Source organism: Streptomyces sp. NPDC006512 (genome assembly GCF_040611935.1).
GTDB lineage: Bacteria > Actinomycetota > Actinomycetes > Streptomycetales > Streptomycetaceae > Streptomyces.
Genome location: NZ_JBEXPG010000020.1, coordinates 1 through 55,113 on the forward strand (window position 1 = coordinate 1; position 55,113 = coordinate 55,113).

Below are 55,113 nucleotides of genomic sequence, written 5' to 3' on the forward strand. Positions count from 1 at the left end.
GTACGCGGGCTTCCGCCCGGCGCACCGAGAGCACGCACCAGACGCCGCAGGGCCGCCCTCCGGGCGACGACGGGAGTTTGACGACAGGCCCTAGGCGCCGCGCAGCAGGTCGCGGATCCGGGTCGTCGTGGCCTCGTCGCGGCCCACGGCGAAGGGGAGCGCGTTGTCCCGGTCCACCCGGAAGGGCACCCCATCGACCGTGCTCTGGGTGCCGCCCGCCTCGCCGACCAGCAGGAGGCCGGCCGCGTGGTCCCACGCCGAGGGCCAGTTGAAGGCCAGGGCGTCCATCTCCCCGCGGGCCACCTTCAGGTACTCCAGACCCGCCGAACCGCAGGGCCGCGAGGAGACCCCGGGCACGTCCAGGCGGCCGAGGATCCGCCGCTCCTCCTCCGTGGTGTACAGCGGGTGGGCGGTGGCCACGCGCAGCACGGCGCCCGGATCGGGCGAACCGCTGTGGATCCGCTCGCCGTTGACGTACGCGCCCTGCCCCCGCACGGCGGTGGCCAGTTCGTCCAGGGCCGGGGCGAAGGTCCAGGAGGCGAGGATCTCCCCGCGCAGGGCCAGCGCGACCAGGGTGCAGAAGGCGGGGTCGCCGTTCACGAACTGCCGGGTGCCGTCCACCGGGTCCACGATCCAGACGGGGGCGTCGGCGCGCAGGGCCCGGTAGACGTCCGGGTCGGCGTGCACGGCCTCCTCGCCGACCACGGCCGAGCCGGGCAGCAGCCGCGTCAGCGAGGCGGTGAGGTGCTCCTCGGCCAGCCGGTCGGCGACGGTGACCAGGTCGTGGGGGCCGCTCTTCTCGTCCACCTCGTGCTCGGCGAGCTGCCGGAACCTCGGCATGATCTCGGCCGCCGCCGCCTTGCGGACGGCCTCTTCGACGGCGGACAGGTCACGGTCCAGGAATTCATCGATCATGCCCCCAGCAAAGCACGCCCCGCCGACGAACCCCAGGCCGGTGCGCGACGCGGGACCGCACACCGGGTGGATTCCCCGTGAATCCCGGCGGCCGGTGCCCCGCGGCGGCCGTGACACCCCGGTGGGGTGTCCGCACCCGGAACCGGCGGGCCCTGACGGGCATGGCGGCGCCGAAACCGGGCAGACGCGCCGTTCCGACGTACACGAGGGATCTGGAGCCGGACATGCGCACCGTTGGGGTCGAGGAAGAGCTGCTGCTGGTCAGCTCGGAGACGGGCGAGGCGCTCGCCCTGGCCGCGCCCGTGCTGGCGGCGTCCCCGCGGGGGGACGACCGTACGGGCCGGGAGGTGTTCGAGAAGGAGCTGGCGAAGGAACAGGTGGAGTTCGCCACGAAACCGGTCTCCTCCATGCCCGACCTCGCGGACGAGATCGTGCGCTGGCGGCGCGAGGCGGCCCGGCGCGCCGGGGAGGCCGGCGCTTCGGTCGCCGCCCTGGCCACCTCTCCGCTGCCCGTCCGGCCGTCGCTCCACCTGGGCGAGCGCTACACGTGGATCGCCGAACAGTTCGGGCTGACCGCGCAGGAGCAGCTCACCAGCGGCTGTCACGTGCACGTGGCGGTGGAGTCCGACGAGGAGGGCGTGGCGGTGCTGGACCGGATCCGCCCGTGGCTGCCGGTCCTGACGGCCCTGAGCGCCAATTCGCCGTTCTGGCAGGGCGAGGACAGCGGCTACGCGAGCTACCGCAGCCGGGTGTGGGACCGCTGGCCCTCCGCGGGGCCGGTCGAGCTGTTCGGCTCGGCCGAGGGGTACCACCGGCGCGTCGAGGACATGGTGGCCACCGGGGTCCTGCGCGACCGGGGCATGGTCTTCTTCGACGCCCGCCTGTCCGCGTCCTACCCGACGGTCGAGATCCGGGTGGCCGACGTCTGCCTGGAGGCGTCCACGACCGTGCTGGTCGCCGCCCTCGTCCGGGGGCTGGTGGAGACCGCGGCCCGGGCCTGGCACGCCGGGGAGGAGCCGGCGCGGCACGGGCTGGACCTGCTGCACCTGGCCTCCTGGCGGGCGGCGCGCTCCGGTCTGGACGGGCCGCTGCTGGATCCGCTGACCATGCGGGAGTCCTCCGCGGAGAAGGTGCTCGCCGCCCTCCTCGCGCACGTGTCGGACGCCCTCGCCGACAGCGGCGACCTCGACGACGTCCGCGACGGGCTGGCCCGGCTGGTGGTGAGCGGGACCGGGGCGTGGCGTCAGCGCGAGATCCTCCGCCGGGAGGGCGGTCTGGAGGCGGTGGTCCGCGAATGCGTGCGCGTCACGGCGGGCGCGGAGTGAGCGGGGCGGCCCGTCCCGGCCGGTTTTTCCCGCTTCGGGTGTGTGGCGGGCGGTGTGCCGGGCACGCTCGGGGGCGACGGAGGGAGGACCGCACGGCGTCGCCCTGACGGCGGGCCCGGACAGCGGGCCGCGGGCGGCGCGGCGGAGAGCGAGCGTACGAGTACCCGAGGGCCGGTTCCGCCGGCCGGAGGAGAGCGATCACATGCAGCGCGGCAGCGACAAGATGAGCCCCTACCGTGACGAACACGCCAAGCAGGAGCTCCGGAGTTACCTGACGTCCGGCCGGCCCGTCCGTACGGCCGAGGGCCGCGAGCCCGAGCCGCCGGCGGACGACGACCCGGCCGTCACCGGCCCGGCCCCGGCCCCGCACCCCACCCGGCCCGGCCCGGACGCCTGACGCCGCCGCGTGGCCCGCACCCCACCCGGGTGCGGGCCACGTGCCCGCCCGGGTCCGGCGCGAGGCCGTACCGGGTGACGTCACGGGCCGGCAGGCGCGGGGTCCGACGGGCTGGGTCCGACGGGCTGGGTCCGACGGGCGCGGTCCGACGGGCGCGGTCCGACGGGCTGGGTCCGACGGGCTGGGTTCGACAGGCTCGGTCCGACGGGCTGGGCCGTCACCCCGGGCACCTGCGCCCCACGCTCCCGCCGCGTCCCGCGCCCGCCGACACCGGGGCCGTCAGGGCCGGTTGACGGCGCGGATCCCGGGCATGGGCGACGTAGGACGCGACCTCAGGGAGGGCCCATGGCCGGATTGCTCGCCAGGATCAAGGAGTTCAGCCGCAGCCCCCAAGGGCGGCGGACCATCGAATCGGCCCGCCGGGCGGCCGCCGACCCGCGCAAGCGCGAACAGGCGCGCGGCCTGCTCGCCCGCCTGCGCCGCAAGCACTGACCCCGGCGCCGGACGGCCCCGCACCGGCCGGGCAACAGCCCGGCCGGTCGCGTCACCCTCCGGCGTCGATGGCGGGCCGGCGCACCTCGATCTCGGCCCCGGTCTGCTTGAACGACTCCGCCGACACCGGAACCAGTACGGCGTCCCGGTGGAAGTCCCGCAGGGTGGTCGACCCACAACTGATCATCGTGGAGATCAGCTTGGTCCGGGTCCGCTCCACGTTGTCGTAGAGGCTGCCGGCGTAGGGCACGTAGCCGTCGACGCCCTCCTCGAACACCATCCGGCCGCCCTGCCCGTACCGGGCCGCGTTCTGTGCCCGCCTCGAACCCTCGCCCCAGTACTCCTTGTACCACTGGCCGCCGATCTGGAGCTTCCGTGACGGGCTCTCGTCGAGCCGGGCGAAGTAGCGGCCGAGCATGATGAAGTCGGCGCCCATCGCCAGCGCCATGGCCATGTGCGAGTCGTTCAGCAGACCGCCGTCACAGCACAGCGGTACGTACACCCCGGTCTCCCGCGCGTACGCGTCGCGCGCTTCGACCACGTCGAGCAGCGCGGAGGCCTGCCCTCGGCCGATGCCCTTCTGCGCCCGCGTGGTGCAGATGGCCCCGCCGCCGATGCCGACCTTGACGAACGCCGCGCCCGCGTCGGCCAGGTAGCGGAAGGCCCGCCCGTCGACGACGTTCCCCGCACCGACGGGAACCTCGTCCCCGAACGCCTCCCGGGTGAACGCGAGGGTCCTCGCCTGGTATTCGGAATAGCCGTCGGAGGAGTCCAGGCACAGGACGTCCGCGCCCGCCTCCACGAGTGCGGGAACGCGGTCCTTGAAGTCCCGGGAGTTGATGCCGGCACCCACGCGCAGACGCTTCGCGCCGTCCACGCTCGCGCGGTGGTACGTCTTGTGGGCCTGGTAGTCCCGCTTGAGGACCAGGGAGACGACCCTGCCGTCTTCGAGCACCGGCAGTACGTCCAGGTGGTGCTGCCAGATCAGCTCGTTCGCCTCGGACAGTGAGGCGGTGGCGGGCGCGGTGACCAGGCCGTCACGGCCCCGCATCCGGTTGCCGGCCGTCTCGGAAGCCCCGTGACGCTCCAGGTGGAAGTCGTCGAGGCTGATGATCCCGAGGAACTCGCCGTCCGCGTCCCCGCTGCGCGTGACCACGGCCACGCCCTGCTCGGCCTCGGACAGTTGCCGGGCGACCTCTCCGAGGGACGTCCGCGGCGCCACGGTGACCTCGCTGGTGCGGAAACCGGCCTTGTGCCGCTTCACCGCCAGCACGTCCGCGGCCTGGTCCTCGATCCGCTGGTTCTGATGGATGAACGACAGCCCGCCGACCTGGGCGAGTGCCACCGCCAGCGCCGGTGACGACACCGCCTGCATGATGGCGCTCACCATGGGCGTGGCGATCCGGATCCCCGGCTCCTCGCCGATCCGGTGCCGCACCAGCGGCGCCCCGAGATCCACGTTGTCCGGCGTGCAGTCTTCCGTGGTCAGGCCCGGGATGAGGAGGTACTCACTCAGCGTGCGAGAGATTTCGGGGAGGATTTTCACGTCGTCTCCAGAACGGAGCCCGTGAACCGGTTCGGGTGAACCGGCGGGGCTCGTGCGGTCAGTACGGATCGTCACCAACCGGGGAGAGCGGGCGCACTCGGCGGGACGGTGCTCGCACGCGCGGTCGCATCGACAGCGGGGGCACTACGGACCCGACCTGCGCGGTGCTGCACAGGCGTTGACTTCCTTGACGCCATGCGAGATGCTACCGCACTTGACGTGTCCATGAGGCGAACCCCCGCGGGGGCCGCGCCGGGTGCGCGGCCCCCGCGGGGGTTGGGCGGCCCTGGGGCCGTCAGCCGTTGAGTGCCGGGATGACGAGCTGTCCGTACGCGTCGATGGTGGCCTCGCGGGCGTCGTGCATGTCGTAGACGGCGAACTGGTCGACGCCCAGGCCGCGCAGGGTGCGGAGCTTCTCGATGTGGGCCTCGGCCGGGCCCAGCAGGCAGAAGCGGTCGACGATCTCGTCGGGGACGAAGTCCGCGGACGGGTTGCCGGCGCGGCCGTGGTGGCTGTAGTCGTAGCCCTGACGGGACTTGACGTACTCGGTCAGCTCGTCCGGGACCATCGAGGAGTGCTCCCCGTACCGGGAGACCAGGTCGGCGACGTGGTTGCCGACCATCCCGCCGAACCAGCGGCACTGGTCGCGGGCGTGCGCGAGGTCGTCTCCGACGTACGCGGGCGCCGCCACGCAGATCGTGATGGCGTCCGGGTCCCGTCCGGCCTCCACGGCGGCCTGCCGCACCGCCTTGATCATCCATTCGGTGAGGTAGGGGTCGGCGAGCTGGAGGATGAACCCGTCCGCCTTCTGCCCGGCCAGCGCGAGCGCCTTCGGCCCGTACGCCGCCATCCAGACGGGCAGCTTCCCCTCCCGGATCCAGGGGATGCGGATCGGATTGCCGTCGACCTCGGCCTCCCGGCCCTCGGCGAGGTCGCGGATGACGTCGATGGCCTCGCCGAGCCGCGCCAGGGTGTTGGGGGCGCGCCCGGCGACCCGCATCGCCGAGTCGCCGCGCCCGATGCCGCAGACGGTGCGGTTGCCGTACATGTCGTTGAGGGTGGCGAAGGTGGAGGCCGTCACCTCCCAGGTGCGGGTGCCCGGGTTGGTGACCATCGGCCCGACGTGCAGCTTCTGCGTGTTCGCCAGGATCTGGCTGTAGATGACGAACGGCTCCTGCCACAGCACCGCCGAGTCGAAGGTCCAGCCGTAGCGGAAGCCGTTGCGCTCGGCGCGCTTCATGAGGCTGACGACCTGGGAGGCGGGCGGGTCGGTCTGGAGGACGAGACCGAAGTCCATGCGGGGACTCTCCTTACAGGTACTGGCAGGTGGAGCGGTGGACGAAGGTCCCGTGACCGGCCCGGCCGGCGTACTCGCGCCGGTCGATGACGAATTCCCCGCGCGAGAGGACCGTGTCAACGCGTCCGGTGATCCGCCTGCCCTCGTACGCCGAGTAGTCCACGTTCATGTGGTGCGTCTCGGCGGAGATGATCTGCTCGGCGTGCGGATCGTAGAGGACGATGTCGGCGTCGGAACCCGGCGCGATCGTGCCCTTCTGCGGGTAGAGGCCGAACATCCGGGCCGGGGTCGCGCAGGCGATCTCGATCCAGCGTCGGCGGCTGATGTGCCCGTCCAGGACGGCCTGATGGAGGAGGTCCATCCGGTTCTCCACCCCCGGCAGCCCGTTGGGGATCTTCGAGAAGTCCCCGCGGCCCAGCTCCTTCTGGCCGCGGAAGCAGAACGGGCAGTGGTCGGTGGAGACCACCTGGAGGTCGTTGGTCCGCAGGCCCCGCCACAGCGCCGCCTGGTGCTCGCGCGGGCGCAGCGGCGTGGAGCAGACGTACTTGGCGCCCTGGAAGTCGGGCTCCGCCAGGTTGTCGGTGGACAGGAACAGGTACTGCGGGCAGGTCTCCCCGAAGACGGGCAGGCCCTTGTCGCGGGCGGCGGCCAGTTCGGCCACCGCCTCCTCCGCCGAGACGTGGACGACGTACAGGGGGGAACCGGCGACCCGGGCCAGCTGGATCGCCCGGTGGGTGGCCTCTGCCTCCAGGAGGACCTTGCGGACCTCGCCGTGGTGGCGGGGGTCGGTCTCCCCGCGCGCCAGGGCCTGTTCGACGAGGACGTCGATGGCGATGCCGTTCTCGGCGTGCATCATGATCAGCCCGCCGTTGCCGGAGGCCCGCTGCATGGCGCGCAGGATCTGCCCGTCGTCGCTGTAGAAGACGCCGGGGTAGGCCATGAACAGCTTGAAGGAGGTGACGCCCTCGCCCACGAGGTGGTCCATCTCCTTGAGGGTGCCCTCGTTGACGTCCGAGAGGATCATGTGGAAGGCGTAGTCGATCGCGCAGTTGCCGTCGGCCTTGGCGTACCAGGTGTCGAGGCCCTCGCGCAGGGAGCGGCCCACGCCCTGCACGGCGAAGTCGACGATGGTGGTGGTGCCGCCCCAGGCCGCGGCGCGGGTTCCGGTCTCGAAGGTGTCCGAGGCCGCGGTGCCGCCGAAGGGGAGTTCCATGTGGGTGTGCGCGTCGACGCCGCCCGGGATGACGTACTTCCCGGACGCGTCGATCGTGCGGTCGGCCGTCCACGCCCGGGCCGCGGCCGAGCCGTGTGCGGCGAGCGCCGCCACCCGGCCGTCCTCGACGAGGACGTCCGCGTGGAGCTCGTCGGCGGCGGTGACGACCAGCCCGCCGCGGATCAGGGTGCGGATGCTCATGTGGATCCCCTTACGTGATGCTGCGGAGCGCCTGTTCGAGGATGTCGGCGCCCTCTTCCGCCTCGGCGACGGTGAGGGACAGCGGCGGCGCGATGCGCAGCACGCTGGTGTCGTGGCCGCCGCCCTTGCCGAGGAGCAGTCCGCCCGCGCGGGCGGCCTCCAGGACGGCCGCTGCGGCGGCCGGGTCGGCCCGGTCGGTGCCGGGTTCCGTCAGTTCCAGTCCGGCCATCAGGCCCCGGCCGCGGACCTCCCGTACGGCGGGCACGTGGGCGGCGACGGCGCGCAGCCGCTCCAGGAGCAGGCCGCCGACGCGGCGGGCGTTGCCCTGGAGGTCGTGTTCCAGCAGGTAGGAGAGGTTCGCGAGGCCGGCTGCCATGGTGACCGGGGAGCCGCCGAAGGTGGAGATGGAGTTGGAGTCCAGGCAGTTCATCACCTCGGCGCGGGCGACGACCCCGCCGATGGACATGCCGTTGCCGATGCCCTTGGCGAAGGTGAGGATGTCGGGCGGGCCGTTCTGCCCGTGTGCCTGCCAGCCCCAGAAGTGCTCGCCGGTACGGCCCCAGCCGGTCTGCACCTCGTCGCTGATCCACAGGATGCCGTGGCGGTCGAGGACCTCGCGGAAGTCCCCGTACAGGCCGTCGGGCGGGGAGGTGAAGCCGCCGACGCCCTGGACGGGCTCGGCGATGAGCGCGGCCACTCCCCCGCGGGCCTGTCCGAGCACGTCCTCCAGGTCCGCTACGGCGGCGGCGGTGAACTCGGCGTCGGGCAGGGCCGCGAAGGGGCCGCGGGAGCGGACGGCGCCGTGCACGTAGTACGTCTGGAGCGGCGAGAGGCTGGTCGGGGACCAGCCCCGGTTGCCGGTGACGGAGACGGTGGAGAAGGACCGGCCGTGGTAGCTGTTGCGCATCGCCAGGATCTGGTTGGAGCGGCGGTACGTCGTCGCGAGCAGCAGGGCGGTGTCGTTGGCCTCGGTGCCGGAGGTGGTGAAGAAGACCCGGGCGTCGGGGATGCCGGACAGTGCGGCGACCCGTTCGGCCAGCTCGATCATCGGCCGGTTGAGGTACAGGGTGGAGGAGTGGATGATCCGGCCGGCTTGTTCGGAGACGGCCTTGGTGACCTCGGGCAGGGCGTGGGCGGTCATCGTGGTGAGGATGCCGCCGAAGAAGTCGAGGTAGCGGTTGCCGTCGGCGTCCCAGACGTGGCGGCCCTCGCCGTGGGTGAGCTCGATGGGGCGGTCGTAGTAGAGCGCGAGCCAGTCGGGCAGGACGGTGCGGTGGCGGCTGTGCAGGGGAATGGGGTTGGTCACGGCTGTACGAGCCCTCCGTAGGCGTCGGGGCGGCGGTCGCGGTAGAAGGCCCACTGGTCGCGGACCTCCTTGATCAGGCCGAAGTCGAGGTCGCGGACGAGGAGTTCCTCCTCCTTGTCGCTGGCCACCTCGCCGACGAACTTGCCGCGGGGGTCGACGAAGTAGCTGGTGCCGTAGAAGTCGTTGTCGCCGTACTCCTCCCGGCCGACGCGGTTGATCGCGGCGACGAAGTACTCGTTGGCGACGGCGGAGGCGGGCTGTTCCAGCTGCCACAGGTGCGCGGAGAGCCCGCGGTGGGTGGCGGACGGGTTGAAGACCAGCTGGGCCCCGGCCAGGCCCAGGGCGCGCCAGCCCTCGGGGAAGTGGCGGTCGTAGCAGATGTAGACGCCGACCTTGCCGACGGCGGTGTCGAAGACGGGCCAGCCGAGGTTGCCCGGGCGGAAGTAGTACTTCTCCCAGAACCCCTTGACCTGGGGGATGTGGTGCTTGCGGTACTTGCCGAGGTAGCTGCCGTCGGCGTCGATGACGGCCGCGGTGTTGTAGTAGAAGCCCTCGGATTCCAGCTCGAAGACCGGTACGACGACCACCATGCCGGTCTCGCGGGCCAGTTCCTGCATGCGGCGGACGGTCGGTCCGTCGGGGACGGCCTCGGCCCAGCGGTAGTGCTCGGGTTCCTGGACCTGGCAGAAGTACGGGGCGTTGAACACCTCCTGGAAGCCGATGATCTTCGCACCCTGGGCAGCCGCCGCGCGGGCGTGCTCCTCGTGTTTGGCGATCATCGACTCGGTGTCTCCGGTCCAGGTGGCCTGGACGAGTGCGGCGCGGACGACTTGGGCCATGAGCTGCTCCTCGCGACGGGAACGCCGACTTCTACGCACGTAGACGGGGTGCGTAGGGAGTCGAAGGTAGGCCGCGTCACAGCCCGGGGCAAGACCGCCGTGCGCAGTTGGAGTAGTCGATCAAGTTACGTCTCCACGCGGTCGATTACGGTCGGCAGGCGGGCGCTTCAGGCCTCCGGGATCCCGGCCACGCGCAGGGCGTGCGACAGGTCGCGGTGCCGGGTACCGGGCTGGGAGCGGGCGGCCCGGAGCAGCCGGGGGGCGAACCAGTGCGGGTCCCGGCGGGCGAGCGCGGCGGCCTCCTCCGCGGTGCGCAGGCCCACGAAGGCCCCGAGCAGGGCGTGGGCCTCCCGCTCCCGGCCGGCGGCGCCCAGGGCGAGCGCGGCGTCGGCCACCTCGGCCGCGGGGCGGGCCACGCCCTGGCGCAGCAGGCGTCCGCAGTCGGTGTCGCGGCCCGCGTCCGCGAGCGCGGCGGCGGCCTCGGCGAGCCGGCCGGGCGGGAGCGAGGCCGCCTCCCAGAGCAGGGTGGCCCAGTCGGCGGCGAGCCCGGCGCCGGCGAGTCCGGCGGCGAGGGCGGGCAGGAGCCGGGCGGGCCAGGCGGCGGCCTCGCACAGCAGGGCGTGCGCCTCGCCGCCCCGGCCGCGTGCGCGCAGGTCGAGGAGCCGGGCGACGAAGGCGGCGACCTCCGGCGCGGGGGTGCGGGGTGCCGGTTCCGGTGCCCCGGGGGCGGGTTTCGGCCGGTCCGGCGTCCCGGGGGCGGTGACCGGCCGGGCGCCGAAGCGGGCGCCCCGGGGCGCCGACGCGGCGGGCTCCGTCTCCGTTCCCGGCGGCAGGACGGACACCGGGTCGGGCCCGGCCGTGGCACCGGCGTACCGGGCCCCTCCGGCCCGCCGCCCGCCACCGCGCAACCACCGCCCCTCGGCCCGCGCGACGGGGGGCTGGGCGGGGGCGGACCCGGGGCCGCCGGGCGCCGGGGCTCCGGGGTCCGCCGGGGGGACCGGCGGCGCGACCGGCCCGGCGTGCCCCTGCGGTCCGGGGTCCGCCGACGGGCCGGGCCAGGCCGGGGACGCCGGCGGGGCCGGCGGTGCGGGCGGCGGCAGGGGGGCCGGAGGGGCTTCGCGCTGGCGGGGTACGGACGGGAGGGGCCCCACGGCAGGGCCGGTGGGGGCGGGGTCCGCGGGGGCCGGGCGCGGCGCGGTGCGGAGCGCGTGCAGGCGGGCCGTCAGGTCGGCGTGGCGGGCGGCCGCGCGCGCGGCGTCGTCCCGGGTCCAGGACAGCTCCCGGGACAGGGCGGCCGCCTCCCCCGGGTCGGCCACGGCGCCGAGCCGCGCGGTCAGGGTCCGTACCGCCGCCTCCGACGCGGCCCGCTGGCCGGCCGCCGCCGCGAGCAGGGCGGGCAACTCCCGTGCCCCGTCCGGGGTCCCGTCCAGGGCTGCGGCCGCCGCGGCCCTCAGCCGGGCCGCGTACACCGCCTCGTGCGCCGCCGGTTCGGCGCCCGCCGCGCCCGCAAGGTCGGCGAGCAGGGAGTCCAGTACGTCCCACGGCGGGACCGCGACCCCGTCCAGGCAGGCCCGCATCCCCTCGGGGTCCCGCCGCAGGAACTCCCCGTACCAGCCCGCCCCGGGATCCAGCCTGCTCGTCAACGCCCGCAGGTAGTCCGCGAGTTGCCCGATCACCAGTGAAGTCGGCGTCTCCATGACCGCATTGGATCCCACCCGTGTTACGGGCGGGCTACGGGAGTCTCAAAGCTTGACGGCGATCCCGGTGTGCGGCCGCTTCCCGCGCCGCGCCAGGGTGGCGGGTACGTCCACCATCCAGAACTGCCAGGTGTACTTTCGCGTCATCAGCCGGCGCACCCGCTTCAGCCCCTCCCCGTCGAGCAGCCGCGCCCGGCCCTCCAGGACGGGGGCGCCCTCCACGACGCGCCCGCGCACGTCGCAGGCCACGACGGTGACCCGCCCGTCGTTGCGGATGCGCCGGACCTTCCAGGAGTCGCTGCGGGTCCACACGTACAGCTCGCCGCCGTCGGCGACGGCCCAGACGGGGGTCGCGACGGGGGTGCCGTCCTTGCGGAAGGTGGTGAGGCTCACGTACCGGGCCCGGCCCAGCTCTTCAAGGGTCATGGAGGGAGCCTAGAGGGTGGCCGGAAGGGGGCCGGCGGACCGGCAATTCCCACCCCAACAGCCTTGCGGATCAAGACGTTCACAATGCCGGAATTGTTAATTCCATGTCACTCGGCCCACACACCGCGGCCCCGCGCAACGGAACGCCCCCGCACCGGCGGTGGGGTCTTCGTTATTCAGCCGTGATCCGGAGTCGTGCAACCATTTCCTGGTACATCTTGTTCGTCCCGGCCCCCGATTCCTCCCCGAAACGCGGGTTATCCTGATTGTGATCGAATATGCGTCCGCTGTGTAGGCCGGGTGTCTCTGGGGCCTTCGCGGCCTCGGTCGCCCGGGGGCCTGGGGGGGTCTGGAAATGAGTGCGACGGAAGCTGCCCGCACGGGCGGTGGAAACGGCATCGGGAGCGGTACCGGCAACGGCGGCGGGACCCTTGTCAGGACGGCCGGCAGCCGGTCCCGGCGCGGCACCCGGAGGCGGGGCAGACCGGTGCCGTCCGGCACCGCCGCGCACCACGGACTGCTGCCCCAGCCGCCGGACGACGTCGAGAAGTATTCCTATGCCCGCCGGCACCTGTGGGTGCTGACTTTCGGGTCCCTCCTCAGCTTCGCCTGCCTCGCGGCCAGCCAGTTCCTGTTCACGAAATCCAGCCCGTGGTTCTGGCTGGCATTGCCCCCGCTGGCATTCGTGACGGCGGACTATCTCATCTCGCTGTACCTCGACGGCTTCAGCAAGGACTTCGACATCAAGGCCCACCGCCGCATGGTGCGCCGCTGGCGGCCCGCCGTCCGGCCGAGCGTCGACGTGTACCTGCCGGTGTGCGGCGAGCCCATCGAGGTGCTCCACAACACCTGGGTCCACGTCCGCCGCCTCGCCGCCTCCTACGAGGGCGAGGTCGTCGCGTACGTCCTCGACGACGCGGCGGACCCGGAGGTCGGGGCGATGGCCCGCGACTTCGGCTTCACCTACGTCGTCCGCCCCAACCGCGGCTGGTTCAAGAAGGCCGGCAACCTGCACCACGCCTTCGCGATGACCCGCGGCGAACACATCCTGATCCTCGACGCCGACTTCGCGCCGCGCGCCGACCTCCTCGACGAGCTGCTCCCGCACATGGACGACGACGAGCGGATCGGCATCGTCCAGTCCCCCCAGTTCTTCCGCATCACCGACCGGCAGAACTGGATCGAGCGCGGCGCCGGCGCCGTCCAGGAGCAGTTCTACCGGTCCGTCCAGACCTCCCGGGAGGACAAGGACGGGTCCATCTGCGTGGGCTCGTGCGCCGTCTACCGGCGGGCCGCCCTGGAGGAGATCGGCGGGATCTCGCTGATCGAGCACTCCGAGGACATGTACACCGGCTTCGACCTGCGGGCCCTGGGCTGGAAGCTGCGCTACGTGCCGCTCGCCCTGTCCGCCGGTGTCTGCCCCGACTCCGCGGGCGCCTTCCACAACCAGCAGTACCGCTGGTGCATGGGCTCGCTGTCCCTGCTCACCAGCAAGAAGTTCTGGGACATGCCCATGCGCTTCAAGACGCGCCTGTGCTACGTCTCCGGCTTCCTCTACTACCTCCAGACCGCTCTGGCCACCTTCATCGCCCCGCTCATCCCGCTCGCCCTGCTGGTCCTCAAGCCCGACCTGCTGCGCGCCGAGGCCAGCGTCCTCGTCCTGCCCAGCATCGCGTACGTCACCCTCGTGCTGCCGCTCTGGCACCGGGCCCCGTACCGGCTGGAGGCCTGGTCCACCCGGCTCATGTACGGCTGGTCGCACACCTTCGCCGTCTGGGACGTGCTGCGCGGCCGCGAGATGGGCTGGAAGCCCACCGGATCCGACGGCGCCAAGAAGAACGGCATGCGCCGCTACTGGATCGGCATGATCGGCTGGACCGGCGGCACCGCCGTGCTCTGGCTGGTGCTGGCGGCCTGGCGGATGCTCACGATGTATCCGCCGGACTTCGCCCTCATGCTCGCCGCAGGCATCTTCTACGCGACCATCGTCGGCCGCGTCCTCGTTCAGCCCCGCGCCCAGGAGTCCCACGCGTGACCATCTCCCTCCGCCGCTGCCTCACGGCCGCGGTCCTCGCCGGCTCCCTGCTCGCGGGCACCGTCGGCTGCAACACCTTCTCCTCCTCCGGGCGGGACGAGTACAAGATGAGCGCGGGTGACTCCGGCTCCGGCGCGGGCTCCCGGACCTCCGCCGCGCCCGCGCTGCCCTACGACGTACGGCCGCTCCTCCAGCCGAAGAACAAGTACCTCGGCCTGGCCGCCGACGGCGCGCCCGAGTCGATGAAGCCCGTCGAGAAGTTCGCCTCCGACGCCGGCAAGAAGCCGAACGTCATCGAGTTCTACTCGGCCTGGGGCGACCAGTACGAGACGAAGCTCGTCCGCAACGCCTGGGAGTACGGCGCCGTGCCGTTCATCGCCTGGGAGCCGATGAAGAAGAGCCTCGCCGACATCTCCTCCGGCCGCGAGGACGGGTACATCCGCGCGTACGCGCGCTCCGTGCGGGAGACGAACCTGCCCGTCGCCCTCAGCTTCGCGCACGAGATGAACGGCCACTGGTACCCCTGGGGCACCAAGAACGCCACCCCGCAGCAGTTCGTCGAGGCGTACAAGCACGTCCACGACGTCTTCCAGCAGGAGGGCGCCACCCAGGTCATCTGGGTCTGGAGCCCCAACGTGATCAACCCGATGCCGACCGTGCGGCTCCAGCCGTACTGGCCCGGGGACAACTACGTCGACTGGGTCGGCGTCGTCGGCTACTACGGCAAGGCCGGCCCGGCCACGTACGAGACCCTGTACGGCCCTACGATGACGGAGATCCGGCGCTTCACGCAGAAGCCGTTCCTCATCGCCGAGACGGCGGCCGAGTCGGGCACCCGCAAGAGCGCGGACATCGCCGACCTCTTCCAGGGCACCCTCAAGCGCGACGACGTCATCGGCTTCATCTGGTTCGACTTCGACAAGGAAGCGGACTGGCGCATCACCAGCACCCCGGAAGCGGCCCGTTCCTTCAGGAAGCAGGCGGAGAACCCGCGCTTCGGATTCGACGTGAAGAAGCCGTGACCGAGCACCCGAGACGCCCCCGCTGGGCCCACGACCCGTACCCCGGGGAAGAACCCCGCCCGTACGCCCCCGCGGATCCGTACGCGGCGGCGGACACCTACGCCGCCGACCCGTACGCCGCCGCGGATCCCTACGCCCCGTCCGGACTGTACGCCGCCGCGGATCCGTACGCCCCGTCCGGACCGTACGCCGCCGCGGAACCCGAACCGGAGGCGCCGGTCGGCCGCGTGCCCGCCCAGGCCGGCGCGCCCGAGGCGGAGCGGGCCGAGCCCGGGTACCGCCTGCCCGAGACCCCGGAGTCCGCCTGGTCACTGGACTCCCGCCGCAGCACCCTGCTCGGCCGGGGCCTGCTGCTCTGCGTCCTGCTCGTCCAGGCCGGCCTGTCCCTGCGGCTGCGCGGCACGGCCTTCCAGGACGAGGCCCTGTACATCGCGGCCGGCCACTACGAGCTGGCGAACCTGCGGGACGGCACCCCGCTGCCGGTGGACTTCGCCGCGTACTTCTCCGGCCACCCGAAGCTGTACCCGGTGCTCGCCGCCGCGGTGGACACCCACTTCGGGCTCACCGGGGTCCGGCTGGTCAGCCTGCTGTTCATGCTGGGCGCGACCACCCTCCTCTACGCCCTGACCCACCGCATGTTCAACGTCCGGGCGGCGATCGGCGCGGCCGCGCTGTTCTCCGTCGTCCAGGCGACGATGATCCTCGGCAACTTCGCCACCTACGACGCCGCCGCGGTCTTCCTGCTGGCCCTGTCCGCGTGGGCGGTGGTCCGCACCGGCCGGATGAACGCCCTGGCGGTGCTCCTCGCGGCGCCGCCGGCCGCCCTGGCCTTCGGCGTGAAGTACGCGTCGGGCCTGTACCTGCCGACGCTCGTGGTGCTGGCGGTCCTGACCGCCTACCGGCACCGCGGCGTCAGGGCACTGGGCCGCGGCGCGGTGCTGGGAGCGGGCGTGGCGGCCCTGCTCGGCGCGGGCTACGTCCTCTCCGGACCGCTCGGCGGCATCAGCGGCACGACCACGGACCGGGCCAAGGGCACGGACTCCGCGTTCACCCTCCTCCAGCACAGCGCCGAATGGGGCGGGCTGCTCTTCCTGGCGGCGCTCGGCGGGTCCGTCGCGTACACGGTGCGCGCCCGCATGGGCGAGATGCCCTGGGTGCCCGGGACGACCCCGGGCCGGCTGCGCCGGGCCTCGCTGGGCCTGCTACTGACGGGCACGGCGCTGCTGGCGCCCGCCTACCAGGTCCACCTCCAGACGGAGGTCTCGCTCTACAAGCACGTCGGCTTCGGCCTGCTGTTCGCGGCGCCGATGGCCGGCCTGGGCATGGCCCGCCTGGTCGGGCCGCACTTCCGGCACCCGCAGCTCGGCATCATGCTCTACGTCGCGACGCTGACCTTCGGGATGGTGCAGGCGCAGCAGTACTACAGCTTCCCGGACTCGCGGGCGATGACGCAGTTCCTGCGCACGGTGGTGGACGACAAGGGCGTCTACCTCGCGGAGGAGCAGGAGGTGCCGGGCTACTACCTGCGCGACGTCACCGACTGGGGCCAGTGGCAGAACACCTACGTCATGGACTACAAGGGCAAGAGCGGACCGGAGGCGTTCCGCGCCGCCGTCCTCGACGGCCACTTCCACGCGATCGTGCTGCACGGCGGGGTGACGCCCCAGACCGCCGCGGTCGTCGAGGAGGCCCTGCGCGGCAATTCCCGCTACCGGCTCGCGGCCGTGCTCCCCTTCACCACGAGCAGCGGCGAGCACGACTACCGAATCTGGGTCAGACGATGAGCCTGCACGCCCCCGCCCAGCCGGGGACGCCGACCGAGCGCACGGACGCGCCCGCGCACGGGGCGGCCCTCGGTCGGACCCCGGGCCGGGACCGGATCCTGTCCGCCGTCCTGTTCCTGCTGCCCGCCGCGGTCGCCTCGGCCTCCATCTGGAACGGGATCGGCGGCCGCCAGCTGTGGCGCGACGAGCACGCCACCTGGTGGGCCGCCACCCTGTCCTTCGGTGAACTCGGTTCGCTGATCCGCAGCATCGACGTGGTCTTCACCCCGTACTACGTGCTGATGCACCTGTGGGTGGGCGTGGCGGGCGACTCCGCGACCGCCCTGCGCGTCCCCGGGGCACTGGCCATGGCCGCCGCCGCGGGTCTGCTCGCGCTGCTCGGCCGCCGGATGTTCACCCCGCAGGTGGGGCTGCTGGCGGGGCTGGCCTTCGCCGTCGTCCCGGCCGTCACCCGGTACGGGCAGGAGGTCCGCCCGTACGCCTTCGCGGTCGCCGCCGTGCTGCTGTCCACGCTGCTGCTCGTACGGGCCCTGGAGCAGCCGACCTTCAGGGTGTGGGTCGGCTACACCCTGTCGATACCGCTGGTCGGCTGGAGCCACCTGGCCTCGCTGGCCGTGCTCGCCCCGCACCTGATCCTGGTCGTGCGGGCGCGTCGGGCCGGCGACCGGATCGTGGGCTGGGCCTACGCCGCGGCCGGGATCCTGGGGCTGTGCTTCGTCCTGCCGATGGTCGCCTCCGGTGCCGGGCAGAGCGGTCAGATCGCCTGGAACAACCCGGGGGTCAAGGACCTGCTGGAGTTCCCCGCTCACCTCTTCGGGTCCTGGGCGGTCGCGGTCCCGGTGATGGTGCTGGGCCTGATCGGCCTGTGCTTCACGGGGCGGCGGGCCCTGCCGCTCGCCCTGTGGATCGTGCTGCCCCCGGTGGCCACCTTCGTGACGGCCGCCCAGCTGCACCTGTTCCTGCCGCGCTACCTGTTCTTCACGGCGCCCGCGTGGGTGCTGCTCGCCTCGGTGGCGGTGTGCCGGATCACGGGCCGGGTCGCCCGGCCCCCGGCGGCGGAGCCGGGGGCGTCCGTACCGGGCACGGCTGCCCGGGTGGGCGGCTGGGTGCTGGTGGCGGCCGCGGCCGGCGGGCTCGCCTTCCAGGCGCTGCCGGGCATCGAGGCGGCCCGCGGCCCGGTCGCCGGCGAACCCGACTTCCGGGGGGCCGCGGGCATCGTCCGCGCGGGCCAGCGGGAGCGGGACGGCATCGTGTTCGCGGGCGAGCTCGCCGAGCGGCGGGCCCTGGCGTACGAGCTCCGCGACGACCGGGCCCGGCCCGCCGACGTGCTGATGGACCGCACGCCCCAGGAACTGGGCTCGTTCGGCGCGCTGGAGTGCCCGGAGCCCGCCAGCTGCCTGTCCGGGGCGGACCGGTTGTGGCTGGTGTCGACCTCGCCGGATCCCGGCGAACCGTTCACCGGCATGCCGGAGCGGACCGCGCGGGCGATCCGCGCGGAGTTCAAGGTCGTCCGCACGGACGGGCTGGACTCCGTACGGGTCCTGCTGCTGGAGCGGATCCCCGAGGCCGCCAAGTCCCGCGGCGACGACGCCGCGACCCGCAAGGTCCACTCCTGAGGCCCTGGGCGTCTCCCTCGGCGGAAACGGCTCAGCGTGTGGAGACGCCCCGGTGTGGGAGGACCGCGTCGCCCGGCTCGTGGGCGCGGGTGTGGTCGTCGGGGGCGGAGCAGGCCGCGAGCAGCAGCCCGCCCGCGAGGAGGGCGCCGAGGAGTCCGAGACCGAGCCGCTGGGACGCGTTGGCGGTGGACGTGGCGGTGGACAGGGCGGTGGCCGTGGTCATGGTGTGAGCTGCGTTCGTCTCGGGGGCCGCGTGCGTTGCCTTCGTTGCGTTCGTTGCTGACACGCCTTCACGCTTGCCCCGCGGTCCGGGGGTCGCACCGCCGATTGGTCCGATCGGCCGCCGGACACTCCCGGGGCGGGCGGCGGTCCCGGGTCGGGGTCTGTCGGACCATCACACCGGGCGCGTACGGTGCCGGAGTCGGTGTCCCGTCGGAATGAGGCTCTGATGGCCGGGATGGCAGCGCACGTGTGCGGTGACTGCGAGCACGAACGGGGCGTTCACGTCCCCTCGCTGGGCCGGTGCCTCGGCCTCCGGGACGGCCCGCCCTGCGGCTGCCGGCTGTTCCGGCGCGCGGACGAGCCCGCGCCTCCCGGGTGGGAGGCGACGGAGTCGGAGCCGGCGGATCCGTCGTGCGCGGAGTGCCGCTCGCCGTTCGGTGTGTGCCGGTGCGAGTCCTGGTGGGAGCGGCAGCGGTCGCCGTTCGCACCCTGCGGGGGCTGAGCCGGTGAGCGGGGGCGACTGGTTCCTGCTGTGCTTCGCCACCGCGCCGCTCGCCCTGTTCGCGATCGGCCTCACCCTCGCCACCGTCTTCGGGCGCCCGGAGGCGGCCCCGTGCGAGGGCTGTACCCACGGTTTCGAGGAGCACGGGCCGGGCCGCTGTACGGGTGACGGCGGTGGGTGCCGGTGCACCGGTTACCGGCCGGAGTGGGAGCACGGACCGGAACGGCCGCCCATCGGGTGCGGGGGCTGAGGTCCGGGCGGGAGCGACGGGGGCGTCAGGCGGGTACGAGGGCGCAGCGCCGCATCACGTCGTCGAGGGACAGTCCGAGGGCTCCGGCGAGGGCGGCGACCGTGAAGAAGGCGGGTGTGGGCGCCCGGCCGGTCTCGATCTTGCGGAGGGTCTCGGCGGAGAGTCCGGCGCCCGCCGCGACCTCGACCATGCTGCGCGCGCCGCGGGCCTCACGGAGCAGGGCGCCCAGGCGCTCGCCGCGTTCGCGCTCTTCGGGTGTCAAAGGGGTGCGGACCATGCGCCCATCATACCCCCGGACCCCCATTACTATCCCGGTAAAGTTATACCGGTATAGTTATTGGCATGGTGAAACTGAAGACGGACCAGTCGATCGACGAGATGCGCGAAGCCGGCCGGGTGGTCGCCCACGCCCTGGCGGCCGTCCGGGAAGTGGCCGCGGTCGGGGTGTCCCTGCTGGAACTGGACCTGGCGGCGCGCGAAGTGCTCCGCGCGGCCGGTGCTTCCTCGCCCTTCCTCGGATACCGGCCGCAGTTCGCGCCCGTGCCGTTCCCGGCGGTGCTGTGCGCCTCGGTCAACGACGCGATCGTGCACGGCATCCCCGACGGCTACCGGCTGCGCGACGGCGACCTCGTCAGCATCGACTGCGGGGCGAAGCTCGGCGGCTGGGCCGGCGACGCGGCCGTCAGCTTCACGGTCGGCCGGGCCCGGCCCGCCGACCTGAGGCTGATCGAGACCGCCGAGGCGGCCCTCGCCGCGGGCATCGCCGCCGCCGTGCCGGGGAACCGGATCGGCGACATCGCCCACGCCATCGGCCGCGTCTGCCGCGGCGCCGGGTACGGCATCCCCGACGGCTTCGGCGGGCACGGCATTGGCCGCAGCATGCACGAGGACCCGGGCGTGCCGAACGAGGGCCCGGCGGGGCGCGGCATGAAGCTGCGCCCCGGCCTGGTCCTCGCCATCGAGCCGATGCTGACCGCCGGTGGCACCGACGACTACACCTGCGACCCCGACGGCTGGACCCTGCGCACCGTCGACGGCAGCCGCGCCGCGCACGCGGAGCACACGGTCGCCATCACCGCCTCCGGCCCGAGGATCCTCACCGCCCCGTAGCCCGCCCGGCGGGCCCTACGGCCTGCCGTGCGGGTGGACGACCATCGCGGAGCCGCCGCCCCGGCGGGTGGTTTCGGCCGCCGCGAGCCAGCGGCCGTCCGGGAGGCGCTGGACGCCCGTGGCGGCGCCGATCTCGGGGTTCTGCCGGAAGCCCTGGCCGAGGGCCTCCAGTTCGGTGCGGAGCGGGCTGTCCCACAGACCCGGTTCCAGCTCGGTGGTGGTCTGGTTGCGCTGGCTGGCGCGCGGGGCCGCGATGGCGTCGACCAGCGGCAGGCCCCGGTCGAGGTGGCCGAGGAGGGTCTGGAGGACGGTGGTGATGATGGTGGCGCCGCCCGGGGAGCCGACCGCCAGCACCGGACGCCCGTGCTCCAGCACGATGGTCGGGGACATGGAGGAGCGCGGCCGCTTGCCGGGGCCGGGCAGGTTCGGGTCCGGGACTCCGGGGGCGGCCGGGGCGAAGGAGAAGTCCGTCAGCTCGTTGTTGAGCAGGAAGCCGCGGCCCGGGACGGTGATCGCGCTGCCCCCGGTGGACTCGATGGTCAGGGTGTAGGACACCACGTTGCCCCAGCGGTCGGCGACCGTCAGGTGCGTGGTGTTCTCCCCCTCGTACGTGGTCGGGGCGGCCTGGCCGGCGGTGGCGCACGGCACCGGCCGACGCGGGTCGCCGGGGGCCAGCGGGCTGGTCAGCGCCCGGTCCGGCCGGACGAGGCAGGCGCGCGAGTCGGCGAAGCGCTGCGAGAGCAGGCCGCGGGTCGGAACGTCCTCGGCGGCCGGGTCGCCCACCCAGCGCCCCCGGTCGGCGAAGGAGATCCGCGAGGCCTCGATGAAGCGGTGCAGGTACTGGGTCTCGGAGAGCTTCGAGACGTCGGTGCGCTCCAGGATGTTCAGGGCCTCGCCGACGGTGGTGCCGCCGGAGGAGGAGGGGGCCATCCCGTACACGTCGAGGCCGCGGTAGCTCACCTGGGTCGGGGCCTGCCGCTTCGTGCCGTACGCGCGCAGGTCGGCGGTGGTCAGGTCACCCGGGCGGACGTTGCGGGTGGCGGCCGGGTCGACCGGGGGCTTGCGGACGGCCCGGACGATGTCCTCGGCGATCGGGCCCCGGTAGAGGGCTCCCGTCCCCTTGCGGGCCAGCTCGGCGTACGTGGCGGCCAGACCGGGGTTCTTGAAGGTGGAGCCGACCACCGGCAGCTCCCCGCCGGGCAGGAACAGCTCGCGGGTGTCCGGGAAGTCCCGGAAGCGCTCCTCGTTCGCCGCGGTCTGGGACCGGAAGGTGGGGTCGACGGTGAACCCGTCGCGGGCCAGTTTCTCGGCGGGCTTCAGGAGTTGGCCGAGCGGCCGGGTGCCCCAGGAGTCCAGGGCGCTCTTCCAGGTGGCGGGGGTGCCGGGCACTCCGACGCCGAGGCCGCTGGTCTGGCCCTCGGCGAAGGGGATGGGGACGCCGTTCTCCTGGAAGAGGGTGGCGGTGGCGGTGGCCGGGGCGGTTTCGCGGCCGTCGACGGTGTGCACGCGCCTCGTGCGGGCGTCGTAGTAGACGAAGTAGCCGCCTCCGCCGATGCCCGCCGAGTAGGGCTCGGTGACGCCGAGCGCCGCGGCGGTGGCGACGGCCGCGTCGACGGCGTTGCCGCCGGAACGCAGTACGGCGATCCCGGCGGCGGAGGCGTCGGCGTCGACGCTGGCGACGGCCCCGCCGTAGCCGGCGGCGACGGGCACCTTGGGCGGGGTGCCCGGGGACGACGGCGGAGCGGCCGCGCCGGTGGAGACGAGCGCTCCGACGAGGGCGAACAGCGGTAAGGCGCGGGCGGCGGGACGGAGCATGGCGGACCTCCAGTCGGCGACGTCCGCAGAGCCTAGCGCTCCCCCCGCCACCCCGTCAGGGGACGGCTCCGCCCGGCCCCTTCCGGGTGGCCCGCCCGGGGGTGTCTATCATCCGGCGCATGAACGACGACGTGCGCAACATCGTGCTCGGGCTGGTGGCCACCGCCCTCAGCGGCGGGTTCGGCTGGTCCGCCCGGACCTACCTGTGGCGCCGCGCCCTGCGCCGCAAGCAGGCCTTCCTCGGGCTGCCGACGGGATCCGACTGCCTGTTCGTGGTCAACCGGCAGATGGGCGGCAAGGATTCCTCGCTGCACCGCAACGACGCCTTCGCGCTGCTGGAGATATCCGCCCTGATCAAGGACTGCGGGGCGACCGTGCAGATCGTCCCGCACGACACGGCCCGTCAGGGCTTCGGCGAGCGGGCCGAGTTCTGTGTCGGCGGGCCCGCCTCCAACACCCGTACGACGGCCCATCTGGCCTCCATGCTCCCGGGGGTGCGGGTCGTCACCTCCGAAGAACCGGGTCCGGACCGCGGGGCCATCCGGGTGGGCGGGGAGACGTACCGGTGGGAAGCGGGCCTGGTGGAGTACGTGCTGCTGGCCCGGCTGGCCGGCGGGCGCGCCACCCGGCCGGTGTTCCTGCTGTCGGGACAGACCGCCGTCAGCAACCAGGCCGCCGCCCGCTACCTGGCCCGGGAGCACGTGCGGCTGGCCCGCACCCACGGCCGAGAACCCTTCTGCCTCGTGCTGAAGGTCGTCAACTCCGATGCCTACGGACCGGACGTGACGGAGCTGGCCGCCGACGTCACGCGGGCGGCCCTGACACCCGTAGCGGAAGCCGCGTGATCCCGTTGATGAAGTTCGAGACCAGCCGGCGCGGCGGGCCCGCCAGTTCGGGCGCGGGCAGGGCGGTGCGCCACTCCTCGTAGAGGGTGCGGAGCTGGAGCCGGGCGAAGTGGGCGCCCAGGCAGACGTGCGGGCCGTCGCCGAAGGAGACGTGCGGGTTGGGCGTACGGGCCGGGTCGAGGCGGTCCGGGTCGGCGAAGGCCCGTTCGTCGTGGTTGGCGGAGGCGTGGAACACCACCACCTTGTCCCCCGCGCGGATGCGGGTGCCGGCGAGGACGGTGTCGCGGGCGGCGGTCCGGCGGAAGCTGAGCACGGGCGGGTGGACGCGCAGGAGCTCGTCGACGACCCGGTCCGGCGGGGCGCTGCCGTCGGCGAGGCGGCGGTAGGCGTCGGGGTGGCGGGCCAGGGCCAGGAGGCCTCCGGGGGCGGCGCTGCGTACGGTGTCGTTGCCCGCGACGGTCAGCAGGAAGAAGAACATCTCCAGTTCGGCCGGCGCCAGCCCGGCCTGCGCGAGGACGGTCATCACGTCTTCGCCGGGGTGGGCGCGTTTGTGCGCGGCCAGTTCCCGGGCGTAGCCGAACATCTCGCCGAGCAGGGCCGGGGAGCGCGGGTTCAGCGGGGTGCCGTCGGGGCCGAGGACGGGTTCGGGGGCGTCGTCGGGGTCCTGGTAGCCGATGATCCGTACGGTCCACTCCAGTAGCAGGGCCCGGTCGGCGGGCGGGACGCCCAGCAGGTCGGTGAGGTTCAGCAGGGCGTACTCGTCGGTGACGGCGGAGACCAGGTCGGTGCTGCCGTCCTCGGCGCGGTCCCGGGCGGCGGCGAGGAGCGTACGGGCGCGGTCGCGGGTCCGGGCGGCGAAGGCGTCGACGCGGGCGGGGGTGAAGGCACGGGCGACCAGGCGGCGGAGCCTGCCGTGTCCGGGCGGGTCCTGGTTGAGCATGGTGCTCCGCAGGAACGGCAGGTCGGCCGGGTCGGGGTCGCGGATCTGGGTGGCGCCGGCCCAGGAGGAGTAGGTGCCGTGGTCGCGCAGGACACGGACGACGTCGGCGTGCCGGGTGACGGCCCAGAAGCCGGGTCCGGCCGGCCAGCCCCGGATCTCGGGCTCGGTCTGCCAGGCGACGGGGTGCCGGTCGCGCAACAGCCGGTAGCGCTCGTGCGGGATGCCCTCGGCGTAGACGCGGGGGTCGAAGACGTCGGGGACGTCGGCGGCGCGTTCCATGGTCCACACGGTGGCGGCCGGGCGGGGCGCCCGCAAGGGTCCGCGTCAGTGAGCGGGGTCGCAGGGTTCGGGTTCCAGGCTGGCGTCCGGGCCGTGGAGGACGGCCTCGTAGCCCGGGTCGAGGGTGGAGGTGGCGCTGCACACGAGCTGGCTGCGGGCGAGGGGGTCCAGGCCGGCGACCGGGAAGGGGAGGCGTACGTCGAGCCGGTCGTCGGAGGTGAAGACGACGGACACGGCGGCGAGGTCCTGGCCCTCGACGGCGGGGAGCCGGGTGCCGAGCCCGGCCTGTAGTTCGGTGCGGCCGGGGCCGCGGAGCAGTCCGACGACGCTGCCCTGGGGGGCGCTCGGCGTGTACTTGGGCTGCGGTGAGGGGACGAGGCTCCCGTCGGGGCCGACGAAGTAGGCGACCGAACCGCGGCTGGGCGCGGCGACGGCCACGCGGGCGGCCGCGCCGCTCTCGACGACCCCGGTGGGGGCGATCCCGCAGGCCGTGAGCAACAGGGCTGCCGTCAGGGCCGCGGCGGCCACGGCGGCGGCCGCCCGGGGGCCGGGAACGGGCGGGCGGGTCACGCGGTGGCCTCCAGGGGCATGTCGAGGGTGAACACGGCTCCGCCGGCGGGGGCGTTGGCTGCGCTCAGGGTGCCGCCGTGGAGGCGGACGTTCTCCAGGGTGATGGCGAGGCCGAGGCCGCTTCCGGCGGAGCGGGTGCGGGCGGAGTCGGCCTTGAAGAACCGGTCGAAGATGTGCGGCAGCACCTCGGCGGCGATGCCGGGCCCGCTGTCGGTGACCTCGATCAGCAGGCGTTCCCCGTCGGGGCGGGGACGGGTGCGGACGGAGATCCTCACGGGTGCGGAGCCGTGCCGCAGCGCGTTGCCGACGAGGTTGGCGAGGATCACGTCGAAGCGGCGGGGGTCGAGGCGGGCGCGGATGCCCTCGGGGAGGTCGGCGGTCACCCGGCCGTCGTCCCAGTGGCGGCGTTCCAGGGTCTTGCCGACGGCTTCGGCGATGTCGACGTCGTCGAGGTTGAGTCCGGCGGCGCGGGCGTCGAAGCGGGAGATCTCCATCAGGTCCTCGACGAGCACGGCCAGTTTCCCGGTCTCGGCGCTGATCAGCCGCAGGGCTTTGGCGGTGTCGGGGTCGAGCTGTCCGGCGTCCTCGTCGAGCACCTCGGTGACGGCGAGCATCCCGGCGAGGGGGGTGCGCAGTTCGTGGGAGACGTCGGAGGCGAAGCGGCGGGCCCGGACCTCGGCCTCGCGGAGCTCGGCGACGGATTCCTCCAGGGCGCGGGCGGTCTCGTTGAAGGTGCGGGCGAGGCCGGCGAGTTCGTCGGAGCCGCGGACCTCGATGCGGGTGTCCAGGCGGCCGCGGCCGAGGTGTGTGGCGGCGCGCCGCATGTCCCGTACGGGCCGCAGGACGCTGCGGGCGGCGAGCAGGGCGGGGACGACGGCGATGGCGAGGCCCGGGAGGGCGCCCTGCCGGGCGGCCTCGACCATGGCGTCCACGGTCTGTTCCTCGGCGTTCAGCGGCATGACGGCGTAGAGGACGACGCCGGTGGGCCGGTCGGAGGCGCCGGCCGGGGAGAAGACGGCGGGCATGCCGATGGTGAGGTAGGTCTCGCCCCGGGCGTCCTGGACGCGCTGGAAGGCTCCGTGGGGGTGGGCGGCGACCTGCCGGCGGAGCCGGTCGGTGAGGACCGCGGAGGTGGCGGGGGTGACGTTGGAGGAGGCGCGCAGGGTGCCGTACTCGCCGAACACCACCCAGGGGTGCGGTTTGCCGCGTTTGCCGATCTCGTTGACCAGGCGCTGGAGCTGGTGCTGTTCCACCGGCAGTGCGAGGGTCTGGCCCTCCAGCTGGTCGCGCAGGGTGCTGACGGCGGTGTCCTGGCTCTGGGTGAGGATCGCCGTGCGCGCCTTCTGGTAGGTGAGGGCGGCCGTGCTCACCGCGCTGATCGCGGCGACGAGGAGGAACGCGGCGATCAGGCGGGTGCGCAGTCCGAGGGGGGCGAGGTGGCGCACGGCCGGCTACAGCGGTCCGAAGCGGTAGCCGAAGCCCCGCACCGTCTGTATGTAGCGGGGGCTCCCGTCGGGGTCCTCGATCTTGTTGCGGAGGCGGCGTACGCAGGCGTCCACGAGCCGGGCGTCGGCGTGGTAGCTGTGCTCCCACACGTACTCCAGCAGCTGCTGGCGGGAGAAGACCTGCTCGGGCGAGGCGCTGAGGTGGAGCAGCAGTTTGATCTCGCTGGGGGCGAGGGCGACGCGTTCGCCGTTCTTGGCGACGGTCAGCCCGGCCCGGTCGACGGCCAGCTCTCCGTGCTGCTCCACGCCGGGGCGGCCGCCCGGGTCGCCGAGGCGGCGGAGCACCGCCTTGATGCGGGCTTCGATGATCTCGGTGCGGGCGGGTTTGACGATGTAGTCGTCGGCGCCCGCTTCCAGGCCGACGACGATGTCGAAGTCGTCGCCGCGCGCGGTGAGCATGATGATCGGCACCTCGCTGGTCTCGCGGATCCGGCGGCAGACCTGGACGCCGTTGATGCCGGGGAGCATGAGGTCGAGCAGGACGAGTTCGGGGTGGAAGCCGGCCATCAGGGCGAGCCCCTCCTCGCCGGTCCCGGCGGCGCTCACCTCGTGGCCGCGGCGGCGCAGCCCGAGTCCCACGCCTTCCCGGATGGAAGGGTCGTCCTCGATCAGCAGTACGCGTGGCATCCGGCCAGTATCCCCAGAAGTATCGGTGGCCTTCCTCCCGCTAACGGCCGGTTCGGCGCCGCAGGGAGGTCAGCAGGTCGGTGATCTCCGTCAGGCGCAGCGGCCCGGCGAGGACAACGACGACCAGCAGGATCGCGGCGGTTCCCGCTCCGGCGGCGGCGACGTCCCCGAACCGGTCGGCGGCGCGGGCGGCGGCGTACCCGGCGGCGCCCGCGGGCAGGCAGGCGGCGAGCAGCCGCAGGTGGGTGCCCGCGGCCGTAGAGGTCCGGCCGGTACGGGTCCCGGGGCGCGGGCCGAGCCGGCGGGCGAGGGCGTACGCGGTCACGGCGGCGCCGACGGTGTAGGCGATCGTGGAGGCGGCCGCCATGCCGGTGACCGCCCAGCGCGGGGAGAGCAGGAAGAACGCGGCGGCCGACAGGGCGGCGTTCAGCCCGGCGATGACCAGGTTGAGGAGGAAGGGGGTGCGGGTGTCGGAGAGGGCGTAGAAGGCGCGGGAGAGCACGTACTGGCCGGAGAAGGCGACGAGGCCGGGCGCGAAGGCGATCAGGATGCCGGCCATGGCCTCGATGTCGGCGGGGGCGGTGCGTCCGTACCCGAAGACGCTGCCCATCAGCCACGGGGCGAGGACCGCGAAGGCGGTGGCGGCGGGCACCACGAGGGCGGCGCTGGAGCGCAGCGCGTACGAGACGTCCCGGCGGACCGACGCGCGGTCGCCCTCGGTCGCCGCGGCCGCCATGCGGGGAGTGAGGGCGGTGACGAGGGAGACGGTGATGATGCCCTGCGGGACGACCCACAGCTGGTAGGCGTTGCTGTAGGCGGTGTAGCCCATGCCGTCGTGGCCCGCGAGGTCTCCGGCGGTGGTGGACAGGCGGGTCACCACCCAGTAGGCGATCTGGTTGGTGAGGACCAGCAGGACGAGCCAGCCGGCGTTGCGCAGGGGGCGGGCGAGGCCGCTGCCGCGCCAGTCGAAGCGGGGGCGCCAGCGGAAGCCGGCGGAGCGCAGCGAGGGGATCAGGGCGAGGGCCTGGACGACGATGCCGGCGGTGGTGCCGATCCCGAGGAGTCGGGCGTCGGCGGCGGTGAGGCCGTCGGCGTCGCCGTGGGAGAGGTGGAGGAAGAGCCCGAAGACGCCGATGACGACGAGGTTGTTGAGGACCGGGGTCCACATCATCGCGCCGAAGCGGCCGCGGGCGTTCAGCACCTGGCCGAGCAGGGTGAACAGGCCGTAGAAGAGGATCTGCGGGAGGCAGAACCTGGCCAGGGCGACGGTGGTGCTCAGCTGGTCCCCGCTGTAGGGGGTGTACGCGCCGATGATGGCCGGGGCGGCGAGGACCGCGAGGGCGGTGAGCAGGAGGAGGGCCGCGGTGCAGGCGGTGAGCAGCCGGTCGGTGTAGGCGGCGCCGCCGTCCGCGTGTTCCCTGGCGGCGCGCACCAGCTCCGGGACAAAGACGGCGTTGAGGGCGCCGCCGACGAGCAGCATGTACAGGATGTTGGGGACGGTGTTGGCGACGGCGTAGGAGTCGCCGAGGATTCCGATGCCGAGGGCGGCGACGACGACCGCGGAGCGGACGAAGCCGGTGGCGCGGGAGACGACCGAGCCGGCGGCCATGAGCGCGCCGCTGCGCAGGACCGACCCGCTCTTCGCGGGGGCCTGTGCGTCGGAGGCCTGTGCGTCGGCGGGGGCCGCGGCCGGACTCGTTCCGGTGGCGGTCATCGGGGTCTCCCGTTCGGTGCGGCCCGACGGGCTGGCGTGTCGGGCGGGCGAAGTCTGGAGGGTACCCCGTGTATCTGGCATGCACCTGCCGCAGGTCAGAGCGTACGCGGCGCCTTGCCGGTGAAGTCGGGCTCCGGGTAGGGCCTTTCGGCCCTGATTCCCGGGCGAAGGGCCCTGACCTGCCGCCGGGAGGGAGCGGGTGACGTACCGGAAAAAATCCTCCGGATATTTTCCGCAAAACGCGCAACCCGACGGCGCCCCGTTCGCTCCTTGCTTACGACGATCATTATTTTCGGAGGGGAATCCGTTGAGCCGCACACGCCGTACCGCACTGCCGCGCCGGGGCCGTCACGCCACGCTGGCGGGCACCGCACTCCTGGCCGCCGCGCTGACCGCCTGCGGGGGCGGTTCGGACGCCGGCGGGAGCGGGACCGGCAACGCGGAGATGAAGCAGAAGCCGGCCATGGCGATCGCGGTGAACCTCACGGGCGATCAGGTCAAGGCGGGCGAGCCCGTCACCGTGACCCTCGCCGAGGGCAAGCTCGCGCAGGTGAAGGTGACGGACGGCAAGGGCGGGGAACTGCCCGGCCGGATATCCGCCGACAGCAAGAGCTGGACCTCGGAGCGCAACGCCTCGCCGGGCACCGACTACAAGGTCGAGGCGCAGAACACCGACAGCCAGAACGCGAACGCCCAGTTCAAGACCTCGGCGGCGGACAAGGTCAACAAGGTCTCGATCAACATCCCCAAGGGCAGCACGGTGGGCGTCGCGATGCCCGTCTCGCTCGTCTTCGACAACCCGGTGAAGAACAAGGCCGAGGTGGAGAAGCAGCTGAAGGTGACCTCCTCGGACAACACCGAGGGCTCCTGGGGCTGGTTCAAGGACTACTCCGGCAAGGACCGGGTGGACTGGCGGCCGAAGGACTACTGGAAGTCCGGCACCGACGTGAAGGTCGAGATGAACCTGAACGGCGTGGACTCCGGGCAGGGCGGCGGGCTCTTCGCCCGCGACTACAACACCGAGTTCAAGATAGGCAAGGACCGCCGGATCGAGGTCAGCCTCGACACCAAGAAGCTGTCGGTCACCGAGGGCGGCCAGGCGGTCAGGACGATCCCCGTCTCGGCGGGCACTCCCGGCGGCGACAAGGCCTCCTGGTCCGGGAAGATGGTGCTGATGGCGAAGGAGGGCACCATCCGGATGGACTCGCGGACGGTGGGCCTGGGCGACTCCTACGACAAGATGGTCGACTTCTCCATGCGGCTGACCTGGTCGGGCATGTACGCGCACGCCGCGCCGTGGAACTCCGGCAACTTCGGCAACGCCAACAGCAGTTCCGGCTGCGTGGGCATGAGCGACGCCAACGCGAAGTCCCTCTACGAGCAGGTGCAGCCCGGCGACCCCTTCGAGGTCGTCGGCAAGGGGTCGAAGGGCAACGCCGAGATCGGCAACGGCTACGGCGAGTGGAACCTGTCATGGGACGCCTGGAAGGCCAAGAGCGCCCTGGGCGGCGGCGCGCAGAACGGCTGACCCCGGCGCGGGCGCCGACCGCCGCGGCACTGACCGGCGTGGCACTGACCGCCGTGACGCAAACCGCCGTGGTACTGACTCTTGTTCAATTGTTACCACCACGTAACTTACTCACGGGTTACCCCGAGTAAGCCCCTCCCGTTACCGTCGGGTCACTTTGACACCGGCGCACGTGAGGAGCGACCGATGCCAGTCCGCACCACCACCGCAGCGACCGTGGCGACCCTGCTCGCGGCAGCCGCCCTGGGCCTGGCCCCCCACCAGGCCCAGGCGGCACCCGCAGCCGCGCACACCTCGACCGCCGCCGCCTCGCCGGAACTGCGCTTCCACGACATTCCGGGCTCCGGCGGCATCACCCTCAAGGGCAACGTCTTCACCCCCGCGGGCGCCGTGGCGGGCCGCACCTACCCGCTGATCGTGCTCCCCACGAGCTGGGGCATGCCGCAGATCGAATACATCGCCCAGGCCCGCAAGCTCGCCGACTCCGGCTACGTGGTGGTCGGTTACACCTCGCGCGGCTTCTGGCTCTCGGGCGGAGAGATCGAGACGGCCGGCCCGGCGGACGTCGCCGACGTCTCCGCCGTCATCGACTGGGCCCTCGCCAAGACCCCCGCCGACCCCGCGCGCATCGGCCTGGGCGGGGTCTCGTACGGGGCCGGCATCAGCCTGCTGGCCTCCGCGCACGACCCGCGCGTCAAGGCCGTGGTCGCGCTCAGCGGCTGGGCCGACCTCATCGAGTCCATCTACTCCGGGCGCACCCAGCACGTCCAGGCCGCCGGTCTGCTCGGCGCCGCCGGCGCCGTCACCGGCCGCCCGGGCGCCGAACTCCGGCAGGTTCTCGGCGACTTCCTCGGCTCGAAGCTGGACAAGGAACAGCAGATGATCGACTGGGGCCGCAAGCGGTCCGCCTCCGAGCAGGTCGACCGGATCAACGCCAACGGCGCGGCGGTCATGCTGGGCAACGCCTGGGGCGACACCATCTTCCCGCCCAACCAGTACGCGGCCTTCTACGAGAAGCTGACCGGACCCAAGCGCCTGGAGTTCCGGCCCGGGGACCACGCCACCGCCGAGGCCACCGGACTCCTCGGCCTGCCCAACGACACCTGGACCAGCGCCCACCGGTGGTTCGACCGGTACCTCAAGGGCGAACGCAACGGCATCGACACCGAGGCCCCCGTCCAGATCAAGTCCCGCAGCACCGGGGGCTACGAGGGCTACGCCGACTGGAAGTCGGTCGGCTCCGGCGGCACCGAGCGGATCGCGCTCTCCGGCAGCGAACACGTCTTCGCCAACGTGGACTCCGGCGCCAACGGCGGCGTCGTGCTGCTGTCCAACCTCCTCGACCAGTTCCTGAAGACGCCGCCGGTGGCTTCCATCCCGCTGCTCCCCCGCTCCTTCGCCGCCGTCTGGCAGTCGCAGCGCTACGACGAGGAGCGCCGCGTCCGCGGCACCGTGAAGCTCCACACCACCGTGACGCCCACCAAGGGCGACGGCACCTTCGTCGCCTACCTCTACGACGTCGGCCCGCTCGGCCTCGGCAAGCTGGTCAGCAACGCCCCGTACACCTTCCACGGGAAGACCCCCGGGCAGTCGTTCGGCGTGGACCTGGAACTCTTCTCCACCGCCTACGACGTACCCGAGGGCCACCGGCTCGCGCTTGTCGTCGACACCGTCGACCCGCTGTACATCGAGCACAACCCCACCGGCGCGCAGCTGACCTTCTCCTCGCCGCGCACCGATCCCAGTTACGTCTCGGTGCCGCTGCGCGAGCAGTGATCCACGGCCGCGGCCGGGGAGGGGCAGGTGCCCCGCGCGCCGCTACCTCCCCGGCAGCACCCCTCCCGGTTCCGCGTCCGGGAGGGTGACCGCCTCGGTCTTGGGGTTGCGGCGCTCGCGCCGGGCCACCCAGGTCGCGAACCAGGACAGCAGCATGCACATGCCGATGTAGATCGGGGAGATGATCATCACGACGGGGATGAACGGCAGGTCGTAGTCCAGGTTGGAGGCGATCAGCTTGCCCGCGTGCAGGAACTCCTCGTAGGTGATCAGGTAGCCCAGCGAGGTGTCCTTCAGTGCCACGACGAGCTGGCTGATGATCGTGGGCAGCATGGCCCGGACGGCCTGCGGGGCGAGGACGTGGGTCATGACCTGCGTCTTGCGCATGCCGAGCGCGTACGCCGCCTCGCGCTGCCCCTTGTCCACCGCGTTGATGCCCGTACGGAAGACCTCGGCCAGGACCGACCCGTTGTACAGGGTCAGCCCGGCGACCAGCGCGGGCAGGGGCTGGACCTTCAGCGCGACGAAGATGAAGAAGATCATCACGAGGACCGGCATCGCGCGGAAGAACTCCACGCACAGCGTCGCGAGCCAGCGCAGGGGCCGGTGCACCGAGAGCCGGCCGCAGGCGAGGACCGCGCCGAGGACGAGGGAGAGCACCGAGGCGTAGACGAAGGCCTTCAGGGTGTTGCCCAGGCCCCTGAGCAGGAGTTCCTGGATCCCCTCGTAGGTGAAGGGGTTCCACTTGGCGGCGGTGAACTGGTCGGTGTCGAAGAGCAGGTAGAGGATCCAGGCCAGCAGTCCGAGGATGAGCGCCGTCGAGGCGATCCCGTAGAGCAGGTGCCGGCGCCGGGCGCGGGGGCCGGGGATGTCGTAGAGGGCGGTGGACTCCACGTCTCCGTGCAGCGCGTGGGCGGTCATCGGGCGACTCCGTAGCGCTTCTCCAGCACGTGGAAGAGCGCGCTGATGGACAGGGTGATGATCAGGTACCCCACGGCGATCCAGATGAAGGTCCAGATGATGCTGTAGCCCAGCTCGTTGAGGGTCTTGTAGGTGCCCAGCAGTTCGTTGACGCTGAAGGCCCCGGCGATCGCCGAGTTCTTGGCGAGGGCGATCAGCGTGGAGCCGATGGGCGGGATGACGGAGCGGAAGGCCTGCGGGAGGACCACGTCGCCCAGGGTCTGCCCGAAGGACATGCCGAGGCTGCGGGCCGCCTCGCCCTGCCCCTTGGGCACGGTGTTGATGCCGGAGCGGAGCACCTCGCAGATGAAGGCGGAGGTGTAGCAGCCGAGCGCGAGGACGGCGAACACCTGGAAGGGCAGGACGATCCCGAAGCGCGGCAGGCCCAGCAGCACGGCGAAGAAGAGGAGGGTGAGCGGGGTGTTGCGCAGCACGGTCACCCAGACGGTGCCGAAGACCCGGAAGGAGCCGACGGGCGCGACCCGGAAGGAGGCCATGAGGAAGCCCAGGACCAGGGCGAGGAGGGAGGCGTAGACCGTGAGCTGGACGGTGCCGAGGAAGCCCTTGCCGTAGAGGGCGAAGTTGTCGGTGAGTACGTTCATGGCGGTGCGCTCTCCCCTCAGCCCGCCGGGTAGCGGTCGATGGCGGGCGGTGTGGGGGCGGGCTGGCCGGACAGGCCGAGCGTGGCCTCGTAGGCCTTCTTCCAGTCGCCGTTCTTCTCGTGCGCCTCCAGGGCGTCGTCGAGGGCGAGGCGCAGCGCGTTGTCGCCGCGCGGGACGCCGATGCCGTAGGGCTCCTCGGAGAAGGGTTTGCCGACCACCTTGAGTTCCTCGGGGACCTTGGCCGCGTAGCCCAGCAGGATGGAGTCGTCGGTGGAGACGGCGTCGACCTGGTAGGTCAGCAGGTTGTCCACGCAGACCGAGTAGGTGTCGTAGGCGACGAGGACGGCCTTCGGGTACTCCTTCTGGAGCCGCTGGTAGGGGGTGGATCCGGCGGCGGAGCAGACCTTCTTGCCCGCCAGGTCCTCGGGGCCCTTGATGTCCTTCTCGTCCTTGCGGACCAGGAGGGACTGGCCGGCCATGAAGTAGGGTCCGGCGAAGCCGACCTGCTTCTTGCGGTTGTCGTTGATCGTGTAGGTGCCCACGTAGTAGTCGATCTGGCCGTTCTGGAGGGCCGTCTCGCGGTTGGCGGAGGCGATCGTCTTGAACTCGATCTGCTTCGGGTCGAAGCCGAGGGAGGCCGCCATCATCTTGGCGATCTCGATGTCGAATCCGGAGTAGCGACCGCTGGCGGGGTCCTTCTCGCCCATGTACGGCTGGTCCTCCTTGACGCCGACCACGAGGCGGCCGCGCTTCTTGGCCCGCTGCCAGGTGCGGGAGCCGGGCAGCTCGAAGCCGGTGGCGACCTTGTAGACGGGCAGGTCCTCGGGCTGCGGGCCCTTGACCGGGGGGCTGCCGGGCTTGCCGCAGCCGGCGGTGGCGAGGAGCAGGACCAGGAGGAGGGCGCCGAGGGCGCGGACGTGCTTCATCGGGCCGCCCCCTCAGTGCTTGAGGATCTTGGAGAGGAAGTCCTTGGCGCGCTCGCTCTCGGGAGCGGTGAAGAACTCCTCGGGGGTGCGGTCCTCGACGACCTTCCCGTCGGCCATGAAGACGACGCGGTTGGCCGCGGAACGGGCGAAGCCCATCTCGTGGGTGACCACGACCATCGTCATGCCCTCGGCGGCGAGCTGCTGCATGACCTCCAGCACCTCGTTGATCATCTCCGGGTCGAGTGCCGAGGTGGGCTCGTCGAAGAGCAGCGCCTTGGGGCTCATGGCCAGGGCGCGGGCGATGGCCACGCGCTGCTGCTGGCCGCCGGACAGCTGGGCGGGGTACTTGTCGGCCTGGTCGGCGAGGCCGACCCGGTCCAGGAGCTCCCGGGAGCGCTTGTCGGCCTCGTCCCGCTTGCGCTTCCTGACCTTGATCTGCGCGAGCGAGACGTTGGCCAGGACGGTCTTGTGCGCGAACAGGTTGAAGGACTGGAAGACCATCCCGACCTCGGCCCGCAGCCCGGCCAGGTCCTTGCCCTCGGCGGGGAGGGGTTTGCCGTCGAGGAGGATCGTGCCCGACTCGATGGTCTCCAGCCGGTTGATCGTCCGGCACAGGGTCGATTTCCCGGAGCCGGAGGGGCCGATGATCACCACCACCTCCCCGCGGCCGACCGTGAGGTTGATGTCCTGGAGGACGTGCAACGTCCCGTAGTGCTTGTTGACGTCCCGCAGCTCGATCAACGGATCGACGGCCATACGCTGCCCTGCCCACTTGTCGGTGTGTCGAGGTCAGCGCAAACTATCCAGCCGCCGAAGGGGACTTCCCCTCGACACGCCTAAAAGGTACATAAAGCAGACCGGGCCGGTCAGCCTTCGGAGGCCTCGGCGTAGGCCTGGCTGAGCTCGGGCGATCCGGTCATCGCCCAGGACACCCCCGACTCGACCACGTTCAGCTCGCGCCCGGACGCGAGGCGGATCACCGGCTGCCCGTTCGGCCAGATCTGCCAGGCGGAGCCCGGGATGGTCCGGACGATCACGGTCCCGAGGTAGAAGCCGGCGTCGTTGCCCAGCCAGGGCACGGCCTCGGGATCGCGGCGCCAGCGCGGCATCAGCTGGTCGAGCGCCTCCAACGAGGCCGGGGTCCCGTCGAGTTCGAGCCCGGCCGCCCTCGCCTGCGCCCGCAGCATCTCGCACTCCGAGAACAGTTCGGCGACGCCCTCGGGATCGTCGGCGAGGGCGACGGCGAGTCCCGCACCCTGTTCCGTCTCGTGCCGGTTCCGCCAGTTGGCCAGGAAAGGGATACGCATACCGCCCAGCGTGGCACCAGGAACGGCCGCTGGCCACAGGGCGCGCCTGCCCGGCCGGTGATCACGGGATCCCGGCCGGGTGCTCAGACGTCCAGGTCGACGACGACCGGGGCGTGGTCGGAGGCGCCCTTGCCCTTGCGCTCCTCACGGTCGACGTACGCGTCCTTGACCGCCTTCACGAAGGGCTGGTTCCCGTAGACCAGGTCGATGCGCATGCCCTTGTTCTTGGGGAAGGCGAGCATCCGGTAGTCCCAGAAGGTGTACGGACGGTCGTACTTGAGCGCGCGCGGGAAGACGTCGGACAGGCCCGCGGTCCGCAGGGCCTCCAGGGCGGCGCGCTCCGCGGGGGTGACGTGCGTGAGGCCGGCGAAGACCGCCGGGTCGTAGACGTCCTCGTCGGTCGGCGCCACGTTGAAGTCGCCGAGCACGGCGAACGGGCGCGGGCCGGCCGCGTCTTCGGCGATGGCGGTGGTGAGGGCGCCGAACCAGTTCAGCTTGTAGCCGTAGTGGTCGTGCTCGACCTCGCGGCCGTTGGGTACGTAGACCGACCAGACGCGGACGCCGCCGCAGGTGGCGGAGATGGCGCGGGGTTCCTGCACGCCCTCGTAGTCCGGTCCGTCCGGCAGGCCCCGCACCACGTCCTCCAGGCCGACCCTGGAGAGCAGGGCGACGCCGTTCCACCGGCCGGTGGCGTGGACAGCCGACTCGTATCCCAGCTCGCGCAGCGCGTCTGCGGGGAACTGCTCCGCCGAGCACTTGGTCTCCTGGATGCACAGGACATCCGTGCCGGAGCTCTCCAGCCAGGCGAGCAGACGCGGCAGCCGGGCGGTGATCGAGTTGACGTTGTACGTGGCGATGCGCATGCGTCCCAACCTACCGCCAAGCACCGACAGTCACAGGTCGGTGTGCTCCCCGGCGGTGAGTCGGCCGTGCGGGGCGCCGGAGAGGGCGTTCAGGGCCGTGTCGTAGACGGGCCGGGCGAGGTCGGAGAGGTAGGCGTCGTGGATGTCGACGGTCTGGCGGGGCTTGACCTCACGGACGTAGTCGATCACCTCGGCGATCTTGTTCCAGGGGGCGTGCACCGGGATCATCAGCGTCTCGACGGGCACGCCGGGCACGGTCAGCGCGTCCCCGGGGTGGAAGAGCGAGCCGTCCACGAGGTAGCCGACGTTGGTGACGCGCGGGATGTCCGGGTGGATCACCGCGTGCAGTTCTCCGTGCACCTGGATCTCGAACCCGGCGGCCGCGAACGCGTCGCCGTGTCCCACGGTGTGCACGCGGCCCGGGTAGGCCGGGGCGAGCTTCTCGGCGACGCTGCGCAGGGTCCACAGCTCCGCGCCGGGGTTCGCGTCGAGCGCGGCCCGCAGCCGGCCCTCCTCGAAGTGGTCGGGGTGCTCGTGCGTGACCAGCAGGACGTCCGCCCCGAGGCCCGCGTCGGGTTCGCTGAAGGCGCCCGGGTCGACGACGAGCGTGCGCCCGTCCTTCTCCAACTGGACGCAGGAGTGCAGCCGCTTGGTGAGCTTCATGATCCCAGGCTATCGGCCGCGGGCGCCCCCCTACGGGATCGCGGTGGAGACGACGTAGACCCGGGGGTTCGCCGGGTTGGTGAGGTCGACGGTGACGTCCCGGGTGGGGCGGGGTTCCTTCGCGTCCAGCGTGACCCCGTACCAGCGGTGCTTCGGGCTCCAGCTCCAGCCGGCGACGCCCGCGTCGTGCGCGGAGATCGACACCCCGGGGGTGAGCGCCTCGCGGCTGGTGCCGACGTCGGCGAGGAAGGTGTCGAGCTCCTGCGGCGTCACGCCGAACTGGACGTACAGCCGGCTGGTGTGCCAGTTGTTGGTCTCCAGGTACCCGACCAGGGAGGCCATCATCGGGATGGGCACCTCGTAGATGCTGCGCTGCACCTTGGAGGGCCAGGCCTCGCGGACCTTGACGGCGCCGACCTTCGCGGCTTTGTCGCGGCCGCTCTGGCGGCTCTGCTGGGCGGAGACGGCGAGGTAGCCCGCCGGGACCCCGACGAGCAGCAGGATGATGATCGCGGTGATCCAGCGGCGCCGGACCACGTGTCTGCGGTCCTCGGAGGCCGGCGGGGGCGTGCCGTCCGCCTCGGGGGACGGGGCCTGGCGGGGCAGGGAGGGCGGTGTCACGGCTGTCCTGCGTCCTTGACGTCCGGGGCGTCCGTGGCGGCGGTGCGCCGGCCCAGCTGCGCGTAGCGCTCGTGGCGCTCGACGCGCCGGCGCGTGGCGCGGCGGAAGCGGCGGGCGACGAGCCGGGCGAGGTCGGCGGCGCCGACCATGCCGGCCTCGGGGCCGAGCTGTGCCTTGGCGATGCGGGCCTCGGGGCGGTAGCCCCGGCCGGTGAGGTGGCGCCGGAACGCGTCGCGGGCGGGGCCGATGAGGAGGTCGTCGGCGGCGCTGACACCGCCGCCGATGACGAAGCAGGACGGGTCGAGGGCGGCGGCGAGGTTGGCGATGCCGACGCCCAGCCACTGGCCGATGTCCTGGAGGAGCTCGACGCACATGGCGTCGCCCTCGCGGGCCAGCTCGGTGATCAGCGGTCCGGTGATCTCCGCGACGTTGCCGCCGACCCGGGCGATGATGTTGTACGCGACCGGGGAGTCGGCGGCGGCCAGCTCGCGCGCCTCGCGGACCAGGGCGTTGCCGGAGCTGTACTGCTCCCAGCAGCCTCGGTTGCCGCAGGGGCAGCGGTGGCCGCCGGGGACGACCTGCATGTGGCCGAATTCGCCGGCGACCCCGTAGCGGCCGCGCTTGACCTGGCCGCCTTCGAGGATGGCGCCGCCGATGCCCGTGCCCAGCGTGATCATGACCAGGTGGTCCTCGCCGCGGCCGGCGCCGAAGCGCCACTCGGCCCAGGCGGCGGTGTTGGCATCGTTGTCGACCATGACCGGGACCGCGAGCCTCGACTGGAGGGCGTCGCGCAGCGGCTCGTCGCGCCAGGCGAGGTGGGGGGCGAACAGGACGCGGGAGCGGTCGGCGTCGACCCAGCCCGCGGCCCCGATGCCCACCGCGTGCACGTCGTGCCGGTCGGAGAGGTCCAGCACCAGTTCGACGATGGTGTCCTCGACGACCTTGGCGCTCTTGGACTTGTCGGGGGTCTCGGCGCGGATCTTCTCCAGGATGACCCCGTCGGCGTCCACGACGCCGGCCATCACCTTGGTGCCGCCGATGTCGATCCCGACGGTCGGGACGCGCGGGGCGGTCAGCAGCGACCTGCGCTCACGGGTCCCGACGGTCCGCAGGACGGTGCCCCGCGCCGCCCCCCGGTGGGCGAGCGTGAAGTCCCGGTACGTGCTCATCGAGTCGTGTCGTCCCTCATCGTGCGGTGGTGCCCGGTGCGGAGCCGGGTGCGGCGTCCGGTCCTGATTCTGCCACTCGCTCCAGCTCGTGGCTCAGCTCGTCCAGCTCCGAGCCGCCCGCCATCTGCCGGGTGAGCTCGTCCAGGGTGATCGACTCCCGGGTGTGGCTGCCGGCCATCGTGCCGCGCTTCAGGAGCACGAAACGGTCCCCGACCAGGTAGGCGTGGTGCGGGTTGTGGGTGATGAGGACCACGCCGAGGCCCGCGTCACGGGCGGCGGCGACGTACTTGAGGACCACGCCGGACTGCTTCACGCCGAGGGCGGCGGTGGGCTCGTCCAGGACGAGGACCTTCGCGCCGAAGTACACGGCCCGGGCGATGGCCACGCACTGGCGCTCGCCGCCGGACAGGGTGCCGATGGGCTGGTCCACGTCGCGCAGGTCGATGCCCATCCGCAGCAGCTCGGTGCGGGTGGTCCCGCGCATGAGGTCCACGTCGAGGCGGCGGAAGGGACCGCGGCCCCTGGTGGGCTCGGAGCCGAGGAAGAAGTTCCGCCAGACGGGCATGAGCGGGACGACGGCCAGGTCCTGGTAGACGGTGGCGATGCCGTGGTCGAGGGCCGCGCGCGGGTTGGCGAGCACGGTCTCCTCCCCCTCGATCTCGAAGGAGCCGGCGTCGTGCCGGTGCAGCCCCGCGATGATCTTGATGAGGGTGGACTTGCCGGCGCCGTTGTCTCCGAGGACGCAGGTGATCTCGCCGGCCGAGACCTCCAGGGAGACCCCCTGGAGGGCGCGGATGTTGCCGTAGTACTTGCTGACGTCGGTCAGCTTCACGAGGGCCGTCGCGGCCTGCGCGCCGGTTCCGGTGTCCTTGCTCACTTGCTCGCCTCCGCCCGCTTGCGCACCCAGGCGTTCAGCAGCGTGGCCAGCAGCAGCATCCCGCCGAGGAAGAACTTGAACCAGTCCGGGTTCCACTGGGCGTAGACGATGCCGTTGCTCGTCATGCCGAAGATGAAGGCCCCGACGGCCGCGCCGATCGCGGAGCCGTAGCCGCCGGTCATCAGACAGCCGCCGATGACGGCCGCGATGATGTAGAGGAACTCGTTGCCGACGCCCTCGCCCGACTGGACGACGTCGAAGGAGAACAGGATGTGCTGGCCGGAGATCCAGGCGCACAGGGCGACGCCCATGTAGAGGCCGATGCGGGTCTTGACCACGGGGACGCCGGTGGCGCGGGCCGCGTCGGCCCCGCCGCCCACGGCGAAGATCCAGTTACCGGCGCGGGTGCGCAGCAGGATCCAGGTGGCGATGGCGACCAGGGCCAGCCACCACAGGATGGTGACCTTGAGGGTGACCGAGCCGATGTTCCACTGCGAGGCGAAGAGCGCGCGGGCCGAGGAGAAGCCCTCCATGTCGGCGATCGACTTCGTGGAGACCGAGCCGCTGATCAGCTTGGTGAAGCCGAGGTTCAGGCCGGTCAGCATCAGGAAGGTGCCGAGCGTGATGATGAAGCTCGGCAGCTTGGTGCGGGTCAGCATGAACCCGTTGAAGAAGCCGATGGCGAGGGTGACCAGCAGCGACACGAGGACGCCGACCCACACGTTGGCGGTCATCTGGTAGCTGAACATCGAACTGACCAGGGCCGACGTGGTGACCATCACGCCGGCGGAGAGGTCGAACTCGCCGCCGATCATGAGCAGGGCGACCGGTACCGCCATGATCCCGATGGTGGAGGCCGAGTAGAGGATCGTGCTCAGGCTGGAGGCCCGCAGGAAGCTTTCGGCCGCGAAGGAGAAGAACACGAAGACGGCGACCGCGCCGACGACCGCGCCCAGTTCGGGGCGGCCGAGGAGGCGGCGCAGCAGGGAGGCCGGCGCGAGGCGTTCGTCGGCGGTGGGGGCGGCGGCGCTCATCGGGTGCCCCGCTTGACGTACTCCTCCAGCTCGGAGGCCTCGGCCCCGGTGACGATCTGCGGGCCCGTGAGGACGGGGCGGCCGCCGCCGAGGACGTCCGCGTTGTAGCGGTAGAGCCACAGCAGGTCCACGGCCTGGTAGCCCTGGAGGTAGGGCTGCTGGTCCACGGCGAAGCCGAGGGCGCCGGACTTGAGGTCCCGGGCGACGGACTCGTTGAGGTCGAAGGTGTCCACCTCGGCCTTGCTGCCCGCCGCGTCCTTCGCCTTGACGGCGGTCGGGGCGAAGGGGGCGCCCAGGGTGACGATCGCGTCGACGGACGGGTCCGCCTGGAGCTTCGCCTGGATGGCCGCCTGGACGGAGGGCATGTTGGTGCCCTCGACGTACAGGTTCTCCATGCTCCCGCCGAAGGTCTTCTTCGCCCCGGCGCAGCGCTGCTCGTGGCCGACGTTGCCCTGCTCGTGCAGGACGCAGACGGCCTTCTTCCTGCCGCGCTTGGTCAGCTCGGTGCCGACGGCCTCGCCCGCGATCTGCTCGTCCTGGCCGATGTGGGTGAGGGCCCCGTACTCGGCGGACTGGGCGGATCCGGAGTTGACCGTGATCACCGGGATGCCGGCCTTGACCGCCTTGCCGATGACGTCCTTGAGGGCGTCGGGCTTGGCGAGGCTGACGATGATCCCGTCGACCTTCTGGTCGATGGCGTTCTGCACGAACTGGGCCTGCTGCTGTGCCTGGTCGTCGTGGGAGTAGACGAAGTTGATGTTGTCCTTCGCCGAGGCCTCCTTGGCGCCCTTCTGGACGATGTCCCAGAAGGTGTCCCCGTCGCCCGCGTGGGTGACCATCGCGAAGGTCCAGCGCGGGGTGGACACGGCGGGCCGGCCCGCCTCGGCGGCCTTCGCCCGCTCCTCGGCGCGCTTGCCGCCCGTGCTGCTGCAGCCCGCGAGGGAGGCCCCCAGTACCGCCGCGAGCACGGCGCCCACGACGCGTACCCCTGTCCGAACCCTAGCCACGTCGCCGTGCCCTTCCCTCGTCCGTCATCAATCGGTCATTCCGGTTCCAGCCGCCCAGTATCCGCCACAGTGGACCATGAAGGGCCATCGGGGCGTGCGCGGGCGGATTGACAGGTCCCCCGTACGGGGTCAGGTTGAGTGCATGCGCATCGGGCTCATCGGAACCGGCCGCATCGGTTCGTTCCACGCGGCCGCACTGGCCCGCCACCCGGACGCCGGCTCGCTGCTGCTCGCCGACGCCGATCCCGGGCGGGCCGCGCGGCTCGCGGACCGGCTCGGGGCCACCGCCGCACCGAGCGTGGAGCAGGTCTTCACGTGGGGCGTGGACGCGGTGGTCGTGGCCTGCTCGACCGAGGGGCACGCCGAGCTGGTACTGCGGGCGGTACGGGCCGGGCTCCCGGTGTTCTGCGAGAAGCCGATGGCACCGGACCTGGCCCGCAGCCTCGCCGTGCTGCGGGAGGTGACGGCCGTCGGCGCAGTGGTCCAGCTGGGCTTCATGCGCCGCTTCGACGCGGGCTACCGCACCGCGCGGGAACTGGTCCGTTCCGGCGCGCTGGGCCGGCTGCACACCGTACGGACGGTGACGGCCGACCCGGCGCCGCCGGACGCCGCATATCTGGCGGCCTCCGGGGGCCTGTACCGGGACTGCCTGGTGCACGACTTCGACGCGGTCCGCTGGGTGACCGGGCACGAGGTCGTCGAGGTGTACGCGGCCGGTTCGGACGCGGGGCCCGCGCGGTTCCGCGCGAGCGGCGACGTCGACACCGCCGCGGCCGTCCTCACCCTGGACGACGGAACCCTCGTCGGCAGTACCGGGACGCGGTGCAACGGCGCCGGGTACGACGTGCGCATGGAGCTGGCCGGTGAGCTGGACCAGGTCTCCGCCGGGCTGGACGACCGTACGCCGATCGCCTCGACCGAACCACAGGGCCCGCCCGCGGCGAGCAAGCCGTGGGGCGGGTTCCTGGAGCGCTTCGCCCCCGCGTACGAGGCCGAGCTGGCGGCCTTCGTCCGGCTGGTGCGCGGTGAGGGCCCCAACCCGTGCGACGGCCGGGAGGCGCTCGCCGCCTTCCGGGTCGCGGAGGCGTGCGAGCGCTCGCGCCGGGAGCGGCGTCCGGTCCGGCTGGACGAGCTCCCGGATCTCTGAGGGGCCGCGGCGGCGGGCGCTCACGGTGCGGCGCCTACCAGCGCACCGGGTACTGCTTGACGCCCCGGACCAGGGCGCCCCTGATCCACTCGCGCGGCCCGGGCACCTCGGCGAGGTCCGGGAAGCGCTCCAGCAGGCTGCGCAGGGCGATCCGGCCCTCCATGCGGGCGAGCGGGGCGCCGAGGCAGAAGTGGATGCCGTGGCCGAAGGCCATGTGGCCGGGGCCCTGGCGGCGGATGTCGAACACGTCGGGCCGCGCGAAGCGGGCCGGGTCGCGGTCCGCGCTCGCCAGGGAGATCAGGACCGCGGTGCCCTCCTCGATGAAGGTGCCGCCGATCTCCAGGTCCTCGCGGGCGAAGCGGAAGGTGGAGGACTCCACCGGGCCGTCGTAGCGCAGGATCTCCTCGACGGCGCCGTCGATCAGCCCGTCGAAGTCGGCGCGCAGGGCCGCCAGCTGCTCGGGGTGGGCGAACAGGGCCCGTACGCCGTTGGTGATGAGGTGGCTGGTGGTCTCGTATCCGCCGATCATCAGCAGGAAGGCCATGGCGACCAGTTCCCGCGGGGTCAGCCGGTCGCCGTCGTCGTCGCGGCTGAGGGTCCAGGCGCTGAGCAGGTCCTCGCCGGGGGCGGCGCGCTTGGCGTCGGTCAGCTCGGTCAGGTAGGCGGTCATCTCGCGCAGGGCAGCGTCCTCGGCCTCCTGGCCGGTGGGCGAGACGATCTCGACGGACCAGGCCCCGAAGGGGGTGCGGTCGGCGTCGGGGACTCCGAGGAGCTCGCAGATGACGGTCATCGGCAGCGGGGACGCGAAGGACTTCACCAGGTCCGCGCCGCGGGACGGGTCCGCCTCCATCGCGTCCAGCAGCTCGTCCGTGATCTGCTGGACGCGGGGGCGCAGGTCCTCGACCCGGCGGGAGGTGAAGGGCCGGGACACGAGCCGGCGCAGCCGGGTGTGGTGGGGCGGGTCGGCGCGGTGCATGTTGGCGCTCGCGTCGGTGGTCTCGCGGTCGGCGAAGCTGCGGCCGGAGGTCAGCCAGTTCTTGGAGACGGCGGGGTGGACGAGGGCCTGCCGGGCCTCCTCGTCACCGACGATGAGACAGATTTCCGTGCCGTCCGTCGCCTTGACCCGGTGGACGGGTCCTTCCGCCCGCATCCGCGCGTAGTGCGGGTACGGGTTCTCGTTGAAGTCTTCGGCGATCGAACTGATATCGAGAACGGGCATGACCGTCACAGTAGGCGCGGCGATCAAGCGGGACGGAGCTACTTTCGGACAATCGTGCGGCCTGCGGCCGGCCGTTCAGCCCGCCGCGCGACGGCCCCAGGCGGTACCGGCGAGTACCAGGGCGGCGCCCGTCAGACCCGCGGCGCCGAGGTGCTCGCCGCCGAGGGCGATGCCCGCCGCCGCGGCCCAGAGCGGTTCGGTGCCGAGCAGCAGGCTGACCCGGGAGGGCGAGGTGCGGCGCACGGCCCACATCTGCACGAAGAAGGCGAAGAGGGTGCAGAAGACGGAGAGGAAGACGAGGCCGGCCCATTCGGCGGCCCCGAAGTCCGCCGCGGCCGCCCACGGGGAGGCGCCCGTACCGGGCAGGGCCGCGAGGACGGCGAACACCAGGACGGCGCCGCCGAGCTGGACGGTGGTCAGGGAGAGCGGGTCGGCGTCCTGGACGCTCTTGATCCGGGCCATCAGCAGCACGTGGAGGGTGCGGGCGAGGGCGGCGCCGAGGATCAGCAGGTCGCCGGCGCCGGGTGCGGTGAACCCGGCGCCCTGGGTGAGCAGGACGACACCGGCGACGGACACCGCGGCGGCGCCGAGGAAGGCGGGCGAGGGGGCGGTCCGCCGGACGGCCGATTCGGCGAGCGGGGTGAAGATCATGGTCAGGCTGATGATCAGCCCGGCGTTGGTGGCGGAGGTGTGCACCACCCCGTAGGTCTCCAGCAGGAAGATCCCGCCGAGTACGAGGCCCAGCACCCCGGCGCCGCGCAGCTGGGCGGCGTTCAGCGCGCGCAGCCGGCTCCACCCGGCGAGGACCAGGACGGGCAGCACGAGCGCGAAGCGCAGTACGAGGACCGCGATCACGGTGTGCGGGGTGGTGATCCCCTTGGCCGCGAGGTAGCTGCCGCCCCAGACGACGGCGACGAGCAGCACGGGCAGGTCGGCGAGCCGGGCCCGGCGTTCTGCGAGGGCGGGCGAGGGGGCGGCGAGCGTGGACACCGGGGCGTCTCCAGCGGCGGGAAGGGGGTGGAGACTTCGGCGGCTCGCACGGGTGCGGGCCCACGGTAGCCGAGTCGATCTTCCCGGTCGACCGGTTTCCGCGGCGCCCCTCCCCCGGCCCGGCCCGGTCCGCTGGAAGGGTTACTCGCCGATCGTGCCGAAGGCGGCGCGGCCGGCGGTCCGGTAGGTGTGGATCGCGATGCCGCTGCCCGTGGTGCGGGAGGCCGTCAGCTCGAAGGCCGTCGGCAGGCCGCCGGTGGAGAAGAGGCGGCGGCCGGCTCCCAGGAACACCGGGAAGGTCAGCAGGTTCAGCTCCTCGACGAGGTCCCGGGCGAGCAGCCACTGCGCCAGCTGCCCGCTGCCGTGCAGCTGGAGTTCGCCGTCGGTCGCGTCCTTGGCCCGGACCACCTCCGCCTGGAGCTGCTCGCCGTCCACGACGGTGGTGCCGGCCCAGGCGGGCTCCTTGAGGGTGGTGGAGGCCACGTACTTCGGCAGTCGGTTCAGCGGCCCCGCGATCGGGTCGGCGGGATCGTTCTGCTTCGGCCAGTACCCGGCGAAGATCTCGTACGTCTTGCGCCCGAGCAGGAACGCCCCGGCGCGGCCGAACAGTTCCGCGGCGAACTCCCCCATGCCCTCGTCGGCGAAGGGCGTCACCCAGCCGCCGTACTCGAAGCCGCCGCTGGTGTCCTCCTGCGGGCCCCCGGGGGCCTGGTACACGCCGTCGAGGGTCAGGAAGGTGGTGAGGGTCAGCTTGCCCATGGCTCTGCGCTCCTTGCTGGTTCGTCCTTGCCGGGTCGTCCTTGCCCGGGTTCAGACTCCCGGACCCCTCGGAACTCATCGGCGCGGCGCGCGAAAACGCCGTGTCCGATTCCTGCTGGCGGGCCGCCCCGGACTCCCATTTCATTGAACTCGCAACCAACTGACGAGGGAGAGCACCATGAACGGATCCGTGGCACTGGTGACCGGCGGCGGTCGCGGGATCGGCGCGGCCGGCGCCCTGCGGCTCGCGGAGGACGGGTTCGACGTCGTGATCACGTACGTCGACGACGCCGGGGCGGCGGCGGGGGTGATCGGCGAGGTCGAGGCCCTCGGGCGTCGCGGGCTGGCCGTACGGGCCGACGCGGGCGACCCCGAACATCGTCCACCCGGGTCCGGTGGAACCGGCATGAACCCGGCCGACGGGCCCTACGCGGCGCCCCAGGCGGCGATGACGGCCCTCGGCCGGTTCGGCACCGCCCGGGAGGTGGCGGCCATGGTGTCCTTCCTCGCCGGAGCGGACGCCCGGTACGTCACGGGCGCGGAGTTCTCCGTGGACGGCGGGCACGCGGCGTAGCGGGGCGCGGCCCGGCGGGCGTGCGGCCCGGCGGGCGTGCGGCCCGGCGGGCGTGCGGCCCGGCGGGCGTGACGAAGGGGCGCGCCGGCTCGCGGTGCGCCCCTTCGGTCAGGGCCCGCGCCCCGGGGGTGTCGGCCCCCGGGGCGGTCGTCGGGAGGGGTGGCGTCAGCCGCCCAGCTCCTGGTGGCGGGCGGCGTGCGCGGCCGCGCCCGTCTCCGTCAGCGAGCCGTACAGACGCAGGCGGGAGAAGCCGCCGTCCGGGAAGATGTCGATCCGCACGTGCGTGCCGACCGCCGGGGCGTCCAGTACGAAGCGGTGGTTGGTGTCGGGCTGGAGGCGGGTGCGCGGCAGGAACTCCGTCCACTCGCCCTCCTCGCCGGTCTTGACCGACAGCGAGGCCCAGCCGGCCGAGTTGCCCTTGAGGTACGCGGTGTCGATCTCGACGGCGCGGATCTCGGACTCGGCGACGAGCTGGTAGCGGATCCAGTCGTTGCCGTTGTCGCGGCGGCGGGCGGTCTCCCAGCCGTCGTCCATCTTGCGGGAGCGGCCCGGGTTGATGGTGTTGGTCGGCGGGGAGTAGAAGCGGTTGGACGCGTCCTCCACCGAGCCGCCGTTCTCCAGCGCGACGACGTCGAAGGTGCCGAGCGTGGCGAGCCACTGCGGGTCGGGGACGACCTCGCCGTAGACGCGCAGGCGGGCGATGCCGCCGTCGGGGTGCTGGTTGACGCGCAGGTGCGTGAAGCGCTGCTCGGCGCTGACCTCGAAGCCGTTGGCCGCGTGGCCGCCGACCGGGGTGCGCGGGACGAGCACGGTCCACTTGACGTCGTCACCGAGGAGCTCCTCCGGGGTCGGCGCGAGGGCGCCTTCCCAGTTGGTGCCCTCGACGGAGACGGCCTGCGGCATGTTGCCGCGGAAGTGGGCGGTGTCGACGACGATGCCGCGGATCACGCCGGGGGCGCCGAGGCGCACCAGGGCGTAGTCGTGGTCCTCGGGGGTCGGCCAGGGCTGGGTGGCGGAGACGCCGCGGCGGCGGCGGGTCTCCCAGCCGTCCATGACCTTGCCCTTGTGGCCGAAGTGCTCGGGGTCGAAGTGCGCGGCCTCGGCGATGAGCAGGTTCTCGCGCATGGCGAAGAACTCGTCGTTGGCGAAGGTGACACCGGCGCCCAGCTCACGGGCGGCGAGGTTCGCGTACTGGGTGAACGGGAAGTCCGCGGTGCGGTAGTCCGCGTACGGGTCGCCGCCTCCGTACGGGTTCGCGTTGCCGGTGAAGGAAGCCAGTCCAGTTGAACGCTGTGCCACTGTCAGTTCTGCCTTTCGAGGAGGAGGCCCGTGGGCTCGGTCGGGGTGCCGTGGTCGGCGATCTGGGTGCCGCGCAGCCAGGTGGACTTCACGACGCCGTGCAGGGTCTTGCCCGCGTACGCCGTGACCCGGTTGCGGTGGTGCAGTTCCGCGGGGTCCACGGTGAAGGTCTCTTCGGGTGCCAGGACGGCGAAGTCGGCGTCGCGGCCCGCCTCGATCGCGCCCTTCTGGGCCAGTCCGGCGAGGGCGGCCGGGGCGGCCGACATCCAGCGGACGACGTCCTCCAGGCTGCGGCCGCGCCTGCGCGCCTCGGTCCAGATCGCCGGGAGGCCCAGCTGGAGGGAGGAGATGCCGCCCCAGGCGGTGGCGAAGTCGCCGGTCTTCAGGTCCGCGGTGGAGGGCGAGTGGTCGGAGACGATGCAGTCGATGGTGCCGTCGGCGAGCGCGTCCCACAGGAGGTCCTGGTTGGCGGCCTCGCGGATGGGCGGGCAGCACTTGAACTCGGTGGCGCCGTCCGGGACTTCCTCGGCGGTGAGGGTGAGGAAGTGCGGGCAGGACTCGACGGTGATCTGCACGCCCTCGGCCTTGGCCGCGGCGATCAGCGGCAGCGCGTCGGAGGAGGACAGGTGCAGCACGTGGACGCGGGCGTTCAGCCGCCGGGCCTGGTCGATCAGGTTCTGGATCGCGGTGTTCTCGGCGTCCTTGGGACGGGAGGCCAGGAAGTCGGCGTACTTGGGGCCCGGGTTCTGCGGCGCGGACTCCAGGTGGTGCGGGTCCTCGGCGTGCACGATCATCAGGCCGCCGAAGCCGGTGATCTCCGCGAGGGAGGCGGCCAGCCGCTCCTGGTCGAGCTCGGGGAACTCCTCGACGCCCGAGGGCGACAGGAAGCACTTGAATCCGTAGACCCCGGCGTCGTGCAGCGGGCGCAGGTCCTTGACGTTGTCGGGCAGCGCGCCGCCCCAGAAGCCGATGTCCACGTGCGCCTTGGTCCGGGCGACCTCCTGCTTGACGCGGAGGTTGTCGGCCGTGGTGGTCGGCGGCAGGGAGTTGAGCGGCATGTCGAGGATGGTGGTGATGCCGCCGGCGGCGGCGGCGCGGGTGGCCGTCCAGAAGCCCTCCCACTCCGTGCGGCCCGGGTCGTTCACGTGGACGTGGGTGTCGACCAGGCCGGGGAGCAGGACGTCGTCTCCGAAGTCCTCCAGCCGGGCTCCGGCCGGTACCTCGGCGTCGTGCGCCAGCACCGCCGTGATCTTCCCGCCGGCGACGGCCACCGAGGCGGCGCGCGTCCCCTCGGGGGTGATGACGCGCGTCGAGCGCAGTACCAGTTCCACAGCCACGTCGGCCACCGGAACCTCCCCATCTACTTCCACAGAGCGAAATTCAACGTTCTGTTGACGGAGTCTTCACCCCGATCCGGAAGCAGTCAAGAGCGACCGGACGGACCGCTGACCCTCTCGGGCCGCAATTGGATGTTTCCACAGGATGGAATTAAGATTTCACTATCCAGAATGTAGCTACCACCACCAGGAACCGGACGGGTAACTTCCCGAGGACGTCCGCCACCAGGACAAACCGCCTCTGACCGGCGGGGACGGCAAGGGCCCGGATCTAGGGCCGCCGCCGACCGACCGGTAGGCTGCTCCCTTGCCTGCCAGCACCGAAAGGACCGCGCCCGTGCCGACGTCCAGCGCCAGCACCACCGACGCTTCCGCCAAGCCCACCGCCGCCAGCGGTGGCGTCCAGTCCCTCGAGCGCGCCTTCGATCTGCTCGAACGCATGGCCGACGCCGGGGGCGAAGTCGGACTCAGCGAGCTCTCCGCCGCCAGCGGCCTCCCGCTGCCCACCATCCACCGCCTGATGCGCACCCTCGTGGCGTGCGGCTACGTCCGGCAGCAGCCCAACCGGCGCTACTCCCTCGGCCCCCGGCTGATCCGCCTCGGCGAGTCCGCCTCGCGCCTGCTGGGCACCTGGGCCCGCCCCTACCTCGCCCGTCTGGTCGAGGAGACCGGTGAGACGGCCAACATGGCCCTCCTCGACGGGGACGAGATCGTCTACGTCGCGCAGGTGCCGTCCAAGCACTCCATGCGCATGTTCACCGAGGTCGGCCGCCGGGTGCTCCCGCACTCCACGGGTGTGGGCAAGGCGCTGCTCGCCCACACCCCCGCCGACGAGGTCCGCGCCCTGCTGTCCCGCACCGGGATGCCGGCCGCGACCGAGAAGACCATCACCACGCCCGAGGGCTTCCTGGAGGCGCTGGAGAAGGTCCGCAAGGCGGGCTACGCGGTCGACGACAACGAGCAGGAAATAGGAGTCCGCTGCCTCGCCGTGTCGGTGCCGAACTCGCCGACCGCCGCCGCGATCTCCATCTCCGGCCCGGCCGGCCGTGTCACGGAGGCCGTCGCCGAGTCCTTCGTGCCGATCCTCCAGGGCGTCGCCGCCGAACTGTCGGTGGCCCTCCAGAGCCAGAACCCGGCCTGACCCCGTACGCGTACGAAGGCCCCCGCGGCCCCTCTCCGGAGGGGCCGCGGGGGCCTTCGTACGCTTCAGGCCGCCGGGGACGGCTCCGGCGCGGTGAGGCGGCCGTCGGCCATCGTCGCCGTACGGTCCGTGCGGTCCAGGTGGGCGTGGTCGTGGGTGACCAGCACCGTGGCCGTGGAGCGCTCCCGGGTGAGGGCGACCAGCAGGTCGAGCACGGCCGCGCCCCGCTCGTGGTCGAGGGCGCTGGTGGGCTCGTCGACCAGCAGCACCGCGGGCTCGTTCATCAGGGCGCGGGCGATGTTGACGCGCTGGCGCTGGCCGCCGGACAGTTCGTGCGGGCGCTTGCCGGCCTTGTCGGCCAGGCCCACCGCCTCCAGCAGCTCCAGCGCGCGCCGGCGCATCCGGCCCGAGGGCCGGCCGGAGAGGTGGGCCATGACCTGGAGCTGTTCCAGGGCCGTCAGCGAGGCCAGCAGGTTCGGCTGCTGGAAGACGATGCCGATCTCCTCCCGGCGCAGGGCCGACTTCTCGGCGGCGCCGAGCAGGGCGGTGTCGCGGCCCGCGACGACGACCCGGCCGGAGTCCGGGGTGACCAGGGTCGCGGCCACCGCCAGCAGGCTGGACTTGCCGGAGCCGGACGGGCCGATGACGGCGGTCATGGTGCCCGCGGGCACCTCCAGGGACACCGCGTCCAGGGCGGTGAGGCGGCCTTCCCCGTCGGGGTACGTGAGCGTGACGTCGTGGACGAGCAGGGTCATCGGGCGCTCCCGAGGGCGGTCAGCGGGTCGACGGCGGTGATCCGCCGGATGGACAGGGCGGCGCCCAGCACGCCCAGCGCGATCATGATCGCGGCGGGGACCAGCACGGTGGCCGCGTCGAGGACGAAGGGCACGTCGCCCCCGCTGATCAGCGCGCCTGCGGCCACGGCCAGGGCGGTGCCGGCCCCGGTGCCGATCGCCAGCATCACCACGGCCTGGCCGAGGGCGTCCTTCAGCAGGTACGGGGTGGAGGCGCCGAGCGCCTTCAGCACGGCGACGTCGCCGCTGCGCTGGATCGTCCACACCGTGAAGAAGGCCCCTATGACCAGGGCCGAGATGGCGAAGAGGAAGCCGCGCATCAGCTGGAGCGAGCCGTTCTCGGCCTGGTAGGAGCCTATGGCGCCCAGGGCGTCCTCGACGGTCTGGGCGCGGGTCGAGGCGGCCCGGTCGCCCGCGGCCCAGTCCACGGCTCCGTCGCCGTCGAGGGCCAGGACGGTGGCCAGGGACTCCAGGGAGGTTCCGGGGTTGCCGATGCGCTGCCAGTCGTTCAGGTCCATCCAGACCACCGGGGTGTGGCTGTAGGCGGCCGTGCCGGAGACGCCGGCCACCGTCAGCTCCAGCGGACCGGCCTTCAGCTTGGCGCCCGCGGTGAGCCCGCCGAGCTCCTCGGCCGCCTTCTCGCTGAGGACGACCTGCCCCTGGGTGAGCCCGGCGCCGGCCGGCGCGAGACGGCCGGCCGATTCGACGCCGAAGAGGGACACGGCGGCGGTGCGCTCACCCGAGACCGCGTTGGTGGTGCGGATCCCGAGCGGCTCCGCCGACGTCACCCCCGGCCGTTCGCGCCAGGCCCGCCAGGCGCTCTCGGGCACCTGGGAGCTGGTGAAGGACACCTTCTGGTCCCCGGCGGGCGCGGCGAAGGCCAGCCGGGTCGCGGGCAGCCCGGTGATGGCCGAGATGTTCTCCCGGGCCAGTCCGGAGGTGAGCCCGGACAGCAGGCCGACCAGCAGTGTGATCAGCAGGACCACCGAGCCCATGAGGGCGAACCGGCCCTTGGCGAACCGTAGATCTCTCCATGCGACGAACATGTCCCCCACCTTGGTCTTCCGCGTGGGCACGGGACATCGCGCCACAGTAGTGATCCTCGTATCGAAAGACCCGTCCCGACATCGAACTTTTGGTTGACCGGAGCTCCCGGCGGCCGACTTACGCTGGTCGGGCCATGTCCGACGCCCCGCGCCCGCGCCCCCCGACCCCCGTCTCCCGCGTCCTGCGGCTGTGCCTGCACGCGCTGCTCTTCGGGCTGCTCGCGCTGGCCGCCGGGCGGGCCGTCGCCGCACCCGGGTCCGGGGCCCGGCCGGTGATCGCGGCCTGCGCGCTGCTGGGCGCCGTGTACGTGGCGGGCGTACTGACCCCCTCCGTCCAGCGCTCCGCGCGCGCCGCCGCGGTGTGGCTGGCCGCGGTGGGGGCGGCCTGGGCCGCGCTGCTGGTGGTCTCGCCCGACGGGCTGTGGATCGCCTTCCCCCTGTACTTCCTGGAGCTGCACCTGTTGAGGCTGCGCTGGGGCGTAGCGGCCGTCGCCGTCACCGCCTGCGCGGCGATCGGCGGGTTCCTCGCGCACAGCGGCGCGGTCACCCCCGGGGCCTTCCTGGGCCCGCTGCTGGGCGGGGCGGTGGCCGTCGCGACGGTGCTCGGCTACCAGGCCCTCTACCGCGAGAGCGAACGCCGCCGCGAGCTGATCGAGGAGCTGATGGCCACCCGGGCCGAGCTGGCGGCCGCCGAGCGGGGCGCGGGGATCCTGGCCGAGCGCGAGCGCCTGGCCCGGGAGATCCACGACACCCTGGCCCAGGGCCTGTCCTCGATCCAGCTGCTGCTGCGCGCGGCGGAGCGCGCCCTGCCGCCCGACGCCCCGGCCGCCGAGCACATCGGCCGGGCCCGGGAGGCCGCGCAGGAGAACCTCGCCGAGGCGCGCCGCTTCGTCCGCGCCCTGACCCCGCCGGACCTGGAGCACGGCTCGCTCGCCGGGGCGCTGGAGCGGCTCTGCTCGGGGGTGCCCGGTCCGCGCGTGCGGTTCTCCGTGAGCGGAGACCCGCGCGTCCTGCCCACCCCGTACGAGGTGGCGCTGCTGCGGATCGCGCAGTCGGCGCTGGCCAACGTCGTGCGGCACGCACGGGCCGGGCGCGCCGAGATCACCCTGACCTTCATGGACACCTCGGTGACCCTGGACGTGGTCGACGACGGCCGGGGCTTCGACCCCGCCGCCGCGCCCTCGGCGCCCGCCGACGGGGGCGGTTTCGGCCTGCCGGCGATGCGCGCGCGGGCCGAGACCCTCGGCGGGCTGTTCACCGTCGAGTCCGACCCGGGCCAGGGCACCGCCGTGGCCGTCACCCTGCCCCTGCCCTTGGAGGCGTCCTGATGACGATCCGGCTGCTGCTCGCCGACGACCACCCGGTGGTGCGGGCCGGGCTGCGCGCGGTACTGGACACCGAACCGGACTTCGAGGTGGTCGCGGAGGCCGCGACGGCGGAGCGGGCGGTGGAGCTGGCGGCCTCGGAGCCGGTGGACGTGGTCCTGATGGACCTCCAGTTCGGGGCCGGGATGCACGGCTCGGCGGCCACGGAGGCGATCACCGCGCGGCCCGGCGGGCCGCGGGTGCTGGTGCTGACCACGTACGACACGGACGCGGACATCCTGGCGGCGGTCGAGGCGGGCGCCTCCGGCTACCTGTTGAAGGACGCCCCTCCGGAGGAGCTGGCGGCGGCGGTGCGCACGGCGGCGGCGGGCCAGTCGGCGCTGGCCCCGGCGGTGGCGCTGCGGCTGATGGACCGCATGCGGACGCCCGCCGAGGCGCTGACGAAGCGGGAGCTGGAGGTGCTCCAGCTGGTCGCGGACGGCCTGTCGAACCAGCAGATCTCCAAGCGGCTCTTCCTCAGCCAGGCCACGGTCAAGTCCCACCTGGTGCACGTCTACGCGAAGCTCGGCGTCGACTCCCGCACGGCGGCCGTGGCGGTGGCCGGCTCCCGCCGCCTGATCCGCGCGCACGGATAACCGCGCGGCCTACGCCACCCAGTGCGGGCGCTCCACCGCCGGGGCCAGCGGTACGCCGTCGTGGAAGGCCGACGCGAGGAGCCGTACGCCCTCGTCGAGCCGGTCGGCGGGCAGGGTGTACGGGATCCGCAGCCGGTGTTCGAAGGTCCCCGGGTCCACGCCGAAGCGGGCTCCGCGGCCGATGTGGACGCCCGCGGCCGCGGCCCGTTCGGCGAGCGCGGAGCTCACCGGTTCGCCGAGGTCCACCCAGAGCGAGAGGCCGCCCGGGGGCAGCTGCCAGGACCATTCGGGGGTGTGTCGCTGGAGGGACCCGACGAGGGCCTCGCGCTGGACGCGCAGCTGGGCGATGCGCGCGGGCAGGGACCGGTCAAGGGCGTCCATCAGGGGCAGCGCCACGACCTGGTCGAGTACGGAGCCGGTCATGTCGGCGGACACGCGTACGGCCGTCAGCTCGGTGATCATCTTGGCGGTGGCCCGGATCCAGCCGACCCGCAGGCCGCCCCAGTGCGTCTTGCTGAGCGAGCCGATGGTGATCACGTGGTCGGCGCCGCCGCGCGGGGCCAGCGAGGCCAGGGGGGCGGGGGCCGGCACGTCCAGCGCGATGTCGGCGATGGTCTCGTCGACCACCAGCCAGGTACCGGTGGCCCGGGTCGCGGCGAGGAGGCGCAGCCGCTGTTCCGGTGGCATCAGCGCGCCGGTCGGGTTGTGGAAGTCGGGGATGACGTACGCCAGCCGCGGGACGGTCTGGCGCAGCGTGGACTCGGCGATCTCCAGGTCCCAGCCCGCGTCGGAGACGGCGATGGAGCCGGTGCGCAGCCGGGCGTGGCGCAGGGCGTCGAGGGCGTTGGCGTAGGTGGGGTTCTCGGTGACGACCCGGTCCCCGGGCCGGCAGAGGAGGCTGACGACCAGGGCGAAGGCCTGCTGGGCCCCGGCGGTGACGAGGATCTGCTCGGGGCGCGTGGGCAGCCCGCGCCGGGTGAAGCGGTCGGCGACGGCCGTACGCAGGTCGGGCAGCCCGAAGGGG

The 55,113-nt window shown here is 72.8% G+C and carries 53 protein-coding genes (1 of these 53 only partly in view); 17 read left to right on the plus strand and 36 right to left on the minus strand.

The window, feature by feature from the left end; genetic code table 11:
* Positions 1-90: 90 nt before the first annotated feature.
* A complete protein-coding gene (locus ABZZ17_RS15960; RefSeq protein WP_356876260.1) occupies positions 91-915 on the minus strand; it encodes an inositol monophosphatase family protein in 825 nt (274 codons plus the stop codon).
* 224 nt (positions 916-1,139) lie between these two features.
* Here ABZZ17_RS15960 and ABZZ17_RS15965 point away from each other — a divergent pair, with 224 nt between their 5' ends.
* The 3 genes from ABZZ17_RS15965 to ABZZ17_RS15975 all read left to right on the plus strand — a co-directional run bounded on the left by ABZZ17_RS15965 (position 1,140) and on the right by ABZZ17_RS15975 (position 3,129).
* On the plus strand, positions 1,140-2,240 hold the full coding sequence (locus tag ABZZ17_RS15965; RefSeq protein ID WP_356876262.1) for a glutamate--cysteine ligase: 1,101 nt from the start codon (positions 1,140-1,142) through the stop codon (positions 2,238-2,240).
* 202 nt (positions 2,241-2,442) lie between these two features.
* The gene (locus tag ABZZ17_RS15970) at positions 2,443-2,637 is read left to right on the plus strand and encodes a hypothetical protein (protein ID WP_356876264.1); all 195 of its coding nucleotides are present in this window, start codon (positions 2,443-2,445) and stop codon (positions 2,635-2,637) included.
* Positions 2,638-2,982: 345 nt separating this feature from the next.
* Entirely contained in the window at positions 2,983-3,129 is a 147-nt protein-coding gene (locus tag ABZZ17_RS15975) for a hypothetical protein (RefSeq protein ID WP_356876266.1), read from the plus strand.
* Between the two features lie 52 nt (positions 3,130-3,181).
* Here ABZZ17_RS15975 and ABZZ17_RS15980 read toward each other — a convergent pair whose 3' ends face one another.
* From ABZZ17_RS15980 to ABZZ17_RS16010, 7 genes are all read right to left on the minus strand, one after another.
* Positions 3,182-4,675, minus strand: coding sequence for an IMP dehydrogenase (locus tag ABZZ17_RS15980; RefSeq protein WP_356876268.1), 1,494 nt, complete (start codon positions 4,673-4,675; stop codon positions 3,182-3,184).
* Positions 4,676-4,970: 295 nt separating this feature from the next.
* A complete protein-coding gene (locus ABZZ17_RS15985) occupies positions 4,971-5,972 on the minus strand; it encodes a TIGR03842 family LLM class F420-dependent oxidoreductase (protein ID WP_356876271.1) in 1,002 nt (333 codons plus the stop codon).
* Between the two features lie 13 nt (positions 5,973-5,985).
* Positions 5,986-7,386 (minus strand): dihydropyrimidinase, encoded by a 1,401-nt coding sequence (hydA, locus tag ABZZ17_RS15990; protein WP_356876273.1) that lies wholly within the window; start codon positions 7,384-7,386, stop codon positions 5,986-5,988.
* Between the two features lie 10 nt (positions 7,387-7,396).
* A complete protein-coding gene (locus ABZZ17_RS15995) occupies positions 7,397-8,692 on the minus strand; it encodes an aspartate aminotransferase family protein (protein ID WP_356876275.1) in 1,296 nt (431 codons plus the stop codon).
* On the minus strand, positions 8,689-9,531 hold the full coding sequence (locus tag ABZZ17_RS16000) for a nitrilase-related carbon-nitrogen hydrolase (protein WP_356876277.1): 843 nt from the start codon (positions 9,529-9,531) through the stop codon (positions 8,689-8,691). Before ABZZ17_RS16000 ends, ABZZ17_RS15995 begins: the two co-directional genes overlap by 4 nt.
* Before the next feature lie 167 nt (positions 9,532-9,698).
* Positions 9,699-11,228, minus strand: a complete 1,530-nt coding sequence (locus ABZZ17_RS16005; protein ID WP_356876279.1) for a hypothetical protein — start codon at positions 11,226-11,228, stop codon at positions 9,699-9,701.
* A 45-nt stretch (positions 11,229-11,273) separates the two neighbouring features.
* Positions 11,274-11,654, minus strand: coding sequence for a PPOX class F420-dependent oxidoreductase (locus tag ABZZ17_RS16010; RefSeq protein ID WP_356876281.1), 381 nt, complete (start codon positions 11,652-11,654; stop codon positions 11,274-11,276).
* A gap of 487 nt (positions 11,655-12,141) precedes the next feature.
* Here ABZZ17_RS16010 and ABZZ17_RS16015 point away from each other — a divergent pair, with 487 nt between their 5' ends.
* The 4 genes from ABZZ17_RS16015 (at position 12,142) to ABZZ17_RS16030 (ending at position 18,111) form a co-directional block, all read left to right on the plus strand.
* Positions 12,142-13,689 (plus strand): cellulose synthase catalytic subunit, encoded by a 1,548-nt coding sequence (locus ABZZ17_RS16015; protein ID WP_356876283.1) that lies wholly within the window; start codon positions 12,142-12,144, stop codon positions 13,687-13,689.
* Entirely contained in the window at positions 13,686-14,711 is a 1,026-nt protein-coding gene (locus ABZZ17_RS16020; protein WP_356876285.1) for a glycosyl hydrolase, read from the plus strand. Before ABZZ17_RS16015 ends, ABZZ17_RS16020 begins: the two co-directional genes overlap by 4 nt.
* Positions 14,712-14,992: 281 nt before the next feature.
* The gene (locus ABZZ17_RS16025; protein ID WP_356876470.1) at positions 14,993-16,495 is read left to right on the plus strand and encodes a glycosyltransferase family 39 protein; all 1,503 of its coding nucleotides are present in this window, start codon (positions 14,993-14,995) and stop codon (positions 16,493-16,495) included.
* The gene (locus ABZZ17_RS16030) at positions 16,492-18,111 is read left to right on the plus strand and encodes a glycosyltransferase family 39 protein (protein WP_356876287.1); all 1,620 of its coding nucleotides are present in this window, start codon (positions 16,492-16,494) and stop codon (positions 18,109-18,111) included. Before ABZZ17_RS16025 ends, ABZZ17_RS16030 begins: the two co-directional genes overlap by 4 nt.
* Before the next feature lie 31 nt (positions 18,112-18,142).
* Here the strand turns inward: ABZZ17_RS16030 and ABZZ17_RS16035 are convergent, their stop codons facing one another.
* Entirely contained in the window at positions 18,143-18,334 is a 192-nt protein-coding gene (locus tag ABZZ17_RS16035) for a hypothetical protein (RefSeq protein ID WP_356876289.1), read from the minus strand.
* A 505-nt stretch (positions 18,335-18,839) separates the two neighbouring features.
* Between ABZZ17_RS16035 and ABZZ17_RS16040 the strand changes: the two genes are divergently transcribed.
* Positions 18,840-19,085, plus strand: coding sequence for a hypothetical protein (locus ABZZ17_RS16040; protein ID WP_356876291.1), 246 nt, complete (start codon positions 18,840-18,842; stop codon positions 19,083-19,085).
* A 25-nt stretch (positions 19,086-19,110) separates the two neighbouring features.
* Here ABZZ17_RS16040 and ABZZ17_RS16045 read toward each other — a convergent pair whose 3' ends face one another.
* A complete protein-coding gene (locus ABZZ17_RS16045) occupies positions 19,111-19,362 on the minus strand; it encodes a helix-turn-helix transcriptional regulator (protein ID WP_356876293.1) in 252 nt (83 codons plus the stop codon).
* Positions 19,363-19,427: 65 nt separating this feature from the next.
* Here ABZZ17_RS16045 and map point away from each other — a divergent pair, with 65 nt between their 5' ends.
* Positions 19,428-20,195 carry a type I methionyl aminopeptidase gene (map, locus tag ABZZ17_RS16050; RefSeq protein WP_356876295.1) on the plus strand — a complete coding sequence of 256 codons (768 nt, stop codon included), beginning with the start codon at positions 19,428-19,430 and terminating at the stop codon, positions 20,193-20,195.
* 15 nt (positions 20,196-20,210) lie between these two features.
* Here the strand turns inward: map and ggt are convergent, their stop codons facing one another.
* Positions 20,211-22,010: a gamma-glutamyltransferase gene (ggt, locus tag ABZZ17_RS16055; RefSeq protein ID WP_356876297.1), complete on the minus strand. Its 1,800-nt coding sequence runs from the start codon at positions 22,008-22,010 to the stop codon at positions 20,211-20,213.
* 119 nt (positions 22,011-22,129) lie between these two features.
* Here ggt and ABZZ17_RS16060 point away from each other — a divergent pair, with 119 nt between their 5' ends.
* A complete protein-coding gene (locus ABZZ17_RS16060; RefSeq protein WP_356876299.1) occupies positions 22,130-22,855 on the plus strand; it encodes a hypothetical protein in 726 nt (241 codons plus the stop codon).
* On the opposite strand, the gene ABZZ17_RS16065 is transcribed toward ABZZ17_RS16060, so the two are convergent.
* The 5 genes from ABZZ17_RS16065 to murJ are packed head-to-tail and all read right to left on the minus strand — an operon-like array spanning position 22,815 to position 28,490.
* Complete coding sequence (locus ABZZ17_RS16065) at positions 22,815-24,074, minus strand: cytochrome P450 (protein WP_356876301.1); 1,260 nt, start codon at positions 24,072-24,074, stop codon at positions 22,815-22,817. The genes ABZZ17_RS16060 and ABZZ17_RS16065 overlap by 41 nt on opposite strands.
* 45 nt (positions 24,075-24,119) lie before the next feature.
* A complete protein-coding gene (locus ABZZ17_RS16070) occupies positions 24,120-24,644 on the minus strand; it encodes a hypothetical protein (protein WP_356876303.1) in 525 nt (174 codons plus the stop codon).
* The gene (locus ABZZ17_RS16075) at positions 24,641-26,089 is read right to left on the minus strand and encodes an ATP-binding protein (protein WP_356876305.1); all 1,449 of its coding nucleotides are present in this window, start codon (positions 26,087-26,089) and stop codon (positions 24,641-24,643) included. The genes ABZZ17_RS16070 and ABZZ17_RS16075 overlap by 4 nt, the downstream gene beginning before the upstream one ends.
* A gap of 6 nt (positions 26,090-26,095) precedes the next feature.
* Positions 26,096-26,776, minus strand: coding sequence for a response regulator transcription factor (locus tag ABZZ17_RS16080; RefSeq protein WP_356876307.1), 681 nt, complete (start codon positions 26,774-26,776; stop codon positions 26,096-26,098).
* Between the two features lie 40 nt (positions 26,777-26,816).
* Positions 26,817-28,490 carry a murein biosynthesis integral membrane protein MurJ gene (murJ, locus tag ABZZ17_RS16085; protein WP_356876309.1) on the minus strand — a complete coding sequence of 558 codons (1,674 nt, stop codon included), beginning with the start codon at positions 28,488-28,490 and terminating at the stop codon, positions 26,817-26,819.
* A 307-nt stretch (positions 28,491-28,797) separates the two neighbouring features.
* Here murJ and ABZZ17_RS16090 point away from each other — a divergent pair, with 307 nt between their 5' ends.
* Both ABZZ17_RS16090 and ABZZ17_RS16095 read left to right on the plus strand, forming a co-directional pair.
* Positions 28,798-30,018 (plus strand): Ig-like domain-containing protein, encoded by a 1,221-nt coding sequence (locus tag ABZZ17_RS16090; RefSeq protein WP_356876311.1) that lies wholly within the window; start codon positions 28,798-28,800, stop codon positions 30,016-30,018.
* Positions 30,019-30,204: 186 nt separating this feature from the next.
* Positions 30,205-31,794, plus strand: coding sequence for an alpha/beta fold hydrolase (locus ABZZ17_RS16095; RefSeq protein WP_356876313.1), 1,590 nt, complete (start codon positions 30,205-30,207; stop codon positions 31,792-31,794).
* A gap of 42 nt (positions 31,795-31,836) precedes the next feature.
* Here the strand turns inward: ABZZ17_RS16095 and ABZZ17_RS16100 are convergent, their stop codons facing one another.
* The 12 genes from ABZZ17_RS16100 to ABZZ17_RS16155 form a co-directional block, all read right to left on the minus strand.
* The gene (locus tag ABZZ17_RS16100) at positions 31,837-32,715 is read right to left on the minus strand and encodes an amino acid ABC transporter permease (protein ID WP_356876315.1); all 879 of its coding nucleotides are present in this window, start codon (positions 32,713-32,715) and stop codon (positions 31,837-31,839) included.
* A complete protein-coding gene (locus tag ABZZ17_RS16105) occupies positions 32,712-33,356 on the minus strand; it encodes an amino acid ABC transporter permease (protein ID WP_356876317.1) in 645 nt (214 codons plus the stop codon). The genes ABZZ17_RS16100 and ABZZ17_RS16105 overlap by 4 nt, the downstream gene beginning before the upstream one ends.
* A 17-nt stretch (positions 33,357-33,373) precedes the next feature.
* Positions 33,374-34,282, minus strand: a complete 909-nt coding sequence (locus ABZZ17_RS16110; RefSeq protein ID WP_356876319.1) for a glutamate ABC transporter substrate-binding protein — start codon at positions 34,280-34,282, stop codon at positions 33,374-33,376.
* Positions 34,283-34,294: 12 nt separating this feature from the next.
* Positions 34,295-35,038, minus strand: coding sequence for an amino acid ABC transporter ATP-binding protein (locus ABZZ17_RS16115; RefSeq protein WP_356876321.1), 744 nt, complete (start codon positions 35,036-35,038; stop codon positions 34,295-34,297).
* A gap of 110 nt (positions 35,039-35,148) precedes the next feature.
* Positions 35,149-35,589, minus strand: coding sequence for a DUF6278 family protein (locus ABZZ17_RS16120; protein WP_356876323.1), 441 nt, complete (start codon positions 35,587-35,589; stop codon positions 35,149-35,151).
* An 83-nt stretch (positions 35,590-35,672) separates the two neighbouring features.
* Entirely contained in the window at positions 35,673-36,452 is a 780-nt protein-coding gene (locus ABZZ17_RS16125; RefSeq protein ID WP_356876325.1) for an exodeoxyribonuclease III, read from the minus strand.
* Positions 36,453-36,482: 30 nt separating this feature from the next.
* Positions 36,483-37,115 (minus strand): MBL fold metallo-hydrolase, encoded by a 633-nt coding sequence (locus ABZZ17_RS16130; protein ID WP_356876327.1) that lies wholly within the window; start codon positions 37,113-37,115, stop codon positions 36,483-36,485.
* Positions 37,116-37,145: 30 nt separating this feature from the next.
* Positions 37,146-37,736 carry a hypothetical protein gene (locus ABZZ17_RS16135; protein WP_356876329.1) on the minus strand — a complete coding sequence of 197 codons (591 nt, stop codon included), beginning with the start codon at positions 37,734-37,736 and terminating at the stop codon, positions 37,146-37,148.
* Positions 37,733-38,905 carry an ROK family glucokinase gene (locus ABZZ17_RS16140; RefSeq protein WP_356876331.1) on the minus strand — a complete coding sequence of 391 codons (1,173 nt, stop codon included), beginning with the start codon at positions 38,903-38,905 and terminating at the stop codon, positions 37,733-37,735. The genes ABZZ17_RS16135 and ABZZ17_RS16140 overlap by 4 nt, the downstream gene beginning before the upstream one ends.
* Positions 38,906-38,921: 16 nt before the next feature.
* The gene (locus tag ABZZ17_RS16145) at positions 38,922-39,782 is read right to left on the minus strand and encodes an ATP-binding cassette domain-containing protein (protein WP_356876333.1); all 861 of its coding nucleotides are present in this window, start codon (positions 39,780-39,782) and stop codon (positions 38,922-38,924) included.
* On the minus strand, positions 39,779-40,816 hold the full coding sequence (locus tag ABZZ17_RS16150) for an ABC transporter permease (RefSeq protein ID WP_356876335.1): 1,038 nt from the start codon (positions 40,814-40,816) through the stop codon (positions 39,779-39,781). Before ABZZ17_RS16150 ends, ABZZ17_RS16145 begins: the two co-directional genes overlap by 4 nt.
* Positions 40,813-41,793: a sugar ABC transporter substrate-binding protein gene (locus ABZZ17_RS16155; RefSeq protein ID WP_356876337.1), complete on the minus strand. Its 981-nt coding sequence runs from the start codon at positions 41,791-41,793 to the stop codon at positions 40,813-40,815. The genes ABZZ17_RS16150 and ABZZ17_RS16155 overlap by 4 nt, the downstream gene beginning before the upstream one ends.
* A 172-nt stretch (positions 41,794-41,965) precedes the next feature.
* Here ABZZ17_RS16155 and ABZZ17_RS16160 point away from each other — a divergent pair, with 172 nt between their 5' ends.
* Positions 41,966-42,970 carry a Gfo/Idh/MocA family oxidoreductase gene (locus ABZZ17_RS16160; RefSeq protein ID WP_356876339.1) on the plus strand — a complete coding sequence of 335 codons (1,005 nt, stop codon included), beginning with the start codon at positions 41,966-41,968 and terminating at the stop codon, positions 42,968-42,970.
* A 34-nt stretch (positions 42,971-43,004) separates the two neighbouring features.
* On the opposite strand, the gene ABZZ17_RS16165 is transcribed toward ABZZ17_RS16160, so the two are convergent.
* From ABZZ17_RS16165 to ABZZ17_RS16175, 3 genes are all read right to left on the minus strand, one after another.
* A complete protein-coding gene (locus tag ABZZ17_RS16165) occupies positions 43,005-44,189 on the minus strand; it encodes a cytochrome P450 (RefSeq protein ID WP_356876341.1) in 1,185 nt (394 codons plus the stop codon).
* A 75-nt stretch (positions 44,190-44,264) separates the two neighbouring features.
* Complete coding sequence (locus tag ABZZ17_RS16170) at positions 44,265-45,179, minus strand: DMT family transporter (protein ID WP_356876343.1); 915 nt, start codon at positions 45,177-45,179, stop codon at positions 44,265-44,267.
* Between the two features lie 141 nt (positions 45,180-45,320).
* Entirely contained in the window at positions 45,321-45,938 is a 618-nt protein-coding gene (locus tag ABZZ17_RS16175) for a dihydrofolate reductase family protein (protein ID WP_356876345.1), read from the minus strand.
* 178 nt (positions 45,939-46,116) lie between these two features.
* Here ABZZ17_RS16175 and ABZZ17_RS16180 point away from each other — a divergent pair, with 178 nt between their 5' ends.
* A complete protein-coding gene (locus ABZZ17_RS16180; RefSeq protein ID WP_356876347.1) occupies positions 46,117-46,512 on the plus strand; it encodes an SDR family oxidoreductase in 396 nt (131 codons plus the stop codon).
* Positions 46,513-46,677: 165 nt separating this feature from the next.
* Here the strand turns inward: ABZZ17_RS16180 and alc are convergent, their stop codons facing one another.
* Entirely contained in the window at positions 46,678-47,811 is a 1,134-nt protein-coding gene (gene alc, locus ABZZ17_RS16185) for an allantoicase (protein ID WP_356876349.1), read from the minus strand.
* A 2-nt stretch (positions 47,812-47,813) separates the two neighbouring features.
* A complete protein-coding gene (allB, locus tag ABZZ17_RS16190) occupies positions 47,814-49,157 on the minus strand; it encodes an allantoinase AllB (RefSeq protein ID WP_356876351.1) in 1,344 nt (447 codons plus the stop codon).
* A gap of 328 nt (positions 49,158-49,485) precedes the next feature.
* Between allB and ABZZ17_RS16195 the strand changes: the two genes are divergently transcribed.
* Entirely contained in the window at positions 49,486-50,289 is an 804-nt protein-coding gene (locus ABZZ17_RS16195) for an IclR family transcriptional regulator (protein WP_356876353.1), read from the plus strand.
* A gap of 65 nt (positions 50,290-50,354) precedes the next feature.
* Here the strand turns inward: ABZZ17_RS16195 and ABZZ17_RS16200 are convergent, their stop codons facing one another.
* Both ABZZ17_RS16200 and ABZZ17_RS16205 read right to left on the minus strand, forming a co-directional pair.
* Positions 50,355-51,044, minus strand: coding sequence for an ABC transporter ATP-binding protein (locus ABZZ17_RS16200; RefSeq protein WP_356876355.1), 690 nt, complete (start codon positions 51,042-51,044; stop codon positions 50,355-50,357).
* Positions 51,041-52,129: an ABC transporter permease gene (locus tag ABZZ17_RS16205; protein ID WP_356876357.1), complete on the minus strand. Its 1,089-nt coding sequence runs from the start codon at positions 52,127-52,129 to the stop codon at positions 51,041-51,043. The genes ABZZ17_RS16200 and ABZZ17_RS16205 overlap by 4 nt, the downstream gene beginning before the upstream one ends.
* A gap of 134 nt (positions 52,130-52,263) precedes the next feature.
* On the opposite strand from ABZZ17_RS16205, the gene ABZZ17_RS16210 reads away from it, so the two are divergent.
* Both ABZZ17_RS16210 and ABZZ17_RS16215 read left to right on the plus strand, forming a co-directional pair.
* Complete coding sequence (locus ABZZ17_RS16210) at positions 52,264-53,457, plus strand: sensor histidine kinase (RefSeq protein ID WP_356876359.1); 1,194 nt, start codon at positions 52,264-52,266, stop codon at positions 53,455-53,457.
* Positions 53,457-54,089 carry a response regulator transcription factor gene (locus tag ABZZ17_RS16215; protein WP_356876361.1) on the plus strand — a complete coding sequence of 211 codons (633 nt, stop codon included), beginning with the start codon at positions 53,457-53,459 and terminating at the stop codon, positions 54,087-54,089. The genes ABZZ17_RS16210 and ABZZ17_RS16215 overlap by 1 nt, the downstream gene beginning before the upstream one ends.
* A 9-nt stretch (positions 54,090-54,098) precedes the next feature.
* On the opposite strand, the gene ABZZ17_RS16220 is transcribed toward ABZZ17_RS16215, so the two are convergent.
* Positions 54,099-55,113 carry the 3' portion of a PLP-dependent aminotransferase family protein gene (locus ABZZ17_RS16220; protein WP_356876363.1) on the minus strand. It continues 473 nt past the right edge of the window, so 1,015 of the gene's 1,488 nt are visible here — the last part of the coding sequence; the start codon falls outside the window, past its right edge; it ends in the stop codon at positions 54,099-54,101.

Bases quoted from the DNA above. Each gene is read 5' to 3' on its own strand.
- ABZZ17_RS16000 (WP_356876277.1), bottom strand. From the start codon at position 9,531: ATGGCCCAAGTCGTCCGCGCCGCACTCGTCCAGGCCACCTGGACCGGA.
- ABZZ17_RS16110 (WP_356876319.1), bottom strand. From the start codon at position 34,282: ATGAAGCACGTCCGCGCCCTCGGCGCCCTCCTCCTGGTCCTGCTCCTC.
- ABZZ17_RS16165 (WP_356876341.1), bottom strand. From the start codon at position 44,189: ATGCCCGTTCTCGATATCAGTTCGATCGCCGAAGACTTCAACGAGAAC.
- ABZZ17_RS16010 (WP_356876281.1), bottom strand. From the start codon at position 11,654: ATGACCCTTGAAGAGCTGGGCCGGGCCCGGTACGTGAGCCTCACCACC.
- ABZZ17_RS16180 (WP_356876347.1), top strand. From the start codon at position 46,117: ATGAACGGATCCGTGGCACTGGTGACCGGCGGCGGTCGCGGGATCGGC.
- ABZZ17_RS16125 (WP_356876325.1), bottom strand. From the start codon at position 36,452: ATGCGCATCGCCACGTACAACGTCAACTCGATCACCGCCCGGCTGCCG.
- ABZZ17_RS16210 (WP_356876359.1), top strand. From the start codon at position 52,264: ATGTCCGACGCCCCGCGCCCGCGCCCCCCGACCCCCGTCTCCCGCGTC.
- ABZZ17_RS15970 (WP_356876264.1), top strand. From the start codon at position 2,443: ATGCAGCGCGGCAGCGACAAGATGAGCCCCTACCGTGACGAACACGCC.
- ABZZ17_RS16150 (WP_356876335.1), bottom strand. From the start codon at position 40,816: ATGAGCGCCGCCGCCCCCACCGCCGACGAACGCCTCGCGCCGGCCTCC.
- ABZZ17_RS16065 (WP_356876301.1), bottom strand. From the start codon at position 24,074: ATGGAACGCGCCGCCGACGTCCCCGACGTCTTCGACCCCCGCGTCTAC.
- ABZZ17_RS15975 (WP_356876266.1), top strand. From the start codon at position 2,983: ATGGCCGGATTGCTCGCCAGGATCAAGGAGTTCAGCCGCAGCCCCCAA.
- ABZZ17_RS16060 (WP_356876299.1), top strand. From the start codon at position 22,130: ATGAACGACGACGTGCGCAACATCGTGCTCGGGCTGGTGGCCACCGCC.
- ABZZ17_RS16140 (WP_356876331.1), bottom strand. From the start codon at position 38,905: ATGAGCACGTACCGGGACTTCACGCTCGCCCACCGGGGGGCGGCGCGG.
- ABZZ17_RS16095 (WP_356876313.1), top strand. From the start codon at position 30,205: ATGCCAGTCCGCACCACCACCGCAGCGACCGTGGCGACCCTGCTCGCG.
- ABZZ17_RS15985 (WP_356876271.1), bottom strand. From the start codon at position 5,972: ATGGACTTCGGTCTCGTCCTCCAGACCGACCCGCCCGCCTCCCAGGTC.
- ABZZ17_RS16200 (WP_356876355.1), bottom strand. From the start codon at position 51,044: ATGACCCTGCTCGTCCACGACGTCACGCTCACGTACCCCGACGGGGAA.
- ABZZ17_RS16215 (WP_356876361.1), top strand. From the start codon at position 53,457: ATGACGATCCGGCTGCTGCTCGCCGACGACCACCCGGTGGTGCGGGCC.
- map (WP_356876295.1), top strand. From the start codon at position 19,428: ATGGTGAAACTGAAGACGGACCAGTCGATCGACGAGATGCGCGAAGCC.
- ABZZ17_RS16030 (WP_356876287.1), top strand. From the start codon at position 16,492: ATGAGCCTGCACGCCCCCGCCCAGCCGGGGACGCCGACCGAGCGCACG.
- ABZZ17_RS16035 (WP_356876289.1), bottom strand. From the start codon at position 18,334: ATGACCACGGCCACCGCCCTGTCCACCGCCACGTCCACCGCCAACGCG.
- ABZZ17_RS16045 (WP_356876293.1), bottom strand. From the start codon at position 19,362: ATGGTCCGCACCCCTTTGACACCCGAAGAGCGCGAACGCGGCGAGCGC.
- ggt (WP_356876297.1), bottom strand. From the start codon at position 22,010: ATGCTCCGTCCCGCCGCCCGCGCCTTACCGCTGTTCGCCCTCGTCGGA.
- ABZZ17_RS16100 (WP_356876315.1), bottom strand. From the start codon at position 32,715: ATGACCGCCCACGCGCTGCACGGAGACGTGGAGTCCACCGCCCTCTAC.
- ABZZ17_RS16175 (WP_356876345.1), bottom strand. From the start codon at position 45,938: ATGGGCAAGCTGACCCTCACCACCTTCCTGACCCTCGACGGCGTGTAC.
- ABZZ17_RS16160 (WP_356876339.1), top strand. From the start codon at position 41,966: ATGCGCATCGGGCTCATCGGAACCGGCCGCATCGGTTCGTTCCACGCG.
- hydA (WP_356876273.1), bottom strand. From the start codon at position 7,386: ATGAGCATCCGCACCCTGATCCGCGGCGGGCTGGTCGTCACCGCCGCC.
- ABZZ17_RS15965 (WP_356876262.1), top strand. From the start codon at position 1,140: ATGCGCACCGTTGGGGTCGAGGAAGAGCTGCTGCTGGTCAGCTCGGAG.
- ABZZ17_RS16105 (WP_356876317.1), bottom strand. From the start codon at position 33,356: ATGAACGTACTCACCGACAACTTCGCCCTCTACGGCAAGGGCTTCCTC.
- ABZZ17_RS16080 (WP_356876307.1), bottom strand. From the start codon at position 26,776: ATGCCACGCGTACTGCTGATCGAGGACGACCCTTCCATCCGGGAAGGC.
- murJ (WP_356876309.1), bottom strand. From the start codon at position 28,490: ATGACCGCCACCGGAACGAGTCCGGCCGCGGCCCCCGCCGACGCACAG.
- ABZZ17_RS16120 (WP_356876323.1), bottom strand. From the start codon at position 35,589: ATGCGTATCCCTTTCCTGGCCAACTGGCGGAACCGGCACGAGACGGAA.
- ABZZ17_RS15960 (WP_356876260.1), bottom strand. From the start codon at position 915: ATGATCGATGAATTCCTGGACCGTGACCTGTCCGCCGTCGAAGAGGCC.
- ABZZ17_RS16005 (WP_356876279.1), bottom strand. From the start codon at position 11,228: ATGGAGACGCCGACTTCACTGGTGATCGGGCAACTCGCGGACTACCTG.
- ABZZ17_RS16115 (WP_356876321.1), bottom strand. From the start codon at position 35,038: ATGGCCGTCGATCCGTTGATCGAGCTGCGGGACGTCAACAAGCACTAC.
- ABZZ17_RS16130 (WP_356876327.1), bottom strand. From the start codon at position 37,115: ATGAAGCTCACCAAGCGGCTGCACTCCTGCGTCCAGTTGGAGAAGGAC.
- ABZZ17_RS16205 (WP_356876357.1), bottom strand. From the start codon at position 52,129: ATGTTCGTCGCATGGAGAGATCTACGGTTCGCCAAGGGCCGGTTCGCC.